The following is a 53,645-nucleotide window of genomic DNA, read 5'->3' on the forward strand; positions in this document are numbered from 1 at the left end:
GCGTGCGGGTACGGCCACCTTCCGCACGGTGGATGCGGAGACGGGAGCGGAGGTGGCGACAGCTTCCCTGCCGGCGCGAATTCACGGATTGGGTGGACCGGTCACGCGGGTGGAGGCGTTGCGGTAGCGGCCGCGCCTCTACCCGCCGCGCGGCCGCATCAGGTCCTGTTCCCAGCACAGTCATTCGTACAGTTCCTCGGTCAGGGCTGGCTCCTCCAGGGCCAGCAGGGGCAACTGCTCCAAAGGTGTCTGCAAAAGAGGTTCTGCCTGCGGGAGGGCGTCAGCCCACGCAGGCGAACGCGGAGCTGCCCTCCACGGCATTCACCCCAACCGCCATGTCCCCACCCTGCAAATGCAGCAGCGCCCTCTTCCCTTCACCCGTAGCCCCTCACCTGCTGTGACAGCAAGCGGGCCGGAAGCGGGAAATCCCACCTCCAGCCCTCTGCCCTGGCCACTCTGCCTTCTGGGCCCTCAGGCCTCCGAGTACGTCTTCTCGATAGGCAGGCCCACGCCGTTGCCCCACTCGGTCCAAGAACCGTCGTAGTTGCGGACCTTGGGGTAGCCCAGCAGTTCGCGCAGCACGAACCAGGTGTGGCTGGAGCGTTCGGCGATGCGGCAGTAGGCGATGACGTCCTTATCGGCCGTCACGCCCTCGCCGCCGTACAGGGCCGCCAGCTCGTCAGCGCTCTTGAAGGTGCCGTCCTCGTTGGTGGCCTTGGCCCACGGAATGGAGCGTGCACCGGGAATGTGGCCGCCGCGCAGCACACCTTCCTGCGGGTAGGCGGGCATATGGGTGACCTTGCCGGAAAACTCATCCGGGCTGCGCACGTCCACCAGCGCACCCTGACCGCTCTGCACGCTTTCCAGATGCGCCTTGACCTCGTCGCGGTAGGCGCGCAGACTCTCGTCGCGCTGCAGGGCGAGGTAGGTCGTGGGCTCCACGCTGGGCGCGTCGGCGGTTACCTCACGGTTCTCCGCGATCCACTTCTGGCGGCCCCCGTTCATCAGCTTGAGGTTCTTCACGCCGCTGTAGCTCAGGAACCAGTAGGCGTAGGAGGCCCACCAGTTGCTCTTGTCGCCGTACAGGATGATCTGGTCGCCGGGCTTGATCCCGAGGCGGCCCAGCAGGGCGCTGACCTCATCGGCGGTGATGAAGTCGCGCTGGACCGGGTGCCACAGGTCACCTTGCCAGTCGAGCTTGACGGCCCCGGGGATGTGGCCGGTGTCGTACAGCAGAATGTCCTCGTCCACTTCGATCAGGCGGACGCCGGGCGTGTTGAGGTTCTGGGCCACCCAGTCGGTGCTGACGAGCACGTCTTTCGCGTATTCCATGTCGGTCTCCTTCGGCGGCGGCCCTCTTCCAGGCTCCCGCGACGCTGCCCCCGATTGTACCCACTTTGGGCAGCCGTTGACAAAAAAGGTCAACTGGACAGGGCTCACGTTGGAACGGGGAGGGTGAGGGGTACAGTGACGCCATGACCGACGCGGCCCCCCTGCCCGAGAAGCTCCAGAGCATCGTAAACCTCTTTCGCTCCGCCCCCAAACCCCTGCGCCTCCAGGCCCTGCTCGAGTACAGCAAGAAGCTTCCCAGCCTGCCCGAGAAGTACGTCGAGCACCCCGAATTCCTCCAGCCCGTCCCCGAATGCGCCAGCCCCTTTTTCCTGGTGACCGAGCGAACCGAGAACGGCGGCGTCAATATGTTCTTCAAGGTGCCGGAAGAAGCGCCCACGGTGCGCGGCTACGCCGGAATTCTGCACGAGGCCCTTCAGGGCGAGTCGCCCGAGACGATCTTGAACATTCCCGACCAGTTCTACATGGACATGGGCCTGACCGAACTTATTACGCCGATGCGCCTGCGGGGAATGGGGGCGATTCTGATGCGGCTGAAGAACGAGGTGCGGGAAGGGGCGTAGGAGCGGCCAACGGCCAGGCGGCCAGGGTGACTGGCCGTGCCCTTATTTCCTCGCCAGATGCGCTGCCCGCAGCGCCGCCAGCGCCCGCCCCCGGTGGCTGATGGCACGTTTCTCCGGCACGGTCATCTCGGCCAGGGTGCGGGTCTCGCCGTCGGGCAGGAAGAGGGGATCGTAGCCGAAGCCGTTCTGGCCGCGCGGGCCTTCGAGAATGGTGCCGGTCAGTTCGCCTCGGTAGGTTTCTACCTTGCCGTCCGGGTAGGCGAGCATGACCACCGAGACGAACCTGGCGCGGCGGTCCATTTGCCCGCGCAGGCGTTCGAGCAGGTAGACGTTGCGCTCCACGTCCGTCTTGAAGTTGCCGAAGCGGGCGCTGTACACGCCGGGCTGGCCACCCAGGGCCGCGACTTCAATTCCGGAGTCGTCGGCGAGAGCGGGAATACGGCGGGCAAAGGCGACGCTACACGCCTTGAGCTGCACGTTCTCCTCATAGGTGGTGCCCGTCTCCTCGGGCAGGGGCAAGTCTCCCAGGCCCTCCAGCTGCCAGCCCAGCCCGCCCAGCGCCTCCTCGATCTCGCGGACCTTGCCCGCGTTTCCCGTCGCCACGACGACGCGCATTCCCTGGCTGTTCATCACCCCAGTGTAGGCGAGCCCCAAAAGCGTGGCGTGAGCAGGGTCCCTCTAGACCACGTTCAGGGGGATCTCGGCCCGCACCCGCCACCGCGCCTCGCCCTCCCGCTTCTCGAAGAGGGTCACCGAGCGGTAGGTCTGCGCGTGGTGGGCCTGCACCAGCACTTCCAGGCGAGCGCGGAGGCCGGAGACGTCCTTACCTCCATACGGCTGCACCAGTGTGAAGTGCGGCTGCCACGAGTCCAGGCCACGCGGCGTACGCAGCAGCGCCATGCGCGCCTGCTCGAAGGGCCGCGCATATTTGCCTGCCGCCACCGGCGCGTCAAAGGGCGAGGCGGTGACGAAGCGCGTCAGGCGGGCCAGCAGCAGCGTGTGCAACGCCAGCAGCGGGGCATTCGCATCGAAGCGGTGCACCCAAGTGGTCTGCTCATCCCAGCCTTCGACGCGCCCGCCCGTAACAGTCAGCACCGCTCCCGGGGAGAGACAGGCGGCGCACGCCCGCACCTCCGCCTCGATGTCGGGCCAGCGCGAGGAACCGGTGTAAAAGCCCTCCACCACCGTCAGGTGTAGCCCGTACCGCCCGGCGTCACGCTGGTCTTCCCGCCGCAGGAAGTCTGGCAGCGCCACCTCCCGCTCCGCCCGCACGTCGTAACCGATCAGCTCCGTCCCCAGCCTGTAATAGGCATCCCCGGCGGGTGGGCAGAGGTAGACGGCGAACCGGGTGCCCTGCCGGTGATCAGCCATGTGGAGCCACCCGCCTTACTGGAAGCTGACTCCCCATCAAAACACCCGCCACCGGTAAAACAGCAGCGCCAGCCCTGCCGCCAGCATCGAGCCGATCCCCAGAACGATCCAGAAGCCCTCTGGGTTGCGCTGAAAGGGCAGCGGCACGTTCATGCCGAAAATGCTGGTGACCAGCGTGGGAATCGCCACCAGAATGGTGGTCACGGTCAGCACCTTCACCACCTGGTTGACGTTGTTGCTGATGACCGAGGCGAAGGCTCCCGCCATGCTGGTGAGGATGTTGCTGGCGATGTTCGCCATCTCAATGGCCTGCAGGTTCTCGATCAGCACGTCGTCAAGCAGGTCCGAGTCTTCCTCATACATCTCGAAGATACGGTCGCGCTTGACGCGCTCCATCATCGCCTCGTTCGCCTTGAGGCCGGTGATGAAGTACACCAGGCTCTTTTCAAGCTTCAGCAGGTCCATCAGTTCCTTATTGCGGGTGGCCGTCTCCATGCGGTCCTCGATGCGGTCCACGCGCTTGTTGATCTGCCGCACGTCGATCAAGAAGCGCTGGGCGTTGCGCAGGAACAGCTGGAGTGTCAGCCGGTTTTTCTTGACCGTGGAGACGCGGCGCACCATGCCGTTCACCACGTCCCTCACCACTGGATTCTCGGTGGCGCACACGGTGACCAGGCAGTGATCGGTGTGCAGGATGCCCAGCGGCACCGTGTCGTAGGGAATGTCGCTGTCCTCGCCAAGCCGGTAGCTCGTCTGCATGATGATCAGCAGCTGGCCGTCCTCACGCTCAAAGCGGGAGCGTTCGTCGGGGTCCAGGGGGTAACTCAGGTAATCGAGGTCCAGGCCCGTCTCCCGGCTGACGCGGGCGAGCTCCTCGGCGGTGGGGGCGGTGGCGTTGACCCAGCAGCCGTCGATGTAGCTGTCCATCACCTGCAATTTGCCGCCGATACTGCGGTAGTACGTCAGCATGGGCACGCGCCCTTAGATTGTGTGTCCTGCATGGTGCGTCCTCCGGGGGAGATGAGGCGTGAAGCGGCGCGGAGGGCGCGAACTGGGCGGTTCTTGGTCCGTCTGCGGTTCGAGATTCACGTTCATCACCTCCTCCGTCGGCCGCGCGGCGCTTCACACGCGGGCACCGCCTGCCATGCTAGCGGCGCGGAGGCGGGGGGAGCAAGGGTCAGCGTTACGCCGCACCTGCTGCCCCCATTTCACGAACCCCAGGGCACTTGACGTGAAGTGGACTTCACGTGCGAGGCTGGATACAGGAGGAACACCATGACCGAAACGCCCCTTCTGACGCTTGACACACTGGCGAAGTACCTGCGTGACAAGGAAGTCCAGCTGGACATCGAAGACAATGCCGGGCAACACTTTATCCGCATGGGGTGGCAGTTCGAGATGGGCGACGCCGCCGTGCTCATCTCCGTGAACGACGGCCCCAGCAACACCAGCCGCCTGGAGGTCACGTGCGTGACGCAAAAGACCTACGCCGACCGCCGCGAGGAAGTTGTGGCCCTGCTTAACGACCGCAACCGCGAGCGGGCCTTTTCCCGTTCCATTGATGCCGAGGGCAACGTCTGGCTCGAATACATCGGCCTCTATCCCACCCTGGTGGAGATGCCGCAGGACACCTTCGATACCCTCTTCGGCGGCGTACTGATGCACTTTCAGGAGGACTACGCCTCACTGGAAGGAATCACCCCCCACCTGCAGGCCTGAGCCATGGCTCCTACCGCCCAGGTCATCCGCCTGGCCCCGGGAGAGTTCGCCCAGCTCGTGGGCGAGTTTGCGGCCCGGCTGAAGGCGGACCCGGCCTTTGCGGACATGATGGCTGTGGTTTGCGGTGGCCCGGAGCGGCTGCAGCTGTTTCTCCAGCCGTCGGGGGTGGGCATGTCGCGCTTCGCTGGGCTGGTGGGCCTGCCCGCCTCCACCGTGCGGCACTACCAGCGGCTGGGGCTGGTCACGCCCTACGAGGTTCGGGGCAAATTCCGCTTCTGGGTCCACAACATCATTCAGGTGGAGTCGGTGGGGCAGTGGCGGGACCTGGGCCTGAGCCTCACCGAGATTCAGGCCCAGCGCAGCCACGAGCGGCTGGGCGGACAGGCACTGACCTGGAACGCGCTGACCCGCCACGGCCTCAACGCCCTCGTGATGGAAAAGGCCGTGCGAATCGGCGTGCCGGAGGTGCTCGGAGGAGGCCCACCCATGAACCCTCCTGAGGCCGGGACCGTCTGGCTGTCCCTACAAGAGGTGGGCTGGACGGCTTCCCGGGAGGTGGTCCGCCCCAGCATTCCCGGTGAGCGGCAGGATACGCCCCGCCTGCTCAACGAAATTCGCACGGCGCGGCGGCGGCTGGAACAGCAGCTCCAGCGGCTGACCGAACGGGTGGAACGGGCCCGGCGGCTGGAAGCAGCGTTGGAACGGGCGGGGCGAGGATAAGCGCGAAAAAGCCCCAGCATGGCGCTGGGGACACAGGGAAACCAGCCGTTACAGGCTTACAGCCCGAAGTGCGCGCGGTTTTTGACGATAAACTCTTCTTCGCCGCCGGGCACGTCTTCTTCAGGGAAGATGGCGCTGACGGGACAGGCAGGCACGCACGCGCCGCAGTCGATGCACTCGTCGGGGTGGATCACGAATTGATCGCCACCATCGTAGATGCACTCCACGGGGCAAACTTCGGTGCAGGCCTGGTCCTTGACACCTATGCAGGGACTGACGATGACGTGAGGCATGGGGCACAGTATGCACAGCCCCCCCGGGCCTGACAAGGCCGAGGCTTCCGAAAGCCAGACAACGGGTTGGCCCATGAGGACAGCGAAAAACCGAGTTTAAGAGTCGGGATTACCCCGAGACTGTGTGGCCCAGCTGCGCCTCCACCAGCGTCAGATCGGTCTCCTTGTCCACATCGGTGCCTATGGCGGCGTGAGGGGTGATCAGGGCGCGGGCCTTGACGCCGAGGATGGTGCTCACCCGGGCCTCCAGCTCGGGGACGGTCAGGCGGCGGGTCAGGAGCTTGACCAGCACGCCGGGGCCAATGAGTCCGGCAAGGCGCAGCGGGGCCTTACGCGCAGCGAGCACCTCGCGCAGCCGGGGCAGAAACTGGCCGATCAGGCCCGGGTCCAGCAGAAAGAGATTGCCGCCTGTGAAGGTGTCCTCGCGCAAGCGGGCGTAGGTGCGCTTGACGCCCGGGTAGGCCCGCTCGCACTCGGAGCGGCGCACCACCGGATAGACGAGGCCCGCGTCGGGGGGCGCGGAAGCCAGCACGTCCGCAATCTGCTCCGGGGTCACGAGCGGAATATCAGCGGTCACGACGAGGACACGCGCGCCGGACGCGAGGCCGGCGCGCGAGAGCTGTTCCACCCCTGCCTCGAGATTGCTCAACAGGGTGCCGTGATCGGTGACGCGCTCGTCGATCAGGGGGTCCATGTCCGGAAGGGTGGGGCCGACGTAGGCCACGCGGGCCACCCGCCCACTCCCGCGCAGGGCGCGCAGCACGTGCAGGGCCATTGGCTCGCCGCCCACAGGGAGCAGCGCCTTGACGGCCACGCCGTGCGCCGCTGCGAAGGGATCACCTGGATCACCCCCCCCGAGGACGACGGCGCTCCATAGGGTCCCTGAACCAGCCGCCGGTTGTGTCATGCCTGCGAGGGTAGCACCCGCCCCGCTTCACCTCCACCCGCCTTGACGGGCAGCCGGAGCGTGGCCGTGAAGCCCTCTCCGGGCTGGCTGCGCAACGCCAACGTGCCGCCGTGGAGCTCCGCCACCCGCCGCACCAGCGCGAGCCCCAGGCCATGGCCACCTGTGCTCCGGCTGGCATCGGGGCGGTAAAACGCTTCGCCCAGCCGGGCCAGCACCGCCGCGTCCACGCCGGGGCCGTCGTCGCGCACCTCCACCTCCGCGCTGCCCGCCTCCTCGCGCACGGTGACGAGAACCGACGCGCCGGGGGCGTGCAGCGCCGCGTTGGCCGTCAGGTTCCAGATTGCCTGTTCCAGCAGCACGCGGTCACCGGTTACTGTGACGGAACGGGGAGCTCCGAGATCCACATCCGCCTCCGAGGACAGTTCACGGGCGCGGTCCACCGCCTGCGCCGCCAGATCACGCAGGGGCACCGGGACCCGCGCCAGCGCCTCCGCGTCGCGGGCGAGCAGCAGCAGGTGGTTCGTGAGGTCCGACAGCCGCGTCAGGTCCTGCCCCAATTCGCGCAGGTCAGCGCGGTAGCGCTCGCCGTCGCGCTCCTGCGCGAGTGCGCCGTCCACCCGGGCGCGCAGAGCGGTCAGGGGACTGCGCAGATCGTGGGCCGCAGCGCGTAGAAAGTCGCGCTCGCGCTCGCGGGCCTCGGCAAGCCGGGCAAAGGAGGTCTGGAGGGTCAGGGCCAGCCGGGCGAGTTCGTCCTCGTCTCCCGCACCGGGCACCGGCTGCCGCAGATCACCCCCACTGCCGATGGACCGCGCCGCGCCCTCCAGCGCCCGCACGGGCCGCAGCAGGCGTCCGGCCACCGTCCAGCCCACCAGCAAAGACAGGGCCAGCGCCAGCGGCAACAGCAGGGCGAACGAGCGCGTAAAAGCCCGGCGCGCCTCACCCAGCGCCCGAGCGTCCGTCACCACGGTCAGGGCGGCGCGGTTCGCGCTCAGCACCCGCACCGCCACCAGCCGGTCACCAATCTGGTAGGTGCCGGGTTGGGCATTCAGGCGAATTCCTGCTGGAAAGCCCCGTGTACTCAACACTTCCGCCCGCCCGTTTCCGAGGGTCAGCAGCCGTACGTCCAGCCGCCGGGTCTCGGGGTCCGCATCCAGAATGGCCTCCAGATCGGCGGGAGCGAGCAGGCCCTGCGTGCCCATCAGCGCAGCGTACAGGTCATCCCCCCGGCCCAGCGACGCTTCTACCCGCGCCTGCACAGCTCCCACCGCACTGACCAGACGGTCTTGTTGCGCCTGAAGCAGAAAGCGGTCCACGGCGACGTACAACCCCAGCGCCACCAGTGCGGCCGCCAGCCCCGTCGCCAGCGCGGCCCACAGGGCAAGGCGCGCACGCAGGTTGAGCCGGAGCGCGGCCCTTCCCCCCACCTACCGCTCCACCCGGTAGCCCCGCCCCCGCTCGCTGCTGATTGCCTCGGGTGCCAGCTTGCGGCGCAAGTAGCGCACATACACGTCCACGATCCGGGCCTCACCACCGAAATCCGGCCCCCACACGCGGTCCAGCAGTTCTTCCCGCGTAAACCAGCGGTCCGGCGCGAGGGCCAGCGTTTCCAGCAGGGCGTACTCGCGGGCAGTCACGGCGGCCTCTTGCCCCTCCCACGAGGCGGTGCGGGCCACGGTGTCCAGCAGACCCCGGCCTCCAGCAAAGGTCACGCGCGCCGCTCCCTGTCCCCGCTCCCGGCGGGATAGCGCCCGCAGGGTGGCGAGCAGTTCGGGCACCGCGAAGGGCTTGACGAGGTAGGCGTCACCGCCGAGGTCCAGCCCCTTCACCCGGTCCCCGAGTTCGCCCCGTGCGGTCAGGAACAAGATGGCCGCGCCCACGCCGGCCGCGCGCACCTGCTGGGCCACCGCAAAGCCGTCCAGGCCGGGCAACATCACGTCCAGTACGATCAGGGGGTATTCGCCCAGCAGGGCCTCTTCCAGCCCCTCGGGTCCGGTCTGCCGCCATGTGACCGCGTAACCAGTCTCACGCAGGGCGGCCACCGTCGGCCCGGCGATGCGGGGATCGTCCTCGATCAGCAGCAGGCGCATGGGGCCAGTGTAGAGGGGCGGGTTAAACCCGGGTTAACGCTGGAAGGCCGCGCCCTCGCGTCCGTCTCCGGGGTGCAGGCACTGGCCTCGGACGAGATAAAGGCCTTTTTGCCCCTGCCCAGCGCCCTTTCCGGTCTCGCCGTGCTCAGCGTCACCCCGCTGCTCCCCCGCCAGCGGGCCGCGCCCGACGGACCCCTTTCCAAAGCCCGGTCGGGTCTGGGACATGGCGGGCCACGGAATGGGGCGCCCGGCGTGCCCTCCTCCATCACCGTGGGGAAGCGGAACACGGACGCGAAGAACGGCGCGCTGCAGGTCCGTGGTGACCAACGGGTCAGGGCCCACGTCCCGAGCGGCTTCTGGGTACAAACCGCTGGGCGTCGGGCGCCCGGACATCGCCGCCATCCGCCCCCACCTACGGGGCGGACCGGCGCATTGCGCACGAGGTGTGCACCGTGATGCGCCCGAAGAGCGTGGAGGCAAGCGCTTCACGTGCGCGTACATCCAGACCCTGCGCACAGGCGACGCCACCATCCACCACATCCAAACCGGCAACCGCGCGGGCCTGTCCAACCGCAGCCTGGTCCGCACGACGTCAATCTGCCCTCAGCCGGTCAGCCTCCGCATCAGCCCCCAGGCGAGCAGACCCGTCCCGGCCAACCCCAGGACCACTGTGGGCAGCAACCAGGGCATACGGCGTTGCAGCGACAGGCTCCGGGCGCGGGCTTCCGCGGGGACGGGGGCCGGGAGACCCCGCGCGGTCAGGGCCAGAACGGTGGGCACCACCAGCAGGTCGTCGCACCAGCCCAGCAGCGGAATGGCGTCGGGCAGCAGGTCCACTGGGCTGATGGCGTAGGCGAGGGCCAGCAGCGCCATCAACCGGGCACGGGCGGGAACGCGCCGGTCTCCCAGAGACAGCAGCAAGGTCAGCCCGCCCTGCCAGAACAGCCGCACGTTCCGAATCACGTGTCTGTATACGGGGAGAGGAGCGGCTCGGTTCCATCTGCTAGACTCATGGGCGGTCCGGGGCGCAAGGCGCGCCTGGCCCTGGAGGGAACCAGCGAAAGCAGCTCCCCACGTGGGAGTGGGCGTGTACCGCGAGGACACGCGAGAGACAGAAGCGGCCACATCACTGAAAACACGCCCCCACAGGGGCGGTGTGATGATTTGACCCGTTCTGGTGCCTCTCCACCCGGTTCGGGGCGTTGGCGTTTGGTTCCCGTCCCCGACCTGTGCTAGGCTTTTTCACTGGTGACTCGCCACCGCCCACAGCGGCCGGGGCGAGCAAGAAGAATCCGCGCCCCGAGCAGCGTTTTCGGGCCGTGCGGCAGGAGGACATGGGATGTTTGCAATTATTCAGACGGGCGGCAAGCAGTACCGCGTGCAGGAAGGCGACGTGGTGCGCGTGGAAAACCTGGAGGGCGAGGCGGGCCAGAGCCTGGACCTCAAGCCCCTCTTTGTGGGCGGCGAGCAGGCGGTCTTCGGCGAGGGTGCCGGGCAGTACACGGTCAGCGCTGAAATCGTTGAGCACGGCCTCGGGCCGAAGATCTACATCCGCAAGTACAAGAGCGGCGTGCAGTACCGCCGCCGCACCGGCCACCGCCAGGGCTTCACGGCGATCCGGATCACGGGCATCAAGGGCTGAGGTGAACTGAAATGGCACACAAGAAAGGCGTAGGCTCGTCCAAGAACGGACGTGACAGCAACCCCAAGTACCTCGGCGTCAAGAAGTTCGGCGGCGAGAAGGTCGTGGCCGGGAACATCCTGGTTCGCCAGCGCGGCACCAAGTTCAAGGCGGGCGCAAATGTGGGCATGGGCCGTGACCACACCCTCTTTGCCCTGACGGACGGCAAGGTCGTCTTTGCCAACCGGGGTGAGAAGGGCCGCTTCATCAGCATCGAAGCGGTGCAGACCGAAGTCGCCGCCGACTGAAGTAAGCGGCGCGCAGTGAGGAGGGGGCCGGGCCTGCGGGCTTTCGGTCCCCTCCTCACTGTGTTGAGCGCAGTGGCTAAACTGAAATCGAGTGTCGCCTGACCGCCCTTTCCCGGGGCCAGCCAGGCGTAAAGGAGCAGGTATGGCGTTTCGAGACGTACTGGACATTGAAGTGGCGGCCGGGAGTGGCGGTGACGGGAGCATGAGCTTCCACCGCGCCAAGTACATGGAAAAGGGCGGCCCCGACGGTGGGCACGGCGGGCGCGGCGGCAGCATCATCCTGCGCGCCATCGAGGGTGTGGAAAGTCTGGAGCGCCTCGTGGGACAGCGCAAATTCAAAGCCGAGAACGGGCGCTACGGCGAAGGCAGGTTGCGTCAGGGAGCGGACGGCCAGGACACGTACATTGAGGTTCCGGTGGGCACCACCGCCTTTGACCGTGACAGCGGTAAGGTCATTGCGGACCTCGTGCGGGTGGGCCAGGAAAAGGTGATCGCGCAGGGAGGTTACGGTGGGCGCGGCAACAGCACCTTCACGAGCAGCACCCGGCAGGCCCCACGTTTTGCCGAACTGGGCACACCGGGGCAAAAGCGCCGCGTGCGCCTGGAACTGCGCCTGATCGCCGACGTGGGCCTGGTGGGCTACCCCAACGCGGGCAAGAGCAGCCTGCTGGCGGCCCTCTCACGGGCCAATCCGGCAATTGCCGATTACCCCTTCACCACCCTCTCCCCCATCCTGGGCGTGGTGGAAAGCGAGGACGGCGAGCAGCGCTTCACGATGGCCGATATCCCCGGGATCATCGAGGGCGCGTCAGAGGGCAAGGGCCTGGGGCTGGAGTTCCTGCGCCACATCAGCCGCACCCGGCTGCTGGTGTATGTGCTGGACGTCACCCGGGACCCGGTGGAGGAACTGCGGCAGCTTCAGAACGAGCTGCGCGCCTATGACGCCACCCTGCTGGACAGCGTGGCGGCCATCGCCCTGAACAAGACTGAACTCGTGGACACGGACATCACCGCGATGGTGGAGGACGAACTCGCCACCTTCGGCCTGCCCGTGCTGCCCGTGAGTGCCAAGGAAGGCCTGGGCCTGCCGGAACTGCGTGACGCCCTGTTCCAGCTGCTGCCCGACCGCGAACTTTGGGCGCAGACGCACGCCCTGGAAGAAGACGTGGAGGACGTGCGCGAGGAGCCCCTGACCCTCACCTTCCGCGAGGACGCACCCGAACGCGGGGCGCCGGTCCCCGAACGGGTCTGGGAAGTTCACGGCGGAGGCTTCGAAGCCCGCCTGACCCGCTTTTCCCGCCACCTGGAAGACGCGGCCGAGTACCTGTCGAACCTCTTCAAGCGTCAGGGTCTCTACGCGGCCCTCAAGCGCGCGGGGGCCCGCGAGGGCGACACAGTGGAGATCGGCACCTTCCGCTTCGAGTATTTCAACGACGAGGAGTGAGGCGCGTGCTCTAGAGCATGTGTCAATGTGCGGACCTTTTTTGACCGAGCCCGGCGAGCGAACTTAAATGCGCATAGGGTCAAACCGTCTGGGGCGGGCGAAACATCTCAGCCTTCAGACGGTCTGACCTTTGGCCCTTCAGGCGGTGCGTCAGCGCTTCTTGGTCAGAATCCGCACGCTGATCACCTGATCGGCCACCGCGCCGGCAATGTCGGCGTTGCTCTGGTCCATGGTGCGGGTCAGCTTTTTCAGCACGTCGTCGCCCTTCACGACCTTACCGAAAATGGTGTGCTTGCCGTTCAGGAAATCCGTGGGCGCGAAGGTGATGAAAAACTGCGAGCCGTTGGTGGCGGGACCGCTGTTGGCCATCGCCAGCACGCCGGAGCCGGTGAACTTGAGGCGGGTGCGGAACTCGTCGGCGAACGAGTAGCCGGGACCGCCCGTGCCCCAGGTGGCCTTCTTACTCGGATCTGTGCTGCCCGGGTCGCCACCCTGGGCCATGAAGCCCTCGATGACGCGGTGAAAGCGCGTGCCGTCGTAGAAATGGTTGCGCGCCAGATAGACGAAGTTGTTCACCGTGACTGGCGTTTCCTGCTCATACAGGTCAATCAGAATCTGGCCCTTGCCCGTATCGAACAGCGCGTAGTAATCCTGCCTCCCCTGCAGCGCCAGGGCGGGCGCGGCCTTGAAGGTGCGCACGGGCTTGCTGGAGAGGGGCGGAACCAGCGTGTAGCCCGCCGGGAGGGGGCCTGGCTTGGTGCTCGCGGCGCCGGCCGGAGCCTTGGTGGCCCCCGCCTTGGTGGTCTGCGCCTGCGTGGTCTGGGCAGCGGCCGAAGCGAGCAGGGCGGCGAGCAGCACGGCGTGGATAGAAGCGGCCTGTTTCATTCAGGAGCAGTCTAGCGGCTCCTGAATGGGCCAGATGAAGCTGGAGTCTTGCCAACTGCCTCTACACTGGGCGGGTGATCGTGACGATAGACGGCGTGGCCGCGAGTGGAAAATCGAGCGTGGCGTCCGGCGTGGCGCGGGCGCTGGGCATCCCCTACGTCAGTTCGGGGCTGCTGTACCGCGCCGCGACGCAGCTGGGACGGGAAGCGGGGGTACGCTTGGGCGACGCGGCGGCCCTGCTGACCCACCTGCGGGCCCGGCCGCTGCGGCTTGAAGCGCTGCCGGAGGGCAACCGGGTGTGGCAGGGTGAGCGGGACCTGACGGACGAACTGCATTCCTCCCAGGTGGATGCGGGCGTGAGCGTGGTCGCCGCGCTCCCCGAGGTGCGGGCGTGGGTGGACGACCAGCTGCGCGCCCTGCCCGCCCCCTTCGTGGCCGAGGGCCGCGATATGGGCACCAACGTGTTTCCGCAGGCCCGGGCCAAGTTCTACCTGACCGCCAGCGCCCGGGTGCGCGCCGAGCGCCGCTCGCAGGAGCGACCCGAGGACGTCGACGCCGTGGAAGCCGCCCTTATCGAGCGTGACCGCCGCGACGCCGGTCAGAGTGCCCCTGCGCCCGACGCCCACGTAATCGACACAGGGCCGCTGACGCTGGAGGGCGTGATCGAGACGATCCTCCAGGTCCTGCCTACGCCCACCGCCTGAATCCGCCTGTCCATTCCGGCAGCAAAACGCCGCTCCTCCCACCTGGGAGGAGCGGCATTCTTGCGCGGGAGGCGTCAGAGCTTGAGCAGTTCCAGCACGTACTTGTTGAAGGGGCTGTCGTCGGGGGTGCCCTGACTGGGATCGTCACCCTCAGACTTGCACAAGATGTTGCAGCTCGACACTTCGAGGTAATACGTGCCCGCCGCGGGCAGCGTGTAGGTCAGCGAGGAATCCTGGCCGTTGCTGTCGTCGTTGAAGGTTAGCTTCTTGCCGGCCGCGTCGCGCAGCACCAGGAAGGAGTCGAGCTGCCCGCCCATGGTCGTGCGGGCGTACACGTTGGCCTCGATCTTGTCGCCCGCCGCGCCTTGGAACGAGAAGTAGTCCACGTCCCGCTCCTTCCCGAAGATGTAGGCCTGCTGCGCCTTGGCGTTGTACGTGATGGGCGTGGCCTGGGCGGGTGTGTCGTTGGGCTCGTAGGGGTCCACCGGGTTGAGGTTCACCGTGCCCTTGACGAGCACCACACGCTGTGGCGCGACCGTGCTGAGCTGAGCTCCCGACGTAACGGTTAGCTTGCCCACGTAGGTGTCGCGCTCCTCGGGACTGCCGCCCGTGAGGCTCAGGTCCGGGGTGGCGACGCGCACCGTGTAGGTGCCGGGCGCGATGGACACGAAGTTGGCGTAACCCTCGGCGTTGGTCTGCACGCCGTACACGGCCCCGTCAGCCCCGTCGCCCTCCAGTATCACGTCGGCCAGGATGCCCGGCACGTAGCCGCCGGGAGTCTGAATCTCCACCTTCACGCGGGCCGCACCGCCCTTGTCGGGCATGGGGCCGTTCTTGAGGCGGACGGCGAGCTTGTCCATGCGGATCAGACCGGAGCCGGTCTCACGGTCAAAGCCCCCGCTGCTGCCCACCGTGGGATCGGCCGTCTCCTCCATCAGGCGGCGCACCTGGTGAGGATCAAGTTCGGGGTGTGCGCCCAGAATCACGGCGGCGGCCCCAGCGGTATAGGGCCCCGAGAACGAGGTGCCGCTGATCAGCTGGTAGCCGCTCCCCCCGGGCGCGGTATAGCCCGACTTGCGGCTGCCGTTGGCGTTGAGAAACAGTGGGGAGGCCAGCAGCACGTCCACGCCCGGCGCGGCGACGCTGATGTGCCGCCCAAAGGTGGAAAAGCTCGCCTTGTCGTTGTTGATGTCCAGCGCTGCCGAGGCGATCACGCCCGGCAGCTGTGCCGGGTTACGCCACTCCTCGCGCGCCGAGTTGCCCGCCGACACGACCACCACGACGTTGCGCTCCAGCGCGTAGTCGAAGGCTTCTTTGACCAGTGGTGCGTAGCCCAGGCCACCCCAGGAGTTGTTCAGCACCTGTACGCCCTGGTTCACAGACCAGATGACCCCGCGCGCCACGTAGTAGTCGCCGATAAAGCCGGGCTCGAAGATGGCCGCGCTGTAGAACTTCGCGCCTGGAGCCACCCCCGCGATGCCCTTGCCATCCTTGGCTGCCGCGATGGTGGAGGCCACCGCCGTGCCGTGCTCGATCTCGGCGTCCACCTTCTGGTCCAGCTTGCCGTCAAAGGCGTCGATGGCGTCAATCCAGCTCTGCACATCGGTGTAGGTGGTGTTGGTCACCGGATCGTACGCCTTGCCCGCCCAGTTGGGACGCAGGTCGGGGTGCGAGACGTCCACGGGATCGTCGACCACGCCGACCTTGACCCCCTGGCCGGTGTAACCCATGTCCCAGGCGGCCTTGGCGTGCAGGTGGTTGGCGTCCAGCGCGTACTGCGGCAGCTGATCAAACACCTGGTTAACGGCCTGCGCGCCCACGGCGTCGTGGTGAACCGGGGCCTCACGGCGCTCGACGTTCTGGGCCGAGGCGTACAGCACCTGACCCTGACGCATCAGGGCGACGCCCACGGCACGGGCGTCTTTGCCCGCGGGCAGTTCGATCAGCGCCACGTTCAGCTCGGGAATCTGGTCGAGCACACGCCCGCCCAGGCTGGCCGCGAGCGCCGCCGCGTCTTCTCCCTGCAGCTTGGCGACGAGCTGGTTGCGGACGTACATCTCGCCGCTCTTGGTGGTCACGACCTGGGCCGGGTCAATCTGGGAATCGGCGGGCCGGGCGGGGGCTCCCGCCGTCTGACCGGGAGCGGTGGCGACCGGAGAGGTGGTCTGCTGACCGCAGGCCGCGAGCAGCGCGGTCAGGGCCAGGGCAGCAAGGGACATTCTTTTCATGGGGACTCCTCGACTTGCGCTCGGTGGAGGGTGGGGCGCGGTGGCCCCACCGGGGAAAAAAACAGGCGGGGCTCGGGCTTACTCGCGGGTGGTGAAGTCGTTGACCTCGGCGGCCTGCTGGCGCACACCTCCAGGCACGATCAGGGCAGCGGTGTCGGGATCGCTGTAGACCGAGTAGGCTGCCACGTAGTTTGCCGCCGAGGCGGGCTTGCTGGGGTCCATCAGGCGGTAGGCGTACGCCTTGTTGAGGAACCAGCTGTAGCGGCGGTTGGCCTGCAGCGGGATCACGCTGCTGCCCAGCAGCCCGTTCTCGAACTGGTGCGGCACGCTCAGGACGTCGCTGGCCGGGTCGTAGGTCACCGTGTCGTTCTCGGTCTTGGGATCGTTATCGGTGGCCCAGCTGCCGCGGAACACGTAGTACAGGTTGCTGCCCTGCAGGTTACTCAGGATCTGGGTCTCGGGGGTGCCGCCCGCGTCAAAGCCCTTGCGCAGGACCAGGCGCCGCGCCGCGTAGGCGTAGCTCTCGCCCGTCACGAAGTCCGCCACGCGCAGGTCCATCTGGGCACCGGTCGCGCCCATGGAAAAGAGGTTCATCTTCAGCGTGTAGGTAGGCGTCAGCTCCACGCCGTGCACGTCCTTGGCGGGACTGAGCAGCTGCGGGTGGAACTGGGGCAGGGTGTGGGTGCTGGGCATCGCCGGGTCCGCGCTCGCGGCCTCGTTGCTGCCCACCGCGACCACCTTGTAGAAGTAGTCCTGATCGGTGATGAGGGTGGCTGTGTTGTCACTCACCGTGCAGCGCCGGGTGGTGGCCTTGGCGTCGGCAGGCGCAGCGCACTGCTTGCTGCCCGCAAAGGCGACCTGGGTGTAGGGGCCGGCCGCGCTGGTGGCGCGCAGCACCCGGAAACCGGTGTAGCCGCCCAGATCCACGGGCGCGTCCCAGGAGGTGGTGACCCACAGGTTCGTGCCGCTCGTGGGGGCGTCGGGAGTGCGGGTGCCGTACAGGTAGTCGATGCGCTCACTGAGGGTGTAGGCCACGGCGCGCACGTTGGCGGGGGCCACCACAGTGCTCGCCGCTGTGCGGTTGACCGTGATGGGCACCAGATACGCCACCCGGTTGTAGTTGAAGTCCAGCCCCACCACCTGCAGGTACACGTCGCCCTTGAGACCGGTGGGGTCGAGGCTGACCAGGCCGCTGTCCTGGCCCGCGCCATTCGGGTCCACGCCGGGCGTCACGTAGCCGGGGTCCTGCTCGTACAACCCGGTGCCGGGGCGCACGTCGGCCCAGTTGCCCTGGGCGTCGATGGTGACCAGCGAGAACAGGAAGTACCGCATCACGCGCGGCGTATCGCTGTTCTTGACGGTATAGGCGCGCACATCCACGGTGTCGTTGAACGCCGTGCCAGGCGAGAGTTCCTTCCAGCTCGACACCTCGCCGTTGGCGTCCAGGGTGGCGGGCAGTTCCAGCTTGAGCTGGGGCACGTCGGCGGTGGCATTCGGGTCTGCCGAGGCGAACTGGGCCACCTTGACACGGGTGTTGATGCCCGCCTTCGCGACGGCCCCGTCGAACTCGGAGCCGGCGGATTTGCTCTTGAGAAAAACCAGATCGTAGGTGCCTTCGGGAATCTTGGCGAACTCCACATAGCCCTGAGCGTTCGTGGTGGCCTTGCCCACGGCCGTACTGCGCTGGCCCGTGCGGTAGAGGTAGACCGTGCTGCCCTCGACGGCCGTCCCGCGGTTGGAGCGCACCACATCGGCCGACAGGGTGGCCGTGCCCTTACCCAGTACCGAGTCGACGGGAACGCCGCCAGTCTCGGGCGTAGGCGTGGTATTGACGGGCGAGTTACAGGCTCCCAGGAGCAGGGCACCCGACAGGAGAACGAAAGGCAACGTGCGCTGTAATTTCATGTGGACTCCTTGAATGCCGGAAGACCTGCGGTTCGTGGGGGACGTCCGAGCCTGAAAAATATTGCTCGGCGTCTAAAAATGCAGCCGTTTATCCGGTGGGACGCACTATAGCTCCCGCCTTCACCCCAATCAAATGTCATTCATAGGCGCCCTTTCTTCCAATCTGTCATTCCGGACGCTTCTTACTGGAAGAAATCAGGGTTGATAAATCTTTTTACATATCGAATAAAAGTGCCTGATTTTCCTTGCATTTGTTAATATAAAACCGTTGAGAATATTCTAATGAAGTTCACTAACCGGCCCCAGTGCCACCACCGTCGGAGACTCGAAGGGGCAGAGATTCAGCACTGCGCGCACGTCGGCCAGGGTCACCCTGGCCGAGCGCTCGACGAGTTCCCCGGTTGACAGGGCCTGCCCCAGGGCAAGATGTTCCATCCCCAGCGCGAAGAGACGCCCCTGGGGCGTCTCGGACCGCAGCAGCGTGCCCACCGCCAGCTTGCGTGCGGCGCGGCGAACGGCTGTTTCCGTGATGGCTCCGGGAGCGTCGGCCAGCACCCGGCGGTAGGCGTCCAGCACCTCCTGCGTACGGCCAGGATCGCAGGAAAAGCCGCCCTCAAAGCTCCCCACGTCACGGTAGTCGAGATGCGCGAGGTCTGCGCTGTCGGCGAGGCCGGTATCCAGCAGCGCCCAGTACAGCAGGCCGTTTTCCCCGCCGATCAGTTCAGACAGCACCACCGCCGCTTCCCGGAGGGGATGGGCAGCGGGCAGGCCGGGCACGGCGAGGGCCACCTGCGCGCGGGTCAGGCGCTCGTCGCCCATCAGGCACAGGGTGCCGGGGGCGGCGGGAGGCGGCGTATCACGCGCCGGAACGGAAGCTGTCCGGGCCGGCCAGCCTCGCAGCGCGTCCTCAGCCCAAGCTTGCACGCTCCCCGCGTCAAAGGCCCCCACCACGGCCAGGGTCACCGCGTCCGCCCCGTAGCGCTCGCGGTGGTTGCGCACCAACACGTCGCGGGTCAGGCCACGTACCGTGTCGGACGTGCCCAGGACCGAGTGCCCCAGCGGGTGCGCGCCCCAGTAGGCCGCACGCAACCCATCGGTCACCCGCACGGCCGGCTGCTCGGCGTACATGGCGATCTCTTCCAGAATCACGCCGCGCTCGGTGTCAATCTCCTCCGGACGCAGGGCCGGGCGCATCAACTCGGTCAGGGTGCCCAGCAGCTCGGAGGTGTCTTCGGGCAGGGCCGCCGCGTGGTACACGGTGGCTTCCTCGCTGGTAAAGGCATTTGCGTGCCCACCGAGTTCGTCCAGGCGCACGTTGAGTTCGCGCGCGCCCACCTCCTCGGAGCCCTTGAACATCAGGTGTTCCAGGAAATGGGAGGCGCCCATCTCCTCCGGGCGCTCATCCCGCGCGCCCGTTGCCACGAAGTATCCCGCAGCCACCGTCTGGGCATCGTCCTGGGGTTCAAGGAGCAGGGTCAGGCCGTTTGAAAGGCGGTGAAGCAGGGTCATTCGGAAACCTCCTGTCCAGGACCGAGGGAGACGACGGTGGCCTCCACTGCCGGGTGGTATCCCGCCAGAAAGCGGTTCACCTTCTCCAGCGTCAGGGCAGCGAGCGAGGCGCGCAGTGCGGCGACGGGACGGACGTGTCCGAACACCGCGAGGTCCCGGGTCAGGGTATTTGCCCGGCCACGCAGGCTCTCGGCCCCAAACACCACGCTGGCGGTGAGGCCCCGGCGTGCCCGCTCGAACTCGGCTTCGGTCAACCCCTGCGGCAACCGGGCGAGTTCGGCCAGCAGCACGGTCAGGGTTTCGGGCGCGCGGTCGGGCGTACTGGCTGCGTAGGCGCTGAGAAAGCCCTGCCCACCCAGCAGCAGGGACGAGGCCGAGACGTGGTAGGCCAGGCCCCGCTCCTCACGCACCGTGTGAAAGAGGCGGCTGGCACTGCCGCCGGAAAGTGCCGTCAGGGCAAGTTGCCATGCCAGCCAGCCCGGGTCATGCGGCGAGACGCCAGGGGCAGTGACGCTGAGGTGCGTCTGCTCGGCGTCCCCGTGCGGCAGGTGGACGCGCAGACCCGGCTGAAAGAGGGCAGGAACGGTGTGCGCCTCGCCCGCGTGCCAGTCGGAGAAGGTGCGCTCCAGCAGCGCCCGCACCTCCACCGCGTCCGCATCGGCCACCACGCCCAGGACGCTGCCCGCCGCGCCGTACCTCCGCACGAAGGCGCGCAGACCCGCCACACTCAGCTGGGCCAGGCCCTCCGGGGTACCGCTGGCCGGGTGGGCATACCCGGCGAAGGGCGAGCCTTGCGGCCGGGGAAAGGTCAGCCGGCGCGCCTCCAGGGCAAGCAGATCGGGGGGGCTGTCCTCCAGGCCTTCCAGGTCCTGCCGGGCGAGATCGGTGAGGATGGGCAGTTCCTGGGGCGGCAGGGTGGGCCGCAGCACGAGGTCTGCGAGGAGACCCAGGGCCGCGGGCAGATCCGCCGTGAGGCCACTGAGGCTGAGGCGGGTGGCTTCTGACCCCACGCCCCCGCCCCGGCGCACGCCCAGATCGTCGAGGGCGTCTTGCAGCGCGCGGGCATCGCGGTCCCCGGCACCCTTGTACCGCCACTCCTCCAGCACGCCCGCGGCGCCCTCCTGCCCTACGGGGTCGTGGGCGCTGCCCACCGGAATGCGCAGGTCCAGGGCAAAGCCGGGTGCGGCGCGGCGCTCAAAGGCCACGGTGAGGCCGCCCTCCAGGGTCCAGACGTGGGCGGCAATCGGGGCGGTCAGGGGCACCGGCGGATTGTAGCGCTGCCACGCGGCGAAACCGGGAGGGAGGTTACGGGGCGGCCGAGTCGCCCGCCCGCACCAGTTCCGGTGGAGGTGGAGCGCGCAGGGTCAGCGGCTCTCCCGTCACCGGATGGACGAAGGTGAGCTGCTCGGCGTGCAGCAGGTAACCGCCGTCTCCGGGCAGGCCCGGCAGGTCTGGGAGGGGTAGACCGCCCACCGCGTACAGCGGGTCCCCGACGAGGGGATGCCCCACCGAGGCGAGGTGAATGCGAATTTGGTGCGGGCGGCCCGTGTGAATGTCCACCTCGAACAGCGTCTCCCCTGCCCTTCCCGAGTCTGCAGCGCGGCGTTCCAGCACCCGCGCCACGCTCCGCGACGCCTTGCCCACCGCACTTGCCGCGTACACCGTGCCCAAGCGGGGATGCGGAACCGGACCGATAGGCGTCGTGATGGTGCGTTCCTCGTCCAGGGCAACGCCCGCCGCCAGCGCCCGGTAGCGTTTCTGGACTTCGCGCTCCCGCCAGGCGCGGGACAATGCCGTCCCCGCCTCCGCTGTGCGGGCGAACAACACCAGTCCAGAAGTGCCCCGGCCCAGACGGTGCAGCGGGCTGGCTCCCGGAAACTGTGCCCGCACCCCGGTCAGCAGCGTGTGGTCCTGAAACCCCCCACCCGGCAAGGTGGGGAGCCCACCCGGCTTGGAGACGGCGAGCAGCGAGGCGTCCTCGTACATCACGGCGAAGGTCAGGGGAACGTCCTCCTCCCGCCACGGCGGGCGCTGCCATTCGAGCAGCTGACCGGGGCGCACCTCCTCGGGGCCGAGGACAGGCAAGCCGTTCAGCCGAACCTCTCCCCCCTCCAGCCGGAGCTGCCACTCTGCCCGCGTGGAATGGCCGTAATGCCGCGTGAGGTGGTCGAGGACCGTCAGGCCCCGTGCCCGTCCCCCCAGTTCCTCGCGGTAGGTGTGGCCGCGGTTGAGGGTCATTGGGAAACAGGCCTCGGGCGCACCCCTCCAGAATAGGGTCGCCCGCGCTCATCCTTCTGGGGGACGCCCGCCCTCCTTCCCAGCGGGCAAGCTGGAAGGATGAGCCGCCCCCTGCGCCGCTTGCTGGTCTTCGCGCTTCTCGCCGGTCTGCTGGCACTGCTGTGGCCCGGCCTGCGGCTGGCGTGGCAGGGCGCGCAACTGGTGGGCGCGCCGGCTCCCACCACGCTGCCCAATCCCCTCCCAGGGCGGCGTTTTGCAGACACCTGGGCGGCGGCCCGCAGCGGAGGGCGGCGGCACGAGGGGGTGGACATCTTCGCGCCGCGCGGCACACCCATTCGCGCGACCACGCGCGGCTTTGTGGTGTACGTGGGGCACAATCCCCTGGGAGGCCGCACTGTCATGGTGCTGGGCCCCGGGCAGCAGCGGCACTATTACGCGCATCTGGACCGCTACCCCAATCTGCGGATGGGCCGCTGGATCGGGGCGGGTACGGTGGTGGGCTACGTGGGCGACAGCGGGAACGCGAAGGGTACGCCCACGCACCTGCATTACGGCATCTATACCCCGTCCGGGGCAATCAATCCTTACCCGCTGCTGCAAAACCCCTAGGAAGGTGTGGGTGGAGGCTTACACCTGTGGCCACCGCCGTATGGCCGCGCCGCGAGAGGCGCTCAGGGGCGAGTCCTGCGGCCCCCTCAGGCGAACCAGCCCCGGTGCGCGCCCGTCAATTCCCGGCGCACAGAGTTGAGACACCCGCGGTGCAAAACCACGGGCACAGTCGGCGCGCCACACCGCCCCCTGCGCCAGCAGCGCTCGCGCCCGGACGGCTGCCTGACCCCCGCTCCCCCCCAGGGCGAAAGGCGTGAGGTCATGCCGGGGAGCGGGAATGGGGAGCGGCGCAGCGCCTCCTCCCGGTGACCTGCGGCCTAAGTGTTCCACTCGCGCCGCAGGTCACCGGGTTGAAGGGACAGTTCCAGCGCCACCGTTTCTGCCGCCTGTCTGACCCGCACGGGCGTGGAGCAGAAGACCCGCTCGAAGATGGGGGAATGTGAGCGCCAGTATTCGGCGAGCGCCGGCGCGATGCCCATGTTCTGTTGGCGGCGAGTCACCGCAGCCCCCGTGAACCCCCTCGTCGTCCGCGCGGCTGTGGCCGTGGCGCAGGAAGGTGAGGTGAAGTTCGGTCATTCCAGCTCCTTGACATAGTGGGCCAAGGTATTGCCAGACCCGTCCAGGAACTGCTGCTCCTCCAACCCCTGAAAGGCGAAACCCTGGGTTTCATACAGGCTTCCCTTCATGGAGGCCCACCAGCAGCAGAGCGGGCGGGGCGTAGCTGCCCGGGAGAGCGTAGACATCGGCAAGAAACTCGGGGCGAAGGACGCCAAAACGTTCGGTGAGTCCCGAGAGGATCACGTTGCGGGCCGCTTCTGCCGTTTGCTCCGAGACGGGTTCAAAATGCAGGGTCATAAGGACTGGGGTTCGCCCGCGATGAAATAACGGTCCAGCCCGAGCGGACGTGCAACGCGGCGCAGCAGAGGGGGCAGGAAAAACGGTGACACAGAGGCGTGGAATCACCGGAGCCCAGGGGATGATCCGCAAACCGCATCACGCCCTCCTCACGGCCAGAATCACCCGTTCCGTCCGGCTGACCTCCACCTCCGAGCAGAGCAAGTTGGGGTGCGCCCACAGGGCTTCCCGCTCGGGATCGCCCGCGTACAGCGCTTCGGGCAGGCGGGCGGGTGGGCTGAAATTGTCCAGCACCAGCACACCGCCGGGCTTAAGCGCGCCCACCAGCAGGTCCAGGCTGGCCGTCTCCCGTTTGGCCGGGGCACAGTCGCTGAAGATCAGGTCGAAGGGGCCGGACGCCAGCGCTCGGCGCCAGTCACCCGCGAGGACTGTGGCCCGCCCGTCTCCGGCCAATACGGCCCGCGCCGCATCCGCCCGTGCAGCATCAAGTTCTGCCGTAATCAGCCGTGAGCTGGCGTTCATCCCCGCGAGCAGCCACGCTGCGCCTGCACCCGTCCCGCTCCCCAGCTCGGCAAACATACCACCGGGACGCGTCGCTGCCAGCGAGCGGAGAAGTTGGCCCGTTTCCAGACTGCTCGTGCGGTCAAAGCCCAGACGTCCCGCTGCGCCCAGGGCCACCTGAACCCTCCCGGGCAGGGCCAGTCCCGGAGGGGTCTCGCCCCTCGCGGCCAGCACCTGCCGCAGCTGAATGTCATTGGCCCAGGGGAGGGCACGGGGGTTGATCCAGGCGACAGGGCGGCCCTCGGGGCTGGGCGACAGCGAGAGCAGGCGGGCCGGGTAACAGAGCGAGTCCGCGCCGGACGAGCCGCGCAGCGTCACCGCTTCCCCCGTTACCTCCACCCGCGCGCCGCATTCCTCCCAGGCTTCGCGGACGGCGGCCTCAGCGCCCGTCTCTTCTGGATCAATGCCGCCGCCCGGTAGAGTCCAGCCGCCCCACTCCAGTCCGGTCATCAGCACCTGGCCCCCGTGTTCCACGTACACGCATGCCCGGCCCGTGCGGTTCGGCGAGGGCGAGAGCTTAGGCGCCGCGCCGTCTGGCTCCAGCGGCTCTGGCTCCAGCGGCCAGCAGCCGCCCTCCACCTCCACGGGTTTTCCCAGCAGCGCGGCCAGGGCCTCCACCAGCGGAGCCCCGCGCCCGCGCAGGGCGGCGAGCGTGCCCCCGTCGTGCAGGCGGAGAGCAAACTGCACGTCCTCCGCGTACTTGTCGAAGTGTGTCAGAAAGGGGCCGAGGCGGTCATGCCCTTCCCGGAGAAAACTCACCAGCGCCAGGCGCAACGCCGCCCGCTGGACCACTTCTGGCGCGCGCTCCACCCGAATGCCCTTGCGGGAGACATACGGGTCATCGGTCAGCAGCCGCGTGCAGCCTGCCCAGGGATCGGGAGCGGCGTAGGCCACGCCGCGAATGCTGCTCATGGCGATGGCCCCGGCACACTGCGGGCAGGGCTGCACGGTGGTCAGCACGGTCCAGCCGTACACCTCAGGGCGCGGCACGCCCTCCAGGTCCAGCAGGGCGTTGATCTCCGCGTGCGCCAGATCGTGCCCGCCGATTACTCCCCCCGCCGCCCGCCGCACTTCACCCAGCCGGTTGCGTCCCCGGGCGATCACCCGCCCCCCGGCGTCCACGACGACAGCGCCAATGGCGTACGAACCGAGGACGTAGGCCGTCCACGCCTGATGCAGCGCGGCGAGCCAGGCCACCGAGAAACCCGGCTGAACGCTGACCGCCAAGGGCTGGCCGCTTCCCCTCACAACTCGCCCCTGTAGCGCTCCACCAGTCCGTCCAGCGCCTCCCGCAGCAGGCTGGCCTCGGTTCGGCCCAGCGCGCCCGAGAGCTTGGCAAGGCGCTCAAGCTGGCTTTTGGGGTAGTAGTTGCTCTTGAGGACCATCTTGCTCTCCACGTAGATGCAGGCCCGGCCACGCCCCTCGCGCTTGGCCCGCAGCAAGGCCTCGTCCGCCGCCCGGTAGAGGTCATAGAAGCTGTGGGCGTGGGCCGGACGCGCGGCCAAGCCAACGCTCAGACCCAGGGCGCGCGGCCAATGGGGATCGCGGTGGATGTGAAAGTGCTTGATGACCTCGTCGAAGAGGATCAGGGCTGTTTCCGGGCCAGTCTCGGGCAGGAGTGCCGCGTACTCATCGCCGCCCATCCGGCCAATGACGGTGCCGCTGGGCAGGCTGCCCGTGAGGAGGCGCTCCACCACCCGGAGCACGCGGTCTCCCTCGGTGTGGCCCAGCGAGTCGTTGACAGCCTTGAAGTGATCGAGGTCCAGCACCGCCAGCGTCAGCGAGGCGTTGCCCAGTTTCTCGAACGCCTCCTCGAAAGCGGGCCGCAGCAGGATATGGGGACGGGGCACGGGAAACCTCCGAAAATCAGCGAGAAGTCAGTTCCGACATAACGTATGTTCCCTATACATATATATGCTTCGAGTACATGTTGACAAGTGCATAGGCGAAATTCGCGTGCCAGCGCACCTTGAGCGCCACACACTCAGATTCCCGGATCACAACATTTGACATTTTGCTGAGGCCACGCCTAGTATTCCGTCTGGAACGGCAAAAACCGCCGGAATGCCCGGCGGGCCGCCACATTCTCACTTCCACACCACAGGAGGATTACCCATGCTGAAACCACTGGGCGACCGCGTTCTCGTCGAGATCATTGAAGAAGCCGAGCAGAAGACCGCCGGGGGCCTCTACGTCCCCGACTCCGCCAAGGAAAAGAGCCAGCGCGGCCGCGTCGTCGCGGCGGGGAGCGGCAAGCTGCTCGACAACGGCACGCGCGTCGCGCTCGACGTCAAGGAAGGCGACACCGTGTATTTCGCCAAGTATGGCGGCACCGAAGTCAACCTTGAGGGCAAGAACTACAGCATCCTCAGCGAACGCGACATTCTCGCCATCGTTGAGTGAGGTGTTAGGCGGTAGGTGCCAGTAGAACAAGGGCGCCTCAGCTCAAGCAAAACCCTTTGCTCCTAACGACTCCCTCAATTCTGATCCCCCTCCGAAGGAGAACATCATGCCCAAACAACTCGTCTTTGAAGAAAACGCCCGCCGCAGCCTGGAGCGCGGTGTAAACGCCGTCGCCAACGCCGTGAAGGTGACCCTCGGGCCGCGCGGCCGCAACGTGGTCATCGAGAAGAAGTTCGGCAGCCCCACCATCACCAAGGACGGCGTGACGGTCGCCAAGGAAATCGAGCTGGAAGACAAGCTCGAGAACATCGGCGCGCAGCTGCTGAAGGAAATTGCCTCCAAGACCAACGACATCACGGGTGACGGCACCACCACCGCCACCGTGCTGGGCCAGGCCATCGTCAAGGAAGGCCTGCGCAACGTGGCGGCGGGCGCCAACCCCCTCGCACTGAAGCGCGGCATCGACAAGGCCGTCGCCGTCGCCATTGAAGAGATCAAGAAGCTCGCCGTGGCCGTCGAGGACAGCGACGCGATCAAGAAGGTCGCGGGCATCAGCGCCAACGACGAGCAGGTCGGCCAGGAAATCGCCAACGCGATGGACAAGGTCGGCAAGGAAGGCGTCATCACGATCGAGGAGTCCAAGGGCTTCGACACCGAGGTGGACGTCGTGGAGGGGATGCAGTTTGACAAGGGCTTTATCAACCCCTACTTCATCACCAACCCCGACAAGATGGAGGCCGTCCTCGAAGACGCCTACATCCTGATCAACGAGAAGAAGATCAGCAACCTCAAAGACCTGCTGCCCGTGCTGGAAAAGGCCGCGCAGACGGGCCGTCCCCTGCTGATCATCGCCGAGGACGTGGAAGGCGAGGCGCTCGCCACCCTGGTCGTCAACAAGCTGCGCGGCACGCTCAACATTGCCGCCGTGAAGGCCCCCGGCTTCGGTGACCGCCGCAAGGAAATGCTGCGCGACATTGCCGCCGTGACGGGCGGTCAGGTCGTCAGCGAGGACATGGGGCACAAGCTGGAAAACGTCGGCCTTGACATGCTGGGCCGCGCCGCGCGCATTCGCATCACCAAGGACGAGACCACCATCGTCGACGGTCGCGGTGAGCAGGCCGAGATCGACGCCCGCGTCAATGCGATCAAGGCCGAACTCGACACCACCGACAGCGACTACGCCCGCGAGAAGCTCCAGGAGCGCCTCGCCAAGCTGGCGGGCGGCGTGGCCGTGATCCGCGTCGGTGCGGCGACGGAAACCGAGCTCAAGGAGAAGAAGCACCGCTACGAGGACGCCCTCTCCACGGCCCGTTCGGCTGTGGAAGAAGGCATCGTCGCAGGCGGCGGAACCACGCTGCTGCGCGTGATCCCCGCCGTGCGTGAAGCGGCCCAGAGCCTGACCGGCGATGAGGCCACCGGCGCGCGCATCCTGATTCGCGCCCTGGAAGAGCCCGCCCGCCAGATCGCCGTGAACGCCGGCGAGGAAGGCAGCGTCATCGTGAACGCGGTCATCGGCAGCGAACTGCCCCGCTACGGCTTCAACGCCGCGACGGGCGAGTACGTGGAGGACATGGTCGCCGCTGGCATCGTGGACCCCGCCAAGGTCACCCGCACCGCGCTGCAAAACGCCGCGAGCATCGGCGCGCTGATCCTGACCACCGAGGCCATCGTCGCCGACAAGCCCGAGAAGGCCGCTCCTGCTCCCGCAGGCGGCATGGGTGGCGGCGATATGGGCGGGATGGACTTCTAAGCCAGAGGCGATACTCGCGGGTAGAACGTGGCAAGAAAGGCGAAGGGCCGTCCCTGAGCCTGAAACCACCCCGCGGGACAAGAAGGGAAGCCGGAGCCATATGGCTCCGGCTTCCTTTCTTTTTGCCTATGCTGGCGGATATGTCTCCCCGCCTGTTGGTGTTCTCGGGTCTGCCCGGAACGGGCAAAAGTACGCTGGCGCGGCAACTGGCGGGTCACCTCCGGGCGGTGTACCTGCGGATGGACAGTGTGGAGGCCGCCCTTCTCAACGCGGGACTTCCCGCCGTGAGTACCGAGGGCTACGCGGTGAGCTACGCGCTGGCCGAGGACCAGTTGCGGCCAGGGATGGAGGTGGTCGTGGACTGTGTAAACCCACTGGGAGTCACGCGGGGGGCGTGGGCAGATGTGGCTGGGCGAACCGGAGCACACCTCGTCAACCTCGAGGTGGTCTGTGTGGACTCGGCTGAGCATCAGCGGCGGGTGGAAACGCGGCGAGCCCAACCGGAAGATCATTCGGGACGGTGGTCTCCTCCCGACTGGCCACAGGCGCAGCGCAGCGCGCAGGGGTATCAGGCATGGACCTCACCTCACCTGACGGTGGAAACGGGGCGAGGCACCCCGGAGGAGAACTTTGGAGCGCTGCTAAAGCTGCTCGGAGGGTAGGTCTCCTTCGCGGTCTCCGTGGACCTCACCCCGGGCACCCCGCTTTGCCACACCCACAGCCACGCGCACCACGAGTTCAGCGAGCAACAAGGCTGGTGCAACACCCAGCCGCTGCCCCACCACGCCGCCCAGCAGGGCCGGCAGGATCTCTGCCGCCTCCTGACGGCGAAAGGCGGACGATGGCGCGGCCCGCCTCAGGGTACGCGTCATCCCGTACTCCAAGCGCAGCAGGGGGCGCACCCGGATCTCTCCGGGTGCAGTCAGGGCGTCAGCGCCAGCCACAGGTGATGCTCGGCCACCGGGCGGCCGTTGATCCGCAGTGCATCAGGTTGCGTGCCCCAGAGCTGAAACCCGTGGCGCCCGTACAAGCTCAGGGCGGCCCCCTGCGTTTCCATGACGCCAAGGTGCAGGGAAGTGACGCCTTTCCAACTGCGCACCTGCGCCAGCCCGGCCCGGAGCAGGGCGTCTCCACAACCCTGGCCCCGCTCAGCGGGCAGGACCGACACCCCAAAGACGTTGGCGCGGTGGGTCAGCGCGGGCCGCTCCTCTCGCGCCACGGTGAGGAGACCGACAAGTTTTCCGGCCAGGAACGCGCCGAAGGTCACGCTGACCGGACCAGGGGCCAGTCGTGCCACCACCTCTTCCAGAGGCCGCATCTCGAACTCGGCGGCAGTGGTGCTAAAGGCGAGGGGATCGGTCCTCAGGGCGGTCAGGCGGACCTCACGGTAAGCGGGGGCATCGGCGGGGGTCAGCACGCGGACCTGGGGAAGGTCAGGCATGGACGCCTCCCGCCAGTGGCACCACCTCGGCGGGCGTCACCCGCTCCTGCCCGGCGTGGCGGTCCCGCCAGTTGAGCACGTGGCCGTCCGCCCGCACCTGGCGGATCAGCGTCAGGTCCAGGTCCTGAATCAGCCATCCGGGGGTATTCCACTCGCCCTGGGCCACCACGCCCGTGTCGGGCAGGCCATTGTCGGCGGGCGCATAGACCCCAGCCTGGCCCACGGCCTGCTCGACGGCGTAGGTCCAACTGGCATCGGCGAGCAGGGGCGCGTGGACGGCGTATAGCTGGTTTTCCAGGGCCCGGGCCATACTGCCCACCTTCACGCGTGTGTACCCGGCCCTCGCGCCGGTAAAGGAAGGCACAAGCAGCAGCTCAGCTCCGCCCTCGGCGAGCGCGCGGGCCAGATGGGGAAACTCCGAGTCGTAGCAGATGGCGACGCCGAAGCGCAGCCCCCCGCTCAGCTCGAACACGCGCAGGCCCGCGCCGGGTGAGACGGACCATTCCTCGTCCTCGAAGCGGGTCATCAGCAGCTTGTCCTGGTGACCCCGCGTCCCGCCCGGGCCAAAGACATAGGCGCGGTTGACGAACTCGTCGCCGTGGAGGACGGGCAGACTCCCCGCAACGAGGGTGACGCCGTGCGTGCGCGCAAGCCGGGCGTGCAGGGCCAGGAACTCCGGCAGGAACGCCTGAAGCGCGGGGCGCATGGGCACGATGTCGTGGTGCAGTTCGGGAGGCAGCAGGCCGATGAGTTCCAGCGCCGCGTATTCGGGAAACACGAGCAGCTGTGCCCCCTGCCCCACGGCCTCCGCCACCCAGGCCGTGACCTTGGCCTCATAGGCGGCCCAGTCGGCGTGAAGGTCCACCGGGTACGCAGCGGCGGCGATCCGAACGGTGTGGGGCGGGGTGGGGGTCATGCGGCAAGTGTAGCGGGGAGGCAGGGAGAGCGCGCCGGCCATTTGCACGGGGCCCTCCACCACCGGCTTCCAGCCCCTAGACTGCTCCCCATGACCGGACTCGTGTGGCTGGCGCTCGACGGCATTGGCCATCCGGCAGACGCACCCGGGGGCTCGGTGTGGGAAGCGGACCTGCCCGTCCTGCGCCCATTGGTGGAGGCGGGGCAGGCGCTGGACACCACCCTGGGGATGCCGGGGACGCCGCAGTCGGGCACGGGACAGGCCTGCTGGCTGACCGGGCAGGACGCGGTGCGCGTCATGGGCGAACACTTCGGTCCGTACCCGGGTCCCACGCTGCAACGCCTGCTGCGGGCCGAGAGTCTGCCCGTTCGGCTGACCCAGGCCGGGGGCCGGGCGGCGCTCGCCAACCTCTACCCCCCGGCCTACTTCGAGGCCCAGGCGCGGCGGCCCCGCAGGGGATGCTTTCCCTTCTCGTTTCTGGCGGCCGGCCTGCCCCTCAATCCCCCGGAGGTGCCGCCCATCCCCGCCACCCTGGGTCTGGGCCACGCCGGGCCGTGGCCGGAGGTCCGTCCGGCGGCGGACATTGCGAGGCTGGGAAAGGCGCTCGCGGAGGCTGCGCAGCACCATGACCTGATCGTGTGCGACCTGTGGTTTGGAGATCACCTCGGCCACCTGGGGCAAGACCCCACTCCGCCCGATGTGCTGCGGGCGGGCCGCGCCTACCTGGAGAGGGTGGACGCGCTGCTGCTCGGGCTGATGGAGGCGGGCGCGAAGGTGGCGCTGACAAGCGACCACGGCAACCTGGAAAACCTACGCGTGAAGGCGCACACCGCCGCGCGGGTCCCCTTCGCGGGACAGGCGATGGGCCTGACCGACGCTACAGATGTGGTGCAGGGCGGACGGGCCCTGAGGTCAGCCCTTTGTCTGCCGCTGGAAGCCGACAGCGACGCCAAACGTGAGGACTGACAGGATTGACCGCCTAAGTTATCCACAAAGTTTTCCACAGGGGCTGTGGATAAGTGCAGGACGGCTCCGGACTTTTCCAGAAACGTTCCCGTGCGTTTGTTCGTGCTGAACGGCCTTTCATGGGCCTACACGCACCAGGAAGGACCGCCCCGAAGTTATCCACACCCCCGCGTTTCACTGTGGATAACTCTGTTTTTCCGCGCCCTGCGCAGCCTGAACAAACGCCCGCACCTGCTCCACATCCTTGACGCCCGGCTGGCATTCCAGGCGGCTCACGGCGTCCACCCCGGCCGGGCGCAGCACCCGGATCGCCTCCGCAACATTTAAGGGCCCCAACCCGCCCGCCAGCCATGCCCTGGGAGGAAAGGCTTCTCGCAAGCTGTCCCAGTCGAGGGGCAGACCCCCACCAGGCTCGGGCGCATCGAGCATGGGCGTGACCCCGGGCAGGGCGAGCGCCTCCAGCGCTTCCTCGCGGCCCAGATCCCCTGGGCGCAGAACACGCAGAACGGGATGATAGCGGGCCACCTCCCTCACGTAAAGGCTTGACACTGGCCCGTGAAGCTGCACGGCGCTTACGCGTGCGGCCTCCGAGAGCCGCAGCACCTCGCCCAACCCCTGGTTCAGGAACACGCCCACCCGGGCCACGGCTGGCCCCACCGCCAGCCCAGCTTCGCGGGCCACCGCCGCTGAGACGAGACGCTTGCTGATCGGCGCGAAGATAAAGCCCAGGGCGTCCGCGCCCGCCTCGGCGCTCAGCACGGCGTCGTGAACGGACGTGGTGCCGCAGACCTTGACGCGCACGGTCATGGGCGGCCTTCGGACAGGCGGGCTTCGAGTTCGCCCACCCGGGCCTCGAGCTCACGGGTGCGGCGCAGCAGGGCCAGAAACAGCAGGGCGTAGTGGTCATAGAGTTTTGGGCGCTCCATCCGCAGTTCACCCGCCATCCACTCCGTGAGGAGACGCTCGGCTTCCCGCAGCACCTCGTCGTCGGGCACGTCGCGGTAGGACCGTTCGCCCAGAATGGCGCGGGCGAAGTTGAGTTCGCGGTCAGGATCGGGCATGGGCACATTGTAGGAAGGGATGGGCCGTCCGCTTTCGGCCGTCAGCGGTCAGTTGCCCGTTCTGCCGCTGGGCCAAACAGCCGATGTGGGCCGGGAGGGGGTGTGGCAGGCTGGCGGGCATGTCCCCTGCGTCTCCCCCTCGCCGCGAGACGGCGCTGCACCTGCTGTTTCTGCACCCGGATGGTGAGCGGGTGGCGCTGCATTCGGTTTCCGTGACCACCATGACCTATTACGGCGAGCACGTGCCAAACGCGGCTCCGGCCCACCTGCGCGCACGCCTCCTGCGGCGGCTGCACTTCCGGGGGCTGGGTGAGGAAGGCGGAGTGCGGCGGGCCGAATCGGTCTGGCACCTGCACACCGATGAGCTGGACCGCCTGGAATGGCGCGCGGCCTGGGACCTGACCGAAGTGCAACGGACATGGGTGGAGGCGGCCCGGACGCCCGCCACGCCCCGCCGTGCTCCCTGGATGCGCGCGGAGTGGCACACGCAGGCGCTGGCCTGGCTGGACGCTGAGCTCGCGGCGCAGGGGCTCGTGCGCCGGGGCGGGCCGGTAACGCTCAAACACTGGCAGATCAGCCTGCTGTGGCGGGTGGAGACGGACGGCGGCACACGGGTGTACCTCAAGGCGGTCCCCGACTTCTTTCGGCGCGAGGTGGCCATCACGCCCAAGCTGGCCTGCGCGCTGCCCAGCTCGGCTCCACCCGTGCTGGCGGCGGATGAGGCGCGCGGCCTTCTGCTGATGGGCGACGCGGGGGAAGGCCAGGACGCGCCGGATCTCCCCACCTTGATGCAGCATCTGGCCTGGCTGCAGCGGGAGAGTGTGGCGCTGCTCCCGGACCTGCCCCTGCCCGATCACGGCCCGGAGTACGTCCTCTCGCGGCTGGACGCCCTCTTCTCGGCCGCTGCGCTGCTCGTGGGCGAGGAGGGCGGACTGAGCGCGGACGAGGCAGCGGCCCTGCGTGCCAGGCGGCCCAAGCTGGAGGCGGCGCTGGCGCGGCTGGCGACCAGCCCACTGCCCCGCACCCTGGGACACGGGGACCTGCACGGCGGCAATGTGGTAGCGCGGGGGGAGAGCTTTACCTTCCTCGACTGGTCCGACGTGAGCCGCACGCACCCCTTTCTGGACGCGGACGCCGCTTACTTCCTGCCGTATGACGCCGCGCCTGCTGGCGGCCGAAAGGTGGTCGAGGAAGCCCACGACGCTTACCTCGATGCCTGGGCCGACTTCGCGCCCCTGTCTGAACTCCGCGCCCTCCACGCCGACGCCTTGCGCGTGGCAGAGCTGTACCGGGCGCTGGGATATGTGGACGGTATCCAGCCGCACGTGGAGGATCCGGCAGAGTGGCGCGGGGCCCACCTCCCGCATTTGCGGAAGTTGCTGAAGGACTAGAGCAGGTGCCAAAGTGCGCACTTCTTTTTGACTGAGCCTGGCGAGCCTGAATGCGCGTGGGAGAGCATGGCGCTGTGAGGGCTGCCCTTCCACCCGCGGCGCCATTCTCCGCCATGCGCTAGGCCCCTCCCGGCACCCCCGCCTCCGCGAAGGTGCGCATCTCCCGCAGGGTGGCGGCCGCTGACAGCAGCAGCGGGGCCGCCAGCACGCCGCCCGTGCCCTCCCCCAGGCGCAGGCCCAGGCAGAACATCGGTTTTAGCTCCAGGTGCGCGAGCTGCGCCGCGTGCCCCACCTCGGCGCACTCGCCCGCTGGAAACAGGAAGTCGCGCAGGGCCGGAACGAGCGCCACGCCCACCAGGGCCGCCGAACCCTCCACGAAACCGTCGAGAATCACGGCGCGGCGCGAGGCGGCGGCCTGAAACATCATGCCCAGCATCGCGGCGATCTCGAAGCCGCCGAGGTCCGCCAGCACGCCGAGTGGATCGGCACGACCACTGCCCTCCCGCTCCAGCGCCTGCCGCACCGCGTCCACCTTGCGGAGCAGCGTGGCGTCATCCACGCCCGTGCCCCGGCCTGTGACCCGTGTGGGGTCCAGCTCCAGCAGCCGGGCGGTCAGGGCGGCGGCGGGCGTGGTGTTGCCGATTCCCATCTCGCCGGGGATCAGCAGGTCCGCGCCTTCCTCGATGGCTCTGCGGGCGAGGGCAGCCCCCGCCAGCACCGACGCTCCGGCCTCCTCCTGCGTCATGGCGGGTTCGGAGCGCAGGTCCCGGGTGCCCCGGCGCACCGACGCGCGGAAGAGGGCGGGGTGTTCGGGCAGATCGGCATTGACCCCCGCGTCCATCACGTACACCCGCGCTCCCACCGTGCGGGCGATGGCATTCACGGCCGCTCCACCAGGCCCGGCGGGCGTATCGGCCAGGAAGTTCGCCACCATCGCCGGGGTGACCTCGGGCGGATAGGCGCTCACGCCGCCCGCCGCGACGCCGTGGTCACCTGCCGCCACGAGGACCGCCACCCCCTGAGGATGGGGCTGCTCGGTGCCGAAGACTCCGGCGAGGCGCACCGCCAGGTCCTCCAGGTCCCCCAGCGCTCCAGCGGGCTTGGTCAGCTGGGCCTGCCGCTCGCGGGCGGCGCGCATGGCGGATCCGTCGGCGGGCTTGATGGCGGCGATCAGGGCGGCGAGCTCAGGGTGGAGCGAAGTGGACATGGGGACTCCTGGGAAGGGGTGAAACATTGGGGATGAGGCGAAAGGAGGGTACACGCGCCCAGGACCAGGGCGCAGGCGGACGAGCAGGTGGCGGGCGGCGTATATGTGATCGCCCGCCTCAGCCCTCAGGATGGCGGCGAGGGCCCACAGACGGACCGGGGCGTTCAGGCCAAGTGCCCCGCCAGCAACGGGGAAAAGCCTCCCACCGCTGCCCGGAGGCCCGACGAACAGGCCCGGGGAGAGGGCAGAACAAGGGCTCCACAGCTTCCCGTTGCCCTGTCCCCACCCTCATTTCAACCGGACAGGCAGACCACTCACGAGCAACCACGCCTCGTCACTCGCCGCCGCCGCACGCTGATTGACCCAGCCCAGCAGGTCGCGGTAGCGCCGCGCGAGCGCATTGTCGGGCACGATGCCGAAGCCCACCTCATTGGTCACGAGGACCGTCAGGCCGGGGCGAGCGCGGGCAGCGGCCAGCAGCGCGTCGGCCCGCTCCAGCACCCCCTCATCCGCGAGGTCTGCAAGCATCAGGTTGCTCACCCAGAGGCTGAGGCAATCGAGGAGGACGGTCGGGGTAGAGACGGCCCCCACGGCGGCGGGGACATCCAGCGGTTGCTCCACAGTGACCCAGTCCGGCGGGCGCCCGTCGCGGTGACGGGCGATGCGCGCCGTCATCTCGTCGTCGAAGGCCTGGGCGGTGGCGAGGTAGGTGACGGGCCCACCGGCGGCGGCGGCGAGGCGCTCGGCGTGGCTGCTCTTGCCGCTACGCGCCCCTCCGGTAACGAACACAATCACAGCCATCCCCGTACCAGGCCCCAGTCCAGATTGGCCTTGACCCGGTCGGCGATGGCGTCCAGGCGGGCATCCAGACTGTTCAGCGCCGCAGGGGGCGTCAGGGCAGACCAGCCCAGAAAACGCTCCAGATAGGCTGGATTTTCCAGCAGGCCGTGAAGGTAGGTGCCGCGCACGTTGCCGCTGCGCCACAGCAGGCCGGGCGCGAGTTCCTGCACGCCTGGCCCCGCCCTGGTCTGGCCGTGGTGAATCTCGTAGCCCCGCAGCGCCAAGCCCGTTTCCCCGTCGACGACGGTGGTCAGGCGGGTGGTCTTGTCCACGGCGAATTCAGTGCCCAAGTCCAGCAGGCCCAGGCCCAGGACCTCTCCCCCACCCTCTACCCCGTGCGTGTCGGTGAGCGTGTGGCCGAGCATCTGCAACCCTCCGCAAATGCCCAGCACTGGAACACCCCCCCGGGCCGCGTGCGTCACCGCTGCCGCCAGCCCCGTTGCCCGCAGCCACGCGAGGTCGGCGGCGGTGCTCTTGCTGCCGGGAAGGATGACGGCCCGCGCCCCTTCCAGCTCGGCGGGTGACGTGACCCAGCGCGCGAGGTGTCCCAGCGACGCGAACTCGTCCAGATTGGATACGCGCGGCAGGCGGGCGATGGCGACGAAGCCGCTGTCAGGAGCAGATCGGGGCGTCCCGGCCTGCCTTTCGCTTCTCGCTCCACCCGGCCCTTCGGGCAGCCATGCGCCGTCCTCTTCCGGCAAAGGAATATCCAGCATCGGTACCACACCCACCGTCGGCACCCCGGTCTGTTCCTCCAGCCACTGCGGTGCGGGGGCGAGCAGACGCGGATCACCCCGAAAGCGGTTGAGGATAAAGCCCTTCAGCGTGGCGCGTTCCTCAGGCGTCAGGCAATGCCAGGTGCCCAGCAGGTGTGCGAAAGCTCCGCCCCGGTCGATGTCACAGGCGAGCAGCACCGGGGCGCGCGCCTCCAGCGCCACCCGCATGTTCACGATGTCGCTGGAGCGCAGGTTCACCTCCGCCGGGCTTCCCGCGCCCTCGATCACCACCACGTCATACCCCTCCAGCAGGCTGTGGAGGGCTTCCTGAACAAAGGGCCACAGGTGCGCCTTGCGTTCGCGCCATCCCAGCGCCGTCAGTTCGGGGTTCGCACGGCCCAGCAGCACCACCTGGGAACGGGTGTCGGCCTCGGGCTTGAGCAGCACCGGGTTCATGCGCACGTCGGGCACCACCCTTGCCGCCTGCGCCTGCACGAGCTGGGCACGGCCCATCTCCAGGCCCGCTGGAGTCACCCCCGCGTTGTTGCTCATGTTCTGGGCCTTGAAGGGGGCGACGCGCAGGCCCTCATTCGAGAGCGCCCGGCACAGCGCCGCCGCCAGATAACTCTTGCCCGCATTGCTGGTGCAGCCCTGAATCATAATCGCCTTACCCACGCTTCGCCTCCCTCAGCACCTTCCGCAGCGCCTCCATCAGCCGCCCATTCTCCTCCGGCAGGCGGGTGGAGACGCGGATGCGGTCCGGAAAACCGTAGCTCACGCAGTTCCGTACCTTCACGCCCTCTGCCAGCAGGGCGGCCGCGACGCCCGCCGCGTCTCCCACCTCCAGGGTCATATAGGGCGTGCCGCGGTGCTCTACCCATCCCGAGTGACCCAGCATTTGCGCCAGCGCCCCCGCATCCCGCCGCACCAGCGGCAGGGTCCGCTCCAGAAAGGCCCCGGCGTCAGGCAGGGCAGCCAGCACCGCCGCCGTTCCCGCGGGCAGATGCCAGGCGGGCGCGAGGTTGTCCAGCCGCGCGACGATTTCCGGCGCAGCGAGGGCGTAGGCGGGGCGGGCCCCAACCAGGCCGTGCGCCTTGCCGGGCGAGAGCAGGCGGACGAGGGACGGGGCGAGGGGAACGCCCTGCTCGGGCACAAAGGGTGCATACGCCTCGTCGAGGATGAGAAGGGCGCCCGAGGCCGCGCAGACCTGCGCAAGGGCCTCCAACTCCACTCCGCTCAAGCTGTGCCCGGTGGGATTGTGGGGGTGGCCCACGTAGACGAGGCGCGCCCCGGCAGGGAGGACCCCGGGCATCTCGGTCACCACCTCCACCTGCGCCCGGCCCAGCGCTGCCGCCCGCCCCAGCTCTCCGAAGGGCGCGTAGAGGCTGAGCAGCGTTCCTCCGGTAGGCAGAAAGGCACGCACCAGCCGGTGCAGCAGGTCCGACGCGCCGACGGACAGGGCCACCTCGCCGGGGGCCACGCCGTGCCACGCAGCCAGCCGTTCACGGACCGCCGCATACGTGGGGTCCGGGTAATGCGCGTGATCGGCTTCTCCGAGCGCCCGCACCAGCGCTGGGTTGGGGCCATGCGGATTGGCGTTCACGCTGAAATCCAGTCCCCTGAAGGGAGCGGCAGACGGCCCACCGTGCGGAGCACGGGGCAGCAGGGGCGGCAGGTCAGTCACGGCGTCTGCCCACCAGCAGGGACAAGACCGCCAGCCCCAGCGTCAGGCGGGCGAGGCGCAGGGCCCGCGGAATGTCGGCGGCTTCCGCTGCCCGCCCACCCGCGTTCAGCACGTACACGCCGCGCTTATCCAGCCGGACGCCGAGTGCGCCCGCAAAGGCGCTCATGGGGTGTCCAGCATTCGGACTGCCCGTTTTGCGCCTGTCCCGCCGCCAGGTGCGCCACGCTCCGGGACCGCCCAGTCCTGCGAGGCAGGCGGCCCCCACCGCACACAGCGCCGTCAGGCGGGCGGGGGCGAGGTTGAGCGCATCGTCAGCGCGGGCGGCCACCTTTCCAGCGTCCTCCAGCGCGGGCGTGCGGTAGCCCCACATGGCGTCAGCGGTGTTGGCGTAGCGGTAGAGCGCGGCCAGGGGGAGGCCCCCCACCCGGAACCACAGCAGCGGCGCAACCACACTGTCTGACAGGTTCTCGGCCAGGCTCTCGATACACGCTCCCGCCACCTCTGCCGCGTTCAGTTCGCCCGTGTCCCGGCTGACGAGGTGCCAGGCCAGCAGTCGCCGGGCCTCGGGGAGATCACCGGCGGACAGGGCCGCGTGAACTTCCCCCACCGCGCCAAACAGTGCCCGCCGCGCCAGCAGCGGCTTGAGGAGGACTCCCTGCACGGGCCACCCACCGGGCAAGGCCCTGGCCAACCGTCCTCCACCCGCCGCCAACCCCGCGCCGAGGGCCCAGGTCAGCCCCCCTTCCCACCTCTGCGCTCCGGGCGACGTGGCCCTCCATCCCTCGCGCGCTCCTCCCAGGTAATGCCCCATCCACACGACGGGGTGCACCCGCGCCGGAGGTTCCCCCAGCGCGTCCGCGGCGAGGGCCAGGAGCAGGGCCCGTCGCCTTCCCGCTGACCGCCTCACAAACACGCCTCCACCAGCCGCGCCGCCAGCGCGTCGTCCGCTCCCAGGTGCACGTGCAGGTAACTGGCGAGGACGTTGCCCTGGGCATACCCCTCCTTCACCCCTGCTCCCACGTGGTCCGTCCAGGTGTAGGCCGGGTGGCTCGGCGCGTGGGTCAGTACGCTGTGGTGAAACTCATGCCCGCGCAGCACAGCGCCGCTGGGGGCCAGAGGAGAAGCGGTCAGCGCCGCCGCCTCCCGGTAACCCAGGGTGAGGCGCGGGGACATGCGGGTGCGGTAGGGAATGACGCCGCACATCCCGAACACCTGCCCGGTGGGGTCTTCCAGCGTCTCACCCAGGTACATCAGGCCGCCGCATTCGCCCACCACGGGGCGTCCGCTGCCGGCGAAGTCGCGGATGGCCGTTCGCATGGACACGTTCGCGCTCAGCTCCGCTGCGTGCGCCTCCGGGTAGCCTCCGCCCAGCAGCACACCCCCCACTCCCATGGGCACCCCCGCGTCGCGCAGGGGACTGAAGGGGATCAGCTCAGCCCCGGCGTCCCGCAGGGCGTCCAGGGCGTCGGGGTAGTAGAAGTGAAACGCCTCGTCCAGCGCGTAGGCGATGCGGGCGCGGGTTTGGGTGGCCCGGACCGGGAGCGTGGGCACGGGCAGCGCCGAAGCGTGGGCCGCTTCAAGCAATGCGTCCAGCCTCAGGTTGGCGGCGGCCCGCAAGGCCTCTCCCTCGTCCCAGCTCGCCTGCTCGGCGCGGAGCAGCCCCAGGTGCCGTGCGGGCAGGTGCAGGGCTTCGTCACGGGAGACGAAGCCCAGGGTAGGCAGCCCGATCTGCGTCAACGCCACCTCACACAGGGCGGCGTGCCGCTCTCCCGCCACCCGGTTGAGAATCACGCCCACCACGTTGAGGTCCGGCCCAAAGGAACGGAGCCCCTGCGCCACCGCCGCCACGGTCCGCGCGCTGCCCGCAGCGTCAATTACCAGCACCACCGGGGCCTCCAGCAAGCGGGCGAGGTCCGCTGTGGAGTGGGCGTCGCTGGCAGGGTCCCGGCCGTCGTACAGGCCCATCACCCCCTCCAGCACGCAGATATCGGCGTCCAGCGAGGCACGGGCGAAGAGGGTTCGCAGCCGCTCCGGCGTGAGCAGAAATGAGTCCAGGTTGCGTGCTGGCCGCCCCGCGGCCCTGGACAGGTGGGTGGGGTCCAGGTAATCCGGCCCCAGCTTGAAGGGCGCGGCCTTCAGCCCCCGCCGCCGCAGGGCGAGGCACAGCAGCGAGGCAACGGTGGTTTTGCCGCTGCCAGAGTGGGGAGCGGTGAGGACCAGCCGTCTGGGCACGGAACGGTTCACAGCGGCCAGCAGCCGGCGGCCGGTCGCCAGTCACCCATCAGTGTTCGATGCCTGGCTGCGCGCCGATTCCAGCCTCGTAGGCGTGCTTGACGGGTTGAATCTCGCTGACAGTGTCCGCCAGGGCCACAAGTTCGGGCAGCGCGTCGCGGCCCGTGATGACCACGTGCAGCTTGGGATCGCGGGCCTTCAGGGTGGCCTCCACCTCAGGCCAGGGGACCCAGCCGTACTTGAGGGCGTAGGTGAACTCGTCGAGAACGATCAGATCGTATTCGCCCGCTTCTATGGCCTCTTTTGCCAGTTCCCAGCCGTGGGCGGCCATGCTCGCGGAGTTCTCCAGATCGCGCGAGCGCCAGGTGAAGCCGTCGCCGAGGCCCTCGTAGGGGATACCCAGCAGGTCCAGGGTGCGGTGTTCGCCGAACTTGGCCTTCTCGTGCTTCAGGAACTGGAACATGCGTACCCGCAGGCCCCGGCCCTGGGCGCGCATCATCAGGCCCAGCGCGGCGGTGGTCTTGCCCTTGCCCTTGCCGGTGTTGACGATGAGCAGGCCCCGGCGGCCCCGGGTCACGTCTCCCCGCTTCTGGTGCTGCTCGCGGGCTTCGGCCAGCTCGCGCATGGCGGCTTCGCGGCGGGCGGCGGTGTCCGCGTCGGTCATTTCAGCGCTTCCGGGTGCAGGAAGCGGATCAGCGCCCGCAGTGCCTGCGCCAGGCGGGGGCCGGGGCGTGAGAGGGCGTCGTTCTCCTCGGCGGTGGGCTGGTAGACGCGCCCCGCCTTCACGGCCTGGAGGCCCGCCCAGCCCGGACGTTTTTTCGCGTCGTCCAGCTCCAGGCCCACCATCACCTGCGGGTTGGCCTTCACGATCAGCTCGGGGTCCAGCTTGGGGAAGTCGCCCAGCTTGGCCGGAACGATGGTCTGCCCACCCGCCTTGGCGATCAGCGTACCGAGAAAGGAGTTCGGACCCACGCTATAGGGGCTGGGGTCAATCTCGTAGTAGGTGTTGACGCGGGGCAGGCCCCGGACGCTCTGCTGGAGGGTATTCAGTTCGGCGCGCATCTTGGTGATCAGCTTCAGCGCCCCGGCCTCGCGGTTGGTTAATTTCCCCAGCGTGCCGATCTTCTGAAAGACCTCGTTGTAGGTCTGCCCGGTACCGCCGTACACGGTCAGGCCCGCCGCCGCCAACTTCTCGGTCAGGCGCGAATTCGTGGACTCGTCGGCGAGCACGAGGTCCGGCTTCAGGGCCAGAATCGCCTCGATGTTGGGCTGGTAGCCGCTGCCCACCTTGGGCAATTTGTCGGTGGCGGCCTTCGGGTAGTTGCTGTACTTGTCCACCCCCACCAGCTTGTCTCCCGCTCCGATGGCAAACAGGGTCTCGGTGTGCGAGGGCAGCATGGCGACGATGCGCCGAGGCTCGGCCTTGAGGGTAACGGTACGCCCCAGGTCGTCGGTGACGGTCAGCGGGTATGTGGTGGCGGCAGCGCTGGAAAGCAGCGCGAGGGTGGACAGCACAAACAGGGAACGCATGGAGGACTCCGGCGTGCAGGGTGGAGGCGGCAGCGGGAGCGGGAGCACGAAAAACCCGTTCCAGCCGGGGCCGGAGCGGGGACAGGGCAAGGCAAGTCAGCTCATGGTATGGCCCTCTGACGGCGAGAGGTGCCCTGCGCAGAAACAGCACCTGGCGGGGCGTTCCCGGGGGGCATTCGGGCTTACCGCTGCTTGCGGCATACCGTTGCGCGACAGCGCCGGACTCTCACCGGACTTCCCCGCTCCCAGGTGAGGTCAGGATAGCAGAGGGGGGAGGTGAAACTGTCGGCCGTCCGCCCTGAGCGGTCAGGGGTGAGCAGCAGAGGCAAAGGTACCGCGGTGGGCGAGCCCCTCAGGTTCTTCAGCGTCGGGAGCGGCCGAGCATTTCGGTGGACTGCCCCTGCCCTGAGCGGTGGCAACGTTCCCCGTTCCTTACTGGGGGTGGAGGGTGGGGCGCGCCCCGCGGGTTGCCCCACCTTCCAAACCTCACCCAACCCCAGGTGCTACCGTGCCGGGCGTGTCCGCCGACGCCCCCACTTCCCCACACCACGCCCCACCCCAGGGCACCACGGGAGAATTGCTGCGCCTCGCCGGCCCCCTGATGCTGTCCAACCTCGCCTACACGGCGGTGGGCTTCACGGACACCCTGCTGATGGGCCGCCTCGGCGTGGTAGAGGTGGGTGCGGTGGGCTTTGCCAGCCTGTGTCTGCTAACGCTGGTCCTGCTGTTTCGCGGCAGCCTCAACACGGCCTCTACCTTCGTGGCCCGCGCCCTGGGCGCCGGAAACGCGGCGGGTGTGCGGCGCTGGACGAGCGTCTTTCTGGGCTGCGCGCTGGTGGGCGTGCCGCTGGCCCTGGCCGGCCCCTGGCTGGTAGACGGCCTCTTTGCTCTGCTCAAACCCGAGGCGAGCGTTGCGGCCACGGCCCGCACCTACGCCCACATCCGGCTGTGGGAAATTCCCTTCGTCATGTTGGGCAGCACCGCCCTGTCGGTCATGGTTGGGCTGGGCAACACCCGCACGCCCATGCTGCTCGCCTGGCTGGTGGTGGTCCTGAATGCCGCGCTGGCCGTGTTGCTGATCTTCGGATTGGGGTGGGGTGTGCGCGGAGCGGCCTGGGCGGCGGTGATCGCAGTCGCGGTGCAAAACGCCCTGGCGGTGGCCTTGCTGGCCCGGCTGCATGGCCACCGTTTCGGGCCGTTTCGTCCGGCACGGCCCCACCGGTCCGAACTCGCTGCGCTGGGCCGGATCAGCCTTCCCGCCGGGATTACCGAGCTGGCCGAGGTGGGCGCGTTTACCGTCTTCCAGGGGGTCATCTCACGGCTGGGACCCACTGAACTGGCCGCCTCGCAGATCGCCAACCAGCTCGCCAGCCTGGGCTTCCTGCCCGCCTTCGCGCTCGCGTCTGCCACCAGCAGTCTGCTGTCACGGGCGCTCGGCGCGGGCCGCCCGGACCTCGCCGCGCGCATTGGCTGGCGGGGAGCGGGGGTGGCCGCCGCGCTGATGGGCCTGCTCGGGGTGCTGTTCCTGACCCTGCCCCGGCCCCTGATCGGTCTGTTCAGCCGCTCGCCCGAGGTGCTGGAGCTGGGGCGCACGGTACTGGGCATCATGGCGGCGTATCAGGTGCTGGACGGGGTGGCGATTGTGCTGGGAGGCGCGCTGGGTGGGGCTGGAGACACCCGGTTCCGCCTGATCGTCACGCTGGTGGGCGCGTGGCTCGTGATGGTGCTGGGCGCGAGCCTCCTGGCTCCCCGCTACGGCGTGTCGGGCGCGTGGGGCGCGGCGCTGGTGTTTATCGCCTTCGCGGCGCTGGCGTATCTGGGGCGCTTCGCCTCGGGGCGGTGGCAGCGGATGAGGCTGTAGGGAGCAGCGCGCGGAGGGCTCCGAATTTGTTGACCCCTGACCTCTCCCCTGGAGGGACCCGTGAAGCGCTGAAGGCGAGCGGGACTTGCGAAAACGCGTGGGGGGACTGGTAGGCCGGGCCGGTCACTCAGCCGAACGTCGCCACCACCGGCGCGTGATCCGAGGGCCGCTCATGCCCACGCGGGCCAGCGTCCACCGCGCAGCCCCGACAACTGCCGGCCAACCCTTCCGAAACGAGGATGTGGTCGATCCTCAGCCCCCAGTTGCGCGGAAAGCCCAGGCGGCCGTAGGGCCACCAGGAAAAAACACGCTCAGGCTGCTCGTGCAGGCGAAAAGCGTCCCGTAAGCCCAGGTCCAACAGGGCGCGGAAGGCCTCCCGTTCGGATTCGCTGACGAGGATCTGCCCGGCCCAGCGTTTGGGGCTATGGACGTCGCGGTCCTCTGGCGCCACGTTGAAGTCGCCCACCACAGCGAGGCGCGGATGGGATTCCAATTCAGCGCGGAGCCAGTCACGCGCGGCCGCCATCCACTCCAGCTTGTAGGCGTACTTCTCGGACCCCACCGCCTGACCGTTGGGCACGTACAGGCACACCACCCGCACGCTTCCCACGGTGGCCGCCAACACGCGGCGCTGCGGGTCGCCGAAATCGGGAATCCCAATCTGCACGTCTTCGAGCGGCAGGCGGGACACGAGCGCCACACCGTTGTAGGTTTTCTGGCCGGAAAAGGCGCAGGCGTAGCCCAATTCGGCGAAGGCGGCGGGAAAGCGGCTGTCCTCCAGCTTGGTTTCCTGCAGGGCCAGGACGTCGGGACGCTCGGCCTCCAGCCACGCGAGGACCTGGGGAAGGCGGACGTTCAGCGAATTGACGTTCCAGGTGGCGAGCTTCAGGCCGGGGTTCAACTGCCCCGCTCCACGGCGGACCCCGGGGGCGGAACCAGGGCCGACAGCCACCAATTGCCGGGTAGGCGCAGACCACCCTCGCGGCGCTTGGCCTCGCGGTGGCCGCCTTCGCGGTGCAGGGTGACCACGGTGCCGGGCGGGGCCACCACGGCCTGAAGCCCTACCGTGAGGCGCAGGGCGGCGTGCAGGGTGCCCGCGTGCGTAAAGGCCGCGACTTCCCCCGTGGGGGGCAGTCCCGCAAGCCAGCCCATCACGCGCTTGTGAAACTCGCGGCCGGTCTCGCCCTTCGGGGGGCCCAGGTCCGAGGAGGGGTCCGCCAGGCCGTCGATCCAGAAGCGGGGGGTGCTGCCGAAATCGCGCTCCAGCTCGGCCCAGGTGCGCCCGGCCATCACGCCGAAATAGGCTTCGGCGAGGGCAGGCTCCGGTTTGACTTCCCCGAAGCCGGCGAGCTGGGCCGTCTCGCGCGAGCGCAGGCTGGGCGAGGTCAGGGCCACCGCCCCCGGGGGCAGGCGCAGCGCGGCGGCGACGGCGCGGCCCTCTTCGGACAGGGGCGCGTCCTCGTCGGCGCGGGGGTAGCGGCGCTCGGCGTTGGGGGCGGTGGGGGCGTGGCGAACGAGGTGCAGGGTCAGTTGAGAGGCAGGTTTCATGGTGGGCTCCCGGTTCCCCGGGGCGGCGTCCCGGCAGGAGGGGATGGAGGCACGGCGCAGCGCTGGGCCCGTGGGAAGGGGGAAGGGAAAGGAGGCAGGGACGCGGTCATCTTCGGTCTGGGAAGGGCAGGCGGAGGCGTCGGGCCGGAGGGGAACACCGCCTGGGCAACCACCGGGGCGGGTTTCCCACATTCTCTGGACCCTGATGTTAGCGCCTCAGGGAGCGGCCAGCCGCCCAAACTGCCCCTAACCCCCCCGGCCCCACCCGAAGAACCCCATCGCCAGCAGTTCGCCCGTCACGATCAGCAGCCCGTACACGTCGCCGCTCAGGCCCCCACCCAACCGGGAGGCCGCGAACCGCGCCGCGAGCAACACCCCGATCAGCGCGGTGAGCGCCGCCCCCCACGCCCCCGGCAGCAGCAGGGCGGGCAGGGCAAGCGCGAGGGCCGCCCCCCAGCGCCCCTCGCGCGAACGGGCTCCCAGTGATTCCTGCCGGGCCGCCGGGTACAGGTTCATGGGCAGCAGGACGAGCATGCGCGCCACCACCGCCGCCACGAGGGGCGCGTAAGCGGGGATGTTCGCGGCCAGAAGGCTCCACAGCGTCAGCAGAGCCAGGACGCCCGTCGCCAGCCCAAAGGCCCCGATATGCACGTCCTGCAAAATCTCGAGCCGCCGCTGCGGGCTTTTCACCGCGAACAGGGCGTCGGCGCTGTCCACCAACCCGTCGAAATGCAGCATTCCCGTCACGAGCAACCACGCCCCCACCGCGAGCGCCGCGCGCACCCCACCCGGCAGGGGCAGCGGCAGCCACAGCGCCAGCGCCACCAGGCCGCCCACGGCGTAACCCGCCAGCGGATAGTAGGCGCTCGCGCGGGCAAAGTCACCCTGCCGCACCTCACGGACGTGCGGCAGGGGCAGGGTGGTCAGGAAGGTCAGGGCGAGGTGCGCCGCGGCGAGGTGACGCTGCCAGGGAGAACGGTCCTCCGCCCGAAGTGCTGCTGGAGGTGGGGCACTCACGCTGGGGACAGTTCGCCGTGAACCTGCACCTGCGCCGCCACGGCGAGGGCGAGCGTGAGGGACGGTCCATTCGGCAATCCCAGGGTCAACGTGCCCAGCGCCGCGTCCACCTGCCGCACCGTCACCGTCACCCCGGGGGTCAGCCCGCCCTGCACCAGCGCCCGCAACTGCGCGGCGTCGTCACCCGGCACGCGCGCCACGGTGCCCGTCTCGCCGGGGGCCAGCTGGGTCAGGCGGCGCTCAGCGCGGGTGGGCAGCTCGCCTGCCAGCGTGGGGATGGGGTCGCCGTGGGGGTCATGGGTGGGGTCTCCCAGCCACGCCGCAATGCGGGCTTCGAGCCGCTCGGACAGGGCGTGTTCCAGCCGCTCGGCCTCCTCGTGCACCTCGTCGAGCGGCACGCCCAGCGCCCGGTGGAGAAACAGTTCCAGCAAGCGGTGGTGGCGCAGCACCTCCAGGGCAACCCGCTGGCCCTCGGCGGTCAGGTTGGCTCCTTGGTACGGCGCGTGCGACACCAGCCCCTGCTCGCTAAGCTTGCGCAGCATTCCGGTCACGCTGGCGGGCATCACGTCCAACGCCTCCGCCAGGGCCTGGGTATTGACCTTGCCGCCCGGTCCCGCTTCCGTCTGCCCCAGCAGGTACAGGTGCTTGAGGTAATCCTCGGCAGAGGGGGACAGGGCGCGGGCCGTCATGTCGCCCAGTTTAGGCGGGGCTAAAACGGGATTCAAGGAAAGGGGCGGGCAGAAGGCGTTTCCCCTCAGGGAACTTTTGCCCAGTTGCGTGACTCTAACCCCTTGAGGTGCTCCTGAATACCCTTCCCGATGCCCAACTCGTGCCCCTGGCCGCGCGTCCCGGACCCCACCGGGAGGCGGCCTTCGAGGCGCTCGTGCGGCGGCACGCGGGCGGGGTCCACCGCCTTGCAGCGGGGACGGTGGGGCCGGGGGCGGCGGACGACGTGGTTCAGGAGGTCTGGATCAGCGTCTACCGCCACCTCGCGGGCTTTCGGGGCGAGGCGCAGTTCAGCACCTGGCTGCACCGCGTCACCCTCAACGCCTGCCGCAAGGTCTTGTCAGCCCGCCCGCACCTCGCGCTGGAGGACGCCCCCGAGCCCGTGGCTCCCCACGACCTCGCGCACGCGGGAGAGCAGGCGGATCTGCGCGCCCGCCTGGCGGCGGCCATGCGCCAGCTGCCGCCCGAACAGCGCTACGCCGTGACCCTGCGCGAACTGAGCGGGCTGGAATACGCCGAAATTGCCGAGGTGCTGGGCGTGGAGGTGGGCACGGTCAAGAGCCGCATCAGCCGGGGGCGGGCGGCGCTGCGGGCGCTACTGACGCGGAATGGGGTGACGCCATGAAGAGGGACAGAGGGCGGACGGCAAAGAGCAAAAGGCCAGCGGCAAAGGGTGGGGACAACCATGAATGAACGTGAATTGGACGAGTTGTTCGGGCGAGTGCGGGAGGAAACGCCCGCCGATGCTGGGGCCGCTGAGCGGTTTCTGGCCTGGCACCGGGCGAATTTGGCAGAAGTGCCCGGCGCTTCGCCTCCACTTCGTCCCCTTCCCGCTGCGCGACGGGCCGTATGGTGGCCAGCCCTGCTCGCCTCGGCGGCGGTGCTGACGGGGGCCCTGATGGTGCGGCCCTCACCCGAGCTGCCCACCAGCGCCGCCTACGACGCCTATCAGGGCGTGCTGGGAGAGGGCTGGTGAGGCGGGGGGCGTGGCTCGTGGCCCTGCTGCCGGTCACAGCGGGGGCGAGCGATCTGGACGATCTGACGGCGGTGCTGCGGCAGGCGCGGACGCACACAGCCCGGGGGACTGTGGAGGTCAGCGTCTTTTTCCCACCCCGCGAGGTGCCCACCCGTTTGGCATCGGTGCTGCCCACGGTGCCCTTCCGTCCGGCGCTGCTGGGCAAGAATTTCAACGTCACGCAGCAACCTGCGTCCCCGGTGGCGGGGCGGGACGTGACCCGCTTCGCCCTCGTGCCGAAGGTGGGGCAGGCAGCGCGCTGGACCCTGTGGGTGGACCGCACGTGGAATGTGCCGCTCGCTTTCGAGGAACGGATGCCGGACGGCACGCTGGCGCGGCGGGCCACCTTCACGCAGATCGAGCCCAGGCTCGCGGCGCGGACGCTCAAGGTGCCGGGCGTTCCCTCTGGCCTGGGCGCAGCGCTGCGCGCCGCACTGCCCGGGCTACGGCCACCGCCCGGCTTTGTGCCCACGGCCGTCGCCACCCGCAAGGCCGGGGGTCTGGAGGTCACCCTGGGCGACGGGGCCAATGTGCTCGCGCTGGTGTTGGCCCCCAGAAGCGTTCGCGCCGCCCCCGGCGTTGCCTCCCGGCAAGTGGGGGGACGCTTCGTGTGGCTGGTGGGCAACCTGCCGGGCACAGACCTCCAAGCCGCCCTCTCCGGCATTCGGCGGGTGGACGACACGCCGCTGGGAACTTTTCTGCCTCCCACCGACTCTAAAGATTGAAGTCCCTTTCTTTCACCCTCCTGACCCTGCCCTGGAGTGCCCATGTCCCTGACCCCCCTTTCCCGCAAGCTCACCCCCGAGGACGCCGCGCACCTGCTGCGGCGCACGTCCTTCGGAGCTCCGGAGGCCCAGATTCGCGCCCTCACGGGGCAGGACGCCCGCCAGGCCGTGCGCAAGCTGCTCGCTTTCGGCGACGCCCGCGCGCCCGGCAATCCCTTCGATCCCTCGCAGGCGGCCACTCCTGGGGCAGGCATTCAGCTCACCCGCGCCGGGTGGCTGTTCGAGATGCTCTACGGTCCCCATCCCCTGCGCGAGAAGTTGGCGCTGACCTGGAGCAACCACTTCGTGATCGGCACGGATAAGGTGCGGAACATCCCGGCGCTGACGCAGTATCTGAACCTGCTGCGTGTCCACGCCGCGCCCACCGACTTCGCGGCGTTCGCCCTGGCGGTGGCCCAGTCCCCGGCGATGCTGGACTACCTCGACAACGACAAGAACAAGAAGGGCAAACCCAACGAGAACTTCAGCCGCGAGTTGCTGGAACTGTTTACCACCGGCATCGGGCATTACACGGAAGACGACGTGCGCGAGGGCGCGCGGGCCCTGACTGGCTGGACCTACGAGGGCGGGCGAGGCAACGACAACTTCCTGCAGGCCCCCCACTTCGTCTTTCAGCGCGAGCGGCACGACGCGGGACAAAAGGCCTACCTGGGCAGATCGGGCAACCTGGGCGGCGAGGACATCGTGCGCCTGGCCGCCTCGCACCCGCAGACCGCCGCCTTCGTGTCGCGCAAGCTGCACCGCGCCTTCGTGGCCGATACCCCAGACGAGGGGTCCGTCACCGCCAGTGCCGAGACCTGGCGGAGAACGAAGGGCGACGTCCGCACTGTACTGGAAGAACTGCTGTCCAGCGAAGCCTTTTACAGCAGCCGCGCCGCCATCATCCGCAGCCCGGTAGAGTTCATCGTGGGCGCCGTGCGGGCGCTCGGAGGGCCAGGGCTCGGGGCCAAGCAGATTATCAACTTAACCCAGACTGCCGGCAGGATGGGGCAACTCCTCCTGCAGCCCGAGACCGTGAAGGGCTGGGACGGCGGACGCGAATGGATCAACGACTCCACCCTCCTCACGCGGATGCAGGTGGCGGCGGCCCTGACCCTGGGCAAAACGGCCCCCGAACTGAAGGAAGCTCCCGATTCGCTCGCCCTGCTGGGCAGCGAGCGGGGCCTGCTGCGCGCAGCGCTGGACGGCCTGAACGCCAGGCAGCGGACGTACCTGACCTTCATCAGCCCGGAGTTTCAACTCGCTTGAACGGGGTTGGGTTCTGGGCGTGGGGACTGGGAAAAAGCCCTTCCCCGTTTCTCACGCCCAAGCCCTCATCCCTGTCCCGGAGGGACACCTATGGACCGACGTGAATTTCTCAAATACTCCGCCCTCGCCGTTGCCGCCACGAGTGGGATGCCCGGGTTTCTGGCGCGGGCGGCCACACAGGCGGGCGGTGATAAGACGCTGGTGGTCATTCAGCTCACCGGTGGGAACGACGGGCTGAACACCCTGGTGCCCTACGCCAACGGCGCGTACTACGCCGCGCGGCCCAACATTGCCATTCCCAAAAAGGACGTGCTGACCCTCACCCCCGAACTCGGGATGCACCCGGCGCTGCGGCCCCTGACGCAACTGTGGGATCAGGGGCACCTCGCCTGGATGGAGAACGTGGGTTACCCCAATCCCAACCGCTCACACTTCACCTCTATGGCAATCTGGCACACCGCCGATCCCTCACAGGCGCAGGCGGAAGGCTGGATCGGGCGCGTGGCCGAGAAGATCGGGGATCCCTTTTGCGCCTCCAACATCGGTGGCACCACGCCTCAGGCCTTGCAGTCTGCCAACTTCGCGCTGCCTTCCATCGACGGGGTGGACAACTTTCAGGTGAAGGTCCCGGCAGGGCTGGAACACGCCTTTTCCACCCTGCTGAGCACGCCGCGCACGGGCGAGGCAGCCTACCTTCAGCGGGCCACCCGCCAGATGCTCAGCAACACGAAAAAGGTGCAGGAGCGCGTCTCCCGGTATAAGGCGGGCGCGAAATACCCCGAGGGCAAGTTCGCCGCCAGTCTGCGCGATGCCGCCCGGCTGATTGCCTCGGGCATCGGCCAGCGCGTGCTGTACGTCTCGCTGGGCGGCTTCGATACCCACGCGGGCCAGCGGGCCGAGCAAGACGGGCTCCTGAGTCAACTCGCCTCGGGCCTGGCCGCTTTTCAGGCAGACCTGGAAACGCAGGGCCTGGCGGACCAGGCCGTGGTGATGGGCTTTTCGGAGTTCGGGAGGCGGGTGGCCGAAAACGCGAGCGCGGGCACGGATCACGGCCAGGGCAGCGTGATGTTTGCGCTGGGCCGGCACGTGAAGGGGGGCGTTCACGGCAACAGCCCGGACCTCGAAGACCTCTCGGAGGGTGACATCAAGTACAAGCAGGACTTCCGGGGCGTGTATGCCGAGGCCCTGACGAAGTGGCTGAACCTGGACGCCAGCGACATTCTGCGCGGCGACTTCACGGGGCCCGGATGGCTGGCGTAGGCGTGCGGACGCTGGGGGGCCTCCTCGCGGGGCTGGTGGCCCTCTCCGCTCCAGTGGCGTTGTCCATGCCCCGCTACCGCCTCACCGCCGCCCACCAGCTCGGCTACGACAAAGGTGATCCCCTGTGGGAATACTCGGGCAAGGTCATGCCCTGCACGACGTGCCACACGCGCCCGCAGGGGGGGCAGGGCTGGAACCCATTCGGCGAGAGCCTGCGCGCGGGCTTCCGTGAGCAGCCGGGAGCCAAATTCGGAGCGGTGCTGTACAGCGTGCTTCAGAAGAAGGCCGACGCGGATGGTGACGGCTACCCCGATGCCCTGGAGTTCTACGCGCACACCCTGCCCGGCGATCCCAAAAGCCTACCTGCCAGACCCCTGGCCGGGCTTCAGGCCGAGTTCGAGCAGGCGGGCGGCCTGAAACAGTACACACCGAAAAAGTAGCGCTCACCCACCTGCTCTGGCCCCGGACCCCTCCGGGGTCAGTTGCGCGGAAAACGAAACAACCCCGCCGGAAAGCGGGGCTGAAAGGGTGCGGCAGAAAGGTTCAGGCGGCGAGTTCGGCCTGGATCACCTGAAGGCGGCGGCCTCCAGCGAGCTGGCCGACGATCTCGTGGCGCAGCGCGTTGGCGCTTTCCAGCCCCAGGTCCTCAATCAGGCGAACGAAGTCAACGGGTTGGTAGCCCTGCTCCAGACCTTCCTGGGCGTGGAAGAAGTACGCCACCAGCTCTTCGAGGTTCAGGTTGTGCATGGCTTTAATATACTTTTAAATCTCTGAACGTGTTCTTACTTCCCCCCCCCTTTCAACTGAAGCCCCGCCTCACCGCTGCAGCTCCCTTTCCCACGTGATCCACATGGGCTCCGGACGGTAGCCAAGGCGAGAATTCACGCGCAGCATGGGCAAATTCAGGACCGTACCGCCCGTCTCTGCCCGGCCGTAGCCCTGATCCCGCGCCCAGGTGAGGGCCGCCGCCTTAAGAACAGTCGCCACCCCCTTCTTTCTGTGCATAGGATGAGAGACGGTCTGCTCGCTCTCGACTGCAGCGGTTCGCAGGGTCAGCCGGGTACTGGCAATGGGCTCTCCCCGGAAGCGGATGACAAACGCCGCTTCCTCACGCAGAATCACCTCACGTAAACCGTCCCGGGTCAGGGGATCCGGCGTGGTGGTGGGATTGCGGGGGGCGTCCTTCAACCCGATTCGGTAGAGGGCGTGCAGGGCTTCCCAGTCGCTCTCCGGGGCGTCTTCTCTCAACCGCTCTCCCTCGTACCCCTGCAGAAAGAGTTTTTCTTCGAGGGGCTGAAAGGGGGCCGCGCCGAAAGCCGTCAGGTCCAGGTGCGCACCCCACGACTGCCAGGCATTGCGAAATCCTGCCGCGTGGAAAAAGTGCATCACTTCCGGCCAGTCCTCGCGGGTCACGCCCAGCAGGCGGGAAAAGCCCGTGGGCAGCCGCACCAGCAGGGCGAGGTACAGGGGCGTGAAGGCTGCCGCGTCCCCCGCAAAATCGAGCCGCAGGGCGTCTGGGCTGCCGGGGGCGAAGGGCTGAAAGGACGCGGTGGCGATTACCCCGCCCGCCCGCTCGGCCACCAGGCGGATTCGCCGGGGATCACGGCTCTCCCCGAATTGCTCGGGGAGATATACCCACTGGCCGCGCACGCTTTCGGTCGTGAGGTGGGCGGCGATGGGGGCATCCGAGTTGAGAAAGGGCCGGACGTTCAAGCCTCGCGCTCCCAGGCGGTCCAGTCGGGTTCGATGTTCGCCCCCAGCCGCCGCAGCACACCCAGGTACGCCCGGTCCCGCGCGCTGCCCGCCACGTTCAGAAAGCCCATCCCCTCAGCCTGAAGCCTTCGCGCGACGTGCGCCAGCAGGGCCGTTCCCAGTCCACGGCGGCGATGCTGCGGATGAACAGTCAGCACCGCGTTCCAGGCCCCCAGCCCCGAGCGCTCGGGCACGGCGAGTCCCACCAGTTCGTCCCCGTGCCACGCCGCGAAGGCGGCCTGCCAGAGGCCGTCGTCATCGGTCACCGTCTCCCCCGCTGGCGGGATGGTGGGTGGAGCGCTCACCTTGTCCTCCCGGGTCACGGCATAGAGGTTGGACAGGCGGGCGTCGCCCTGCCAGGGGGCGGCGGGTTCCAGACGGTAGCCCCGCTCCGCCGATCCCGCTTCCAGCCACCTGGT

Annotated in this window: 60 protein-coding genes (2 of these 60 only partly in view); 21 read left to right on the top strand and 39 right to left on the bottom strand. The window is 68.6% G+C overall.

The window, feature by feature from the left end; all coding sequences use genetic code 11:
* Window positions 1–127, top strand: partial view of a metallophosphoesterase family protein gene (locus B9A95_RS28245; RefSeq protein WP_084050648.1) — the 3' end only. 827 nt of this gene lie to the left of the window's left edge; only the last 127 of its 954 coding nucleotides appear in the window; its start codon lies beyond the left edge, outside the window; the stop codon is at window positions 125–127.
* A gap of 344 nt (window positions 128–471) precedes the next feature.
* On the opposite strand, the gene B9A95_RS28250 is transcribed toward B9A95_RS28245, so the two are convergent.
* Complete coding sequence (locus B9A95_RS28250) at window positions 472–1,332, bottom strand: sulfurtransferase (protein WP_084050650.1); 861 nt, start codon at window positions 1,330–1,332, stop codon at window positions 472–474.
* Between the two features lie 143 nt (window positions 1,333–1,475).
* Between B9A95_RS28250 and B9A95_RS28255 the strand changes: the two genes are divergently transcribed.
* On the top strand, window positions 1,476–1,913 hold the full coding sequence (locus tag B9A95_RS28255) for a SufE family protein (protein WP_084050652.1): 438 nt from the start codon (window positions 1,476–1,478) through the stop codon (window positions 1,911–1,913).
* Window positions 1,914–1,955: 42 nt separating this feature from the next.
* Here the strand turns inward: B9A95_RS28255 and rdgB are convergent, their stop codons facing one another.
* The 3 genes from rdgB to B9A95_RS28270 form a co-directional block, all read right to left on the bottom strand.
* Window positions 1,956–2,528, bottom strand: a complete 573-nt coding sequence (rdgB, locus tag B9A95_RS28260) for an RdgB/HAM1 family non-canonical purine NTP pyrophosphatase (protein ID WP_084050653.1) — start codon at window positions 2,526–2,528, stop codon at window positions 1,956–1,958.
* Between the two features lie 63 nt (window positions 2,529–2,591).
* Window positions 2,592–3,284 carry a hypothetical protein gene (locus B9A95_RS28265; protein WP_084050654.1) on the bottom strand — a complete coding sequence of 231 codons (693 nt, stop codon included), beginning with the start codon at window positions 3,282–3,284 and terminating at the stop codon, window positions 2,592–2,594.
* A 36-nt stretch (window positions 3,285–3,320) separates the two neighbouring features.
* Entirely contained in the window at window positions 3,321–4,253 is a 933-nt protein-coding gene (locus tag B9A95_RS28270; protein WP_084051032.1) for a magnesium transporter CorA family protein, read from the bottom strand.
* 306 nt (window positions 4,254–4,559) lie between these two features.
* Here B9A95_RS28270 and B9A95_RS28275 point away from each other — a divergent pair, with 306 nt between their 5' ends.
* Both B9A95_RS28275 and B9A95_RS28280 read left to right on the top strand, forming a co-directional pair.
* Complete coding sequence (locus tag B9A95_RS28275) at window positions 4,560–5,003, top strand: YbjN domain-containing protein (RefSeq protein WP_084050655.1); 444 nt, start codon at window positions 4,560–4,562, stop codon at window positions 5,001–5,003.
* 3 nt (window positions 5,004–5,006) lie between these two features.
* A complete protein-coding gene (locus B9A95_RS28280) occupies window positions 5,007–5,723 on the top strand; it encodes a MerR family transcriptional regulator (RefSeq protein WP_084050656.1) in 717 nt (238 codons plus the stop codon).
* A gap of 56 nt (window positions 5,724–5,779) precedes the next feature.
* Here the strand turns inward: B9A95_RS28280 and B9A95_RS28285 are convergent, their stop codons facing one another.
* The 5 genes from B9A95_RS28285 to B9A95_RS28310 all read right to left on the bottom strand — a co-directional run bounded on the left by B9A95_RS28285 (window position 5,780) and on the right by B9A95_RS28310 (window position 9,973).
* The gene (locus B9A95_RS28285; protein WP_084050657.1) at window positions 5,780–6,016 is read right to left on the bottom strand and encodes a ferredoxin; all 237 of its coding nucleotides are present in this window, start codon (window positions 6,014–6,016) and stop codon (window positions 5,780–5,782) included.
* Between the two features lie 109 nt (window positions 6,017–6,125).
* Complete coding sequence (locus B9A95_RS28290; RefSeq protein ID WP_084050658.1) at window positions 6,126–6,923, bottom strand: nucleotidyltransferase family protein; 798 nt, start codon at window positions 6,921–6,923, stop codon at window positions 6,126–6,128.
* Window positions 6,920–8,347 carry a sensor histidine kinase gene (locus B9A95_RS28295; protein WP_084050659.1) on the bottom strand — a complete coding sequence of 476 codons (1,428 nt, stop codon included), beginning with the start codon at window positions 8,345–8,347 and terminating at the stop codon, window positions 6,920–6,922. Before B9A95_RS28295 ends, B9A95_RS28290 begins: the two co-directional genes overlap by 4 nt.
* Window positions 8,348–9,010: a response regulator transcription factor gene (locus B9A95_RS28300; protein WP_084050660.1), complete on the bottom strand. Its 663-nt coding sequence runs from the start codon at window positions 9,008–9,010 to the stop codon at window positions 8,348–8,350. It lies immediately after the preceding gene.
* A 603-nt stretch (window positions 9,011–9,613) separates the two neighbouring features.
* Window positions 9,614–9,973, bottom strand: coding sequence for a YkvA family protein (locus B9A95_RS28310; RefSeq protein ID WP_084050662.1), 360 nt, complete (start codon window positions 9,971–9,973; stop codon window positions 9,614–9,616).
* Window positions 9,974–10,349: 376 nt separating this feature from the next.
* On the opposite strand from B9A95_RS28310, the gene rplU reads away from it, so the two are divergent.
* The 3 genes from rplU to obgE all read left to right on the top strand — a co-directional run bounded on the left by rplU (window position 10,350) and on the right by obgE (window position 12,383).
* Entirely contained in the window at window positions 10,350–10,652 is a 303-nt protein-coding gene (rplU, locus tag B9A95_RS28315) for a 50S ribosomal protein L21 (RefSeq protein ID WP_084050663.1), read from the top strand.
* Between the two features lie 11 nt (window positions 10,653–10,663).
* Entirely contained in the window at window positions 10,664–10,939 is a 276-nt protein-coding gene (rpmA, locus tag B9A95_RS28320) for a 50S ribosomal protein L27 (RefSeq protein ID WP_084050664.1), read from the top strand.
* Between the two features lie 142 nt (window positions 10,940–11,081).
* Window positions 11,082–12,383 (top strand): GTPase ObgE, encoded by a 1,302-nt coding sequence (gene obgE / locus B9A95_RS28325; protein WP_084050665.1) that lies wholly within the window; start codon window positions 11,082–11,084, stop codon window positions 12,381–12,383.
* Between the two features lie 150 nt (window positions 12,384–12,533).
* On the opposite strand, the gene B9A95_RS28330 is transcribed toward obgE, so the two are convergent.
* Window positions 12,534–13,268: a peptidylprolyl isomerase gene (locus B9A95_RS28330; protein WP_084050666.1), complete on the bottom strand. Its 735-nt coding sequence runs from the start codon at window positions 13,266–13,268 to the stop codon at window positions 12,534–12,536.
* Window positions 13,269–13,342: 74 nt separating this feature from the next.
* Between B9A95_RS28330 and cmk the strand changes: the two genes are divergently transcribed.
* On the top strand, window positions 13,343–13,972 hold the full coding sequence (gene cmk, locus B9A95_RS28335; RefSeq protein ID WP_084050667.1) for a (d)CMP kinase: 630 nt from the start codon (window positions 13,343–13,345) through the stop codon (window positions 13,970–13,972).
* 74 nt (window positions 13,973–14,046) lie between these two features.
* Here the strand turns inward: cmk and B9A95_RS28340 are convergent, their stop codons facing one another.
* From B9A95_RS28340 to B9A95_RS28360, 5 genes are all read right to left on the bottom strand, one after another.
* Window positions 14,047–16,200 (bottom strand): S8 family serine peptidase, encoded by a 2,154-nt coding sequence (locus B9A95_RS28340; protein ID WP_084050668.1) that lies wholly within the window; start codon window positions 16,198–16,200, stop codon window positions 14,047–14,049.
* Between the two features lie 78 nt (window positions 16,201–16,278).
* Window positions 16,279–18,105 (bottom strand): DRA0282 family DNA-binding protein, encoded by a 1,827-nt coding sequence (locus B9A95_RS28345; protein WP_245808529.1) that lies wholly within the window; start codon window positions 18,103–18,105, stop codon window positions 16,279–16,281.
* A 279-nt stretch (window positions 18,106–18,384) separates the two neighbouring features.
* Window positions 18,385–19,614, bottom strand: coding sequence for a M16 family metallopeptidase (locus B9A95_RS28350; protein ID WP_084050669.1), 1,230 nt, complete (start codon window positions 19,612–19,614; stop codon window positions 18,385–18,387).
* Window positions 19,611–20,870, bottom strand: coding sequence for a M16 family metallopeptidase (locus B9A95_RS28355; protein ID WP_084051034.1), 1,260 nt, complete (start codon window positions 20,868–20,870; stop codon window positions 19,611–19,613). Before B9A95_RS28355 ends, B9A95_RS28350 begins: the two co-directional genes overlap by 4 nt.
* A gap of 49 nt (window positions 20,871–20,919) precedes the next feature.
* Window positions 20,920–21,852, bottom strand: coding sequence for an RluA family pseudouridine synthase (locus B9A95_RS28360; RefSeq protein ID WP_084050670.1), 933 nt, complete (start codon window positions 21,850–21,852; stop codon window positions 20,920–20,922).
* A gap of 99 nt (window positions 21,853–21,951) precedes the next feature.
* On the opposite strand from B9A95_RS28360, the gene B9A95_RS28365 reads away from it, so the two are divergent.
* On the top strand, window positions 21,952–22,461 hold the full coding sequence (locus tag B9A95_RS28365; protein WP_084050671.1) for a M23 family metallopeptidase: 510 nt from the start codon (window positions 21,952–21,954) through the stop codon (window positions 22,459–22,461).
* Between the two features lie 317 nt (window positions 22,462–22,778).
* Here the strand turns inward: B9A95_RS28365 and B9A95_RS35850 are convergent, their stop codons facing one another.
* The 4 genes from B9A95_RS35850 to B9A95_RS28385 form a co-directional block, all read right to left on the bottom strand.
* Window positions 22,779–22,961, bottom strand: coding sequence for a hypothetical protein (locus B9A95_RS35850; RefSeq protein WP_245808530.1), 183 nt, complete (start codon window positions 22,959–22,961; stop codon window positions 22,779–22,781).
* Window positions 22,962–23,127: 166 nt separating this feature from the next.
* Window positions 23,128–23,316, bottom strand: a complete 189-nt coding sequence (locus B9A95_RS32805) for a hypothetical protein (RefSeq protein WP_139807018.1) — start codon at window positions 23,314–23,316, stop codon at window positions 23,128–23,130.
* 138 nt (window positions 23,317–23,454) lie between these two features.
* A complete protein-coding gene (locus B9A95_RS28380; protein ID WP_245808531.1) occupies window positions 23,455–25,125 on the bottom strand; it encodes an NUDIX domain-containing protein in 1,671 nt (556 codons plus the stop codon).
* Complete coding sequence (locus B9A95_RS28385; protein ID WP_084050673.1) at window positions 25,122–25,727, bottom strand: GGDEF domain-containing protein; 606 nt, start codon at window positions 25,725–25,727, stop codon at window positions 25,122–25,124. The genes B9A95_RS28380 and B9A95_RS28385 overlap by 4 nt, the downstream gene beginning before the upstream one ends.
* A 265-nt stretch (window positions 25,728–25,992) precedes the next feature.
* Here B9A95_RS28385 and groES point away from each other — a divergent pair, with 265 nt between their 5' ends.
* From groES to B9A95_RS28400, 3 genes are all read left to right on the top strand, one after another.
* The gene (groES, locus tag B9A95_RS28390; protein WP_084050674.1) at window positions 25,993–26,280 is read left to right on the top strand and encodes a co-chaperone GroES; all 288 of its coding nucleotides are present in this window, start codon (window positions 25,993–25,995) and stop codon (window positions 26,278–26,280) included.
* A gap of 106 nt (window positions 26,281–26,386) precedes the next feature.
* Window positions 26,387–28,030: a chaperonin GroEL gene (groL, locus tag B9A95_RS28395; protein ID WP_084050675.1), complete on the top strand. Its 1,644-nt coding sequence runs from the start codon at window positions 26,387–26,389 to the stop codon at window positions 28,028–28,030.
* A 140-nt stretch (window positions 28,031–28,170) separates the two neighbouring features.
* On the top strand, window positions 28,171–28,692 hold the full coding sequence (locus B9A95_RS28400) for a P-loop nucleotide/nucleoside kinase family protein (protein WP_084051036.1): 522 nt from the start codon (window positions 28,171–28,173) through the stop codon (window positions 28,690–28,692).
* On the opposite strand, the gene B9A95_RS28405 is transcribed toward B9A95_RS28400, so the two are convergent.
* From B9A95_RS28405 to B9A95_RS28415, 3 genes are read right to left on the bottom strand one after another with little or no spacing between them, the layout of a single operon-like run.
* Window positions 28,672–28,902 (bottom strand): hypothetical protein, encoded by a 231-nt coding sequence (locus B9A95_RS28405; RefSeq protein ID WP_139807019.1) that lies wholly within the window; start codon window positions 28,900–28,902, stop codon window positions 28,672–28,674. The two genes, B9A95_RS28400 and B9A95_RS28405, sit on opposite strands and share 21 nt — an antisense overlap.
* Before the next feature lie 50 nt (window positions 28,903–28,952).
* Window positions 28,953–29,471 (bottom strand): GNAT family N-acetyltransferase, encoded by a 519-nt coding sequence (locus B9A95_RS28410; RefSeq protein ID WP_084050677.1) that lies wholly within the window; start codon window positions 29,469–29,471, stop codon window positions 28,953–28,955.
* Window positions 29,464–30,387, bottom strand: a complete 924-nt coding sequence (locus B9A95_RS28415) for a carbon-nitrogen hydrolase family protein (RefSeq protein WP_084051037.1) — start codon at window positions 30,385–30,387, stop codon at window positions 29,464–29,466. The genes B9A95_RS28410 and B9A95_RS28415 overlap by 8 nt, the downstream gene beginning before the upstream one ends.
* A 90-nt stretch (window positions 30,388–30,477) precedes the next feature.
* Here B9A95_RS28415 and B9A95_RS28420 point away from each other — a divergent pair, with 90 nt between their 5' ends.
* On the top strand, window positions 30,478–31,353 hold the full coding sequence (locus tag B9A95_RS28420) for an alkaline phosphatase family protein (protein WP_084050678.1): 876 nt from the start codon (window positions 30,478–30,480) through the stop codon (window positions 31,351–31,353).
* A 174-nt stretch (window positions 31,354–31,527) separates the two neighbouring features.
* On the opposite strand, the gene B9A95_RS28425 is transcribed toward B9A95_RS28420, so the two are convergent.
* On the bottom strand, window positions 31,528–32,160 hold the full coding sequence (locus B9A95_RS28425) for a phosphoribosylanthranilate isomerase (protein WP_084050679.1): 633 nt from the start codon (window positions 32,158–32,160) through the stop codon (window positions 31,528–31,530).
* A complete protein-coding gene (locus tag B9A95_RS28430; protein WP_084050680.1) occupies window positions 32,157–32,414 on the bottom strand; it encodes a hypothetical protein in 258 nt (85 codons plus the stop codon). The genes B9A95_RS28425 and B9A95_RS28430 overlap by 4 nt, the downstream gene beginning before the upstream one ends.
* Before the next feature lie 119 nt (window positions 32,415–32,533).
* Between B9A95_RS28430 and B9A95_RS28435 the strand changes: the two genes are divergently transcribed.
* Window positions 32,534–33,805 carry a phosphotransferase family protein gene (locus B9A95_RS28435; protein ID WP_084050681.1) on the top strand — a complete coding sequence of 424 codons (1,272 nt, stop codon included), beginning with the start codon at window positions 32,534–32,536 and terminating at the stop codon, window positions 33,803–33,805.
* A gap of 118 nt (window positions 33,806–33,923) precedes the next feature.
* Here B9A95_RS28435 and cobT read toward each other — a convergent pair whose 3' ends face one another.
* From cobT to B9A95_RS28475, 8 genes are all read right to left on the bottom strand, one after another.
* Complete coding sequence (cobT, locus tag B9A95_RS28440) at window positions 33,924–35,012, bottom strand: nicotinate-nucleotide--dimethylbenzimidazole phosphoribosyltransferase (RefSeq protein ID WP_084050682.1); 1,089 nt, start codon at window positions 35,010–35,012, stop codon at window positions 33,924–33,926.
* Between the two features lie 288 nt (window positions 35,013–35,300).
* A complete protein-coding gene (cobU, locus tag B9A95_RS28445) occupies window positions 35,301–35,813 on the bottom strand; it encodes a bifunctional adenosylcobinamide kinase/adenosylcobinamide-phosphate guanylyltransferase (protein WP_084050683.1) in 513 nt (170 codons plus the stop codon).
* On the bottom strand, window positions 35,804–37,228 hold the full coding sequence (locus B9A95_RS28450) for a cobyric acid synthase (RefSeq protein ID WP_084050684.1): 1,425 nt from the start codon (window positions 37,226–37,228) through the stop codon (window positions 35,804–35,806). Before B9A95_RS28450 ends, cobU begins: the two co-directional genes overlap by 10 nt.
* Window positions 37,229–37,235: 7 nt before the next feature.
* Window positions 37,236–38,252, bottom strand: coding sequence for a pyridoxal phosphate-dependent aminotransferase (locus B9A95_RS28455; protein WP_084050685.1), 1,017 nt, complete (start codon window positions 38,250–38,252; stop codon window positions 37,236–37,238).
* Window positions 38,245–39,159: a CobD/CbiB family cobalamin biosynthesis protein gene (locus B9A95_RS28460; RefSeq protein WP_084050686.1), complete on the bottom strand. Its 915-nt coding sequence runs from the start codon at window positions 39,157–39,159 to the stop codon at window positions 38,245–38,247. The genes B9A95_RS28455 and B9A95_RS28460 overlap by 8 nt, the downstream gene beginning before the upstream one ends.
* Window positions 39,156–40,496, bottom strand: coding sequence for a cobyrinic acid a,c-diamide synthase CobB (locus tag B9A95_RS28465; protein ID WP_245808532.1), 1,341 nt, complete (start codon window positions 40,494–40,496; stop codon window positions 39,156–39,158). The genes B9A95_RS28460 and B9A95_RS28465 overlap by 4 nt, the downstream gene beginning before the upstream one ends.
* Before the next feature lie 37 nt (window positions 40,497–40,533).
* Window positions 40,534–41,148: a cob(I)yrinic acid a,c-diamide adenosyltransferase gene (gene cobO / locus B9A95_RS28470; protein ID WP_084050687.1), complete on the bottom strand. Its 615-nt coding sequence runs from the start codon at window positions 41,146–41,148 to the stop codon at window positions 40,534–40,536.
* On the bottom strand, window positions 41,145–42,014 hold the full coding sequence (locus tag B9A95_RS28475; RefSeq protein ID WP_084050688.1) for an ABC transporter substrate-binding protein: 870 nt from the start codon (window positions 42,012–42,014) through the stop codon (window positions 41,145–41,147). Before B9A95_RS28475 ends, cobO begins: the two co-directional genes overlap by 4 nt.
* A 517-nt stretch (window positions 42,015–42,531) precedes the next feature.
* Here B9A95_RS28475 and B9A95_RS28480 point away from each other — a divergent pair.
* On the top strand, window positions 42,532–43,875 hold the full coding sequence (locus tag B9A95_RS28480) for an MATE family efflux transporter (protein WP_084051039.1): 1,344 nt from the start codon (window positions 42,532–42,534) through the stop codon (window positions 43,873–43,875).
* 127 nt (window positions 43,876–44,002) lie between these two features.
* On the opposite strand, the gene xth is transcribed toward B9A95_RS28480, so the two are convergent.
* The 4 genes from xth to B9A95_RS28500 form a co-directional block, all read right to left on the bottom strand.
* Complete coding sequence (gene xth / locus B9A95_RS28485) at window positions 44,003–44,776, bottom strand: exodeoxyribonuclease III (protein WP_245808533.1); 774 nt, start codon at window positions 44,774–44,776, stop codon at window positions 44,003–44,005.
* A complete protein-coding gene (locus tag B9A95_RS28490; RefSeq protein WP_084051041.1) occupies window positions 44,773–45,423 on the bottom strand; it encodes a histidine phosphatase family protein in 651 nt (216 codons plus the stop codon). Before B9A95_RS28490 ends, xth begins: the two co-directional genes overlap by 4 nt.
* Window positions 45,424–45,669: 246 nt before the next feature.
* On the bottom strand, window positions 45,670–46,440 hold the full coding sequence (locus B9A95_RS28495) for an adenosylcobinamide-GDP ribazoletransferase (RefSeq protein WP_084050689.1): 771 nt from the start codon (window positions 46,438–46,440) through the stop codon (window positions 45,670–45,672).
* Window positions 46,437–47,129, bottom strand: coding sequence for a metal-dependent transcriptional regulator (locus B9A95_RS28500; RefSeq protein WP_084050690.1), 693 nt, complete (start codon window positions 47,127–47,129; stop codon window positions 46,437–46,439). The genes B9A95_RS28495 and B9A95_RS28500 overlap by 4 nt, the downstream gene beginning before the upstream one ends.
* A gap of 107 nt (window positions 47,130–47,236) precedes the next feature.
* Between B9A95_RS28500 and B9A95_RS28505 the strand changes: the two genes are divergently transcribed.
* From B9A95_RS28505 to B9A95_RS28530, 6 genes are all read left to right on the top strand, one after another.
* Window positions 47,237–47,791, top strand: a complete 555-nt coding sequence (locus B9A95_RS28505; RefSeq protein ID WP_342744620.1) for an RNA polymerase sigma factor — start codon at window positions 47,237–47,239, stop codon at window positions 47,789–47,791.
* A gap of 60 nt (window positions 47,792–47,851) precedes the next feature.
* Complete coding sequence (locus B9A95_RS28510) at window positions 47,852–48,142, top strand: hypothetical protein (RefSeq protein WP_084051043.1); 291 nt, start codon at window positions 47,852–47,854, stop codon at window positions 48,140–48,142.
* The gene (locus tag B9A95_RS28515; RefSeq protein ID WP_245808534.1) at window positions 48,139–48,906 is read left to right on the top strand and encodes a LolA-like protein; all 768 of its coding nucleotides are present in this window, start codon (window positions 48,139–48,141) and stop codon (window positions 48,904–48,906) included. The genes B9A95_RS28510 and B9A95_RS28515 overlap by 4 nt, the downstream gene beginning before the upstream one ends.
* A gap of 42 nt (window positions 48,907–48,948) precedes the next feature.
* The gene (locus tag B9A95_RS28520; protein WP_084050691.1) at window positions 48,949–50,214 is read left to right on the top strand and encodes a DUF1800 domain-containing protein; all 1,266 of its coding nucleotides are present in this window, start codon (window positions 48,949–48,951) and stop codon (window positions 50,212–50,214) included.
* A gap of 90 nt (window positions 50,215–50,304) precedes the next feature.
* Complete coding sequence (locus B9A95_RS28525) at window positions 50,305–51,474, top strand: DUF1501 domain-containing protein (protein ID WP_084050692.1); 1,170 nt, start codon at window positions 50,305–50,307, stop codon at window positions 51,472–51,474.
* Window positions 51,462–51,914, top strand: coding sequence for a hypothetical protein (locus B9A95_RS28530; RefSeq protein ID WP_084050693.1), 453 nt, complete (start codon window positions 51,462–51,464; stop codon window positions 51,912–51,914). The genes B9A95_RS28525 and B9A95_RS28530 overlap by 13 nt, the downstream gene beginning before the upstream one ends.
* A 103-nt stretch (window positions 51,915–52,017) precedes the next feature.
* Here B9A95_RS28530 and B9A95_RS28535 read toward each other — a convergent pair whose 3' ends face one another.
* The 3 genes from B9A95_RS28535 to B9A95_RS28545 all read right to left on the bottom strand — a co-directional run.
* Window positions 52,018–52,221: a hypothetical protein gene (locus B9A95_RS28535; protein WP_084050694.1), complete on the bottom strand. Its 204-nt coding sequence runs from the start codon at window positions 52,219–52,221 to the stop codon at window positions 52,018–52,020.
* A 69-nt stretch (window positions 52,222–52,290) separates the two neighbouring features.
* A complete protein-coding gene (locus B9A95_RS28540) occupies window positions 52,291–53,187 on the bottom strand; it encodes a GNAT family N-acetyltransferase (protein ID WP_084050695.1) in 897 nt (298 codons plus the stop codon).
* On the bottom strand, window positions 53,184–53,645 hold the 3' portion of the coding sequence (locus tag B9A95_RS28545; RefSeq protein ID WP_084050696.1) for a GNAT family N-acetyltransferase. The gene runs 447 nt beyond the window's last position; only the last 462 of its 909 coding nucleotides appear in the window; the start codon falls outside the window, past its right edge; its stop codon occupies window positions 53,184–53,186. The genes B9A95_RS28540 and B9A95_RS28545 overlap by 4 nt, the downstream gene beginning before the upstream one ends.

It is taken from the genome of Deinococcus hopiensis KR-140, from assembly GCF_900176165.1.
Classification (GTDB): domain Bacteria; phylum Deinococcota; class Deinococci; order Deinococcales; family Deinococcaceae; genus Deinococcus; species Deinococcus hopiensis.

What these genes read in the sequence shown, in the direction of transcription:
- B9A95_RS28250 (WP_084050650.1), bottom strand. Translation starts at nt 1,332, where the DNA reads ATGGAATACGCGAAAGACGTGCTCGTCAGCACCGACTGGGTGGCCCAG.
- B9A95_RS28255 (WP_084050652.1), top strand. Translation starts at nt 1,476, where the DNA reads ATGACCGACGCGGCCCCCCTGCCCGAGAAGCTCCAGAGCATCGTAAAC.
- rdgB (WP_084050653.1), bottom strand. Translation starts at nt 2,528, where the DNA reads ATGCGCGTCGTCGTGGCGACGGGAAACGCGGGCAAGGTCCGCGAGATC.
- B9A95_RS28265 (WP_084050654.1), bottom strand. Translation starts at nt 3,284, where the DNA reads ATGGCTGATCACCGGCAGGGCACCCGGTTCGCCGTCTACCTCTGCCCA.
- B9A95_RS28270 (WP_084051032.1), bottom strand. Translation starts at nt 4,253, where the DNA reads ATGCTGACGTACTACCGCAGTATCGGCGGCAAATTGCAGGTGATGGAC.
- B9A95_RS28275 (WP_084050655.1), top strand. Translation starts at nt 4,560, where the DNA reads ATGACCGAAACGCCCCTTCTGACGCTTGACACACTGGCGAAGTACCTG.
- B9A95_RS28280 (WP_084050656.1), top strand. Translation starts at nt 5,007, where the DNA reads ATGGCTCCTACCGCCCAGGTCATCCGCCTGGCCCCGGGAGAGTTCGCC.
- B9A95_RS28285 (WP_084050657.1), bottom strand. Translation starts at nt 6,016, where the DNA reads ATGCCTCACGTCATCGTCAGTCCCTGCATAGGTGTCAAGGACCAGGCC.
- B9A95_RS28290 (WP_084050658.1), bottom strand. Translation starts at nt 6,923, where the DNA reads ATGACACAACCGGCGGCTGGTTCAGGGACCCTATGGAGCGCCGTCGTC.
- B9A95_RS28300 (WP_084050660.1), bottom strand. Translation starts at nt 9,010, where the DNA reads ATGCGCCTGCTGCTGATCGAGGACGATCCCCGCATCGCCGGGCCGACG.
- rplU (WP_084050663.1), top strand. Translation starts at nt 10,350, where the DNA reads ATGTTTGCAATTATTCAGACGGGCGGCAAGCAGTACCGCGTGCAGGAA.
- rpmA (WP_084050664.1), top strand. Translation starts at nt 10,664, where the DNA reads ATGGCACACAAGAAAGGCGTAGGCTCGTCCAAGAACGGACGTGACAGC.
- obgE (WP_084050665.1), top strand. Translation starts at nt 11,082, where the DNA reads ATGGCGTTTCGAGACGTACTGGACATTGAAGTGGCGGCCGGGAGTGGC.
- B9A95_RS28330 (WP_084050666.1), bottom strand. Translation starts at nt 13,268, where the DNA reads ATGAAACAGGCCGCTTCTATCCACGCCGTGCTGCTCGCCGCCCTGCTC.
- B9A95_RS28340 (WP_084050668.1), bottom strand. Translation starts at nt 16,200, where the DNA reads ATGAAAAGAATGTCCCTTGCTGCCCTGGCCCTGACCGCGCTGCTCGCG.
- B9A95_RS28345 (WP_245808529.1), bottom strand. Translation starts at nt 18,105, where the DNA reads ATGAAATTACAGCGCACGTTGCCTTTCGTTCTCCTGTCGGGTGCCCTG.
- B9A95_RS28350 (WP_084050669.1), bottom strand. Translation starts at nt 19,614, where the DNA reads ATGACCCTGCTTCACCGCCTTTCAAACGGCCTGACCCTGCTCCTTGAA.
- B9A95_RS28360 (WP_084050670.1), bottom strand. Translation starts at nt 21,852, where the DNA reads ATGACCCTCAACCGCGGCCACACCTACCGCGAGGAACTGGGGGGACGG.
- B9A95_RS28365 (WP_084050671.1), top strand. Translation starts at nt 21,952, where the DNA reads ATGAGCCGCCCCCTGCGCCGCTTGCTGGTCTTCGCGCTTCTCGCCGGT.
- B9A95_RS32805 (WP_139807018.1), bottom strand. Translation starts at nt 23,316, where the DNA reads ATGACCCTGCATTTTGAACCCGTCTCGGAGCAAACGGCAGAAGCGGCC.
- groES (WP_084050674.1), top strand. Translation starts at nt 25,993, where the DNA reads ATGCTGAAACCACTGGGCGACCGCGTTCTCGTCGAGATCATTGAAGAA.
- groL (WP_084050675.1), top strand. Translation starts at nt 26,387, where the DNA reads ATGCCCAAACAACTCGTCTTTGAAGAAAACGCCCGCCGCAGCCTGGAG.
- B9A95_RS28400 (WP_084051036.1), top strand. Translation starts at nt 28,171, where the DNA reads ATGTCTCCCCGCCTGTTGGTGTTCTCGGGTCTGCCCGGAACGGGCAAA.
- B9A95_RS28405 (WP_139807019.1), bottom strand. Translation starts at nt 28,902, where the DNA reads ATGACGCGTACCCTGAGGCGGGCCGCGCCATCGTCCGCCTTTCGCCGT.
- B9A95_RS28410 (WP_084050677.1), bottom strand. Translation starts at nt 29,471, where the DNA reads ATGCCTGACCTTCCCCAGGTCCGCGTGCTGACCCCCGCCGATGCCCCC.
- B9A95_RS28415 (WP_084051037.1), bottom strand. Translation starts at nt 30,387, where the DNA reads ATGACCCCCACCCCGCCCCACACCGTTCGGATCGCCGCCGCTGCGTAC.
- B9A95_RS28420 (WP_084050678.1), top strand. Translation starts at nt 30,478, where the DNA reads ATGACCGGACTCGTGTGGCTGGCGCTCGACGGCATTGGCCATCCGGCA.
- B9A95_RS28425 (WP_084050679.1), bottom strand. Translation starts at nt 32,160, where the DNA reads ATGACCGTGCGCGTCAAGGTCTGCGGCACCACGTCCGTTCACGACGCC.
- B9A95_RS28430 (WP_084050680.1), bottom strand. Translation starts at nt 32,414, where the DNA reads ATGCCCGATCCTGACCGCGAACTCAACTTCGCCCGCGCCATTCTGGGC.
- B9A95_RS28435 (WP_084050681.1), top strand. Translation starts at nt 32,534, where the DNA reads ATGTCCCCTGCGTCTCCCCCTCGCCGCGAGACGGCGCTGCACCTGCTG.
- cobT (WP_084050682.1), bottom strand. Translation starts at nt 35,012, where the DNA reads ATGTCCACTTCGCTCCACCCTGAGCTCGCCGCCCTGATCGCCGCCATC.
- cobU (WP_084050683.1), bottom strand. Translation starts at nt 35,813, where the DNA reads ATGGCTGTGATTGTGTTCGTTACCGGAGGGGCGCGTAGCGGCAAGAGC.
- B9A95_RS28450 (WP_084050684.1), bottom strand. Translation starts at nt 37,228, where the DNA reads ATGATTCAGGGCTGCACCAGCAATGCGGGCAAGAGTTATCTGGCGGCG.
- cobO (WP_084050687.1), bottom strand. Translation starts at nt 41,148, where the DNA reads ATGACCGACGCGGACACCGCCGCCCGCCGCGAAGCCGCCATGCGCGAG.
- B9A95_RS28475 (WP_084050688.1), bottom strand. Translation starts at nt 42,014, where the DNA reads ATGCGTTCCCTGTTTGTGCTGTCCACCCTCGCGCTGCTTTCCAGCGCT.
- B9A95_RS28490 (WP_084051041.1), bottom strand. Translation starts at nt 45,423, where the DNA reads ATGAAACCTGCCTCTCAACTGACCCTGCACCTCGTTCGCCACGCCCCC.
- B9A95_RS28500 (WP_084050690.1), bottom strand. Translation starts at nt 47,129, where the DNA reads ATGACGGCCCGCGCCCTGTCCCCCTCTGCCGAGGATTACCTCAAGCAC.
- B9A95_RS28510 (WP_084051043.1), top strand. Translation starts at nt 47,852, where the DNA reads ATGAATGAACGTGAATTGGACGAGTTGTTCGGGCGAGTGCGGGAGGAA.
- B9A95_RS28520 (WP_084050691.1), top strand. Translation starts at nt 48,949, where the DNA reads ATGTCCCTGACCCCCCTTTCCCGCAAGCTCACCCCCGAGGACGCCGCG.
- B9A95_RS28525 (WP_084050692.1), top strand. Translation starts at nt 50,305, where the DNA reads ATGGACCGACGTGAATTTCTCAAATACTCCGCCCTCGCCGTTGCCGCC.
- B9A95_RS28530 (WP_084050693.1), top strand. Translation starts at nt 51,462, where the DNA reads ATGGCTGGCGTAGGCGTGCGGACGCTGGGGGGCCTCCTCGCGGGGCTG.
- B9A95_RS28535 (WP_084050694.1), bottom strand. Translation starts at nt 52,221, where the DNA reads ATGCACAACCTGAACCTCGAAGAGCTGGTGGCGTACTTCTTCCACGCC.